Below are 55,616 nucleotides of genomic sequence, written 5' to 3'. Positions count from 1 at the left end.
TGGCGCGGATGCCCGCGAGGGCCTGGACGCGGTGCGCAACAAGCGGACTCCCGATTTTCCATCCGCCCGGCTGCCCTGAGCCACGGCGCGGCCATGCATTGCCATCGCCCGTGAGCAGGATGGCGGGTAGATACACAAAATTGAATGACTAGCCATTCAATTTCATGATAAATTCGCCTCGCCTGGAAAGCCGGCCCCGGATGGGGCCGGCCGCACCCGGCGCCAACAAATGATGGTCTGCGAAAGATCCACGAGGAGACGTTGAGATGGGGAGTTCGATTTTCCGGCGGGCCGTGCCTGCGCTGGCCGCGCTGGCTTTTTCCGCGTTGTGCGCCCATGCCGGCGCCGCGCCGTTTCCGAGCAAGGACAGGCCGGTGCGGCTGATCGTACCCTTCACGGCGGGCAGCTCCTTCGACGCGGGCGCACGCGCCTATGCGCAGGCGCTGTCCGAGGATCTGGGCGCGAACGTGGTGGTGGAAAACCGGCCGGGCGCCGATGGCGTCATCGGGGTTTCGGCGGCGAAAACCGCCGCGCCTGACGGATACACGATTCTGTTCACCTCCCTGTCGACCCAGGTCGTGAACCCGCATATCTTCAAGAAGCTGGCCTACGATCCGATCAACGACTTCATTCCCCTGGTCGGGACCATGAAAACGACCCTGGTCATGGCGGTAGGGCCGTCGTTCCCGCAAGGTACGGCCGCCGACTTTCTCGAGGCCGCCAGGAAGAACCCCGGCAAGCATACCTATGCCAGCTACACCGCCACCACCAAAATGGCCGGCCAGATGGTGGCCAAGGCGGCGAGCGTGGACTACCTGAATATCCCGTACAAGTCGCTCAATGACGCCATGTCGAACATGCTGGGCGGGCTGGTCGACATGATCGCGGCGGACATGCCGTCGATCCAGCCGTTCTTCTCGAAAGGCGTGCGGCCCCTCGCCGTGCTCGCGCCCACGAGGCTGAGCGCCTATCCCGACATTCCCACGCTGGCGGAATACGGCCTCGCCGATGTCGATATCGCGGGCTGGTTCGCCGCCTATGTTCCCAAGGGTACGCCGGCCGACGTGACGCAGATCCTCACGGATTCGCTGCGCAAGGCGGCCAAGAGCAAGTATGTGGGCGATTTTGTCACCACCTTCGGGATAGAAACCTTCCCCCTCGAAGGAGAGGCCCTGTCGACCTACCAGAAGGCCGAGCTGGAAAAATGGGGCAAGGCGGTGAGGGAAGCCGGACTGTACGGCACGCTCTGACCATGCAAGACGATCCCATGGCGGGCGGCATCGATGAGATCCGCGACAGGATGGCAATCCAGGACGTCATCCTGAAATACGCCCGCGCCATCGACCGCAAGGACTGGGGCGCGGTGCGGGCCGCCTTCCATGAAGGCGCCACCGACGATCATGGCGAATACCAGGGCGGCATAGACGGGATGATCGAATGGATCGCGCGACGCCATGCAGCGATCCATCAGTCGATGCATTTCATCGGCAATTCGCTCGTCGAATGGCTGCCCGGCCGCAGGGCCCTGGTGGAAACCTATTACCAGGCCCACTTCACGCTGGACGGCGAGGCGCGCGAGGCCAGGGCGCTGTGGCTGGATGGCCAGGCTGGCGGCGGCGCCAACCTGATCGTGCTGGGCAGGTACATCGATGTGTTCGCGGCCAGGCCGGACTGGCGCGTCGCCGAACGAACCAATGTCTATGAGTCGGTGCTTGCGCCGCAGCAGCCGCCATCGGGGCGCAATCCCGCCAATCATTGGTCCACCCGCGACCGGCACGACATGTACTTCAAGATACGCCGGGACCTGCTTCCGGACGCGCCATAGGCGCACGCAAGGCCTGCATGGCCGCCCGGCGCCAGGATATGCTGGGGCAGGGCCGGAGTCCGTCATTGGCAGAGGAATGCATGACCACGGAAGACAAGGTAGACCTTTTGGTAATCGGCTCGGGCGCGGCCGGATTGAGCGCCGCCATCACCGCGCGCAAGCTGGGGCTCGATGTGCTGGTGGTGGAGAAAACCCCGGTGCTCGGCGGCACGACCGCCGTATCGGGCGGCTGGGCCTGGATTCCCTGCAGCCCGGTCGCGCGCCGCGCCGGCGTGGAGGACTCCACGGAGCAGGCCGTGACGTATCTCAGGCACGAGCTGGGCGAGGCCTACTCCGCGCCTCACGTCGAGGCCTACCTGAAGCACGGCCCCGAGATGGTTGCCTTCCTGGAGGATGCCACCGAGGTCAGGTTTCTCGCGTCGCCGACGTTTCCCGACTACCACTCCGAAGCCCCGGGCGCCGCCATGGGGCGCTCCATCGTCGCGCAACCCTATGACGCGCGCCTGCTGGGCAAGCATATCAAGTTGCTGCGCCGGCCCTTGCGGCAAACCACGCTGTTTGGCCTGAACATCGGATCCGGCACCGAGCTGGGCCATTTCTTCAACGCTACCCGGTCCGTCAAATCCGCCTGTATCGTCTCCAAACGCCTTGCCGCCCATTGCCGGGACCTGCTGCTTTATCGGCGCGGAACCCGGCTTGCCAACGGCAATGCGTTGGCGGCCAGGCTGATAAACAGCGCCATGGACGCCGGCGTCAGGTTCAGCGTCTCCACCCGGGTGGAGAGGCTGGAGCGCGACGGCGACCGCATCGCGGGGGCGTGGGTCAGCGTCGACGGCAAGCCCGCGCGGCTGGTCCGGGCCGACCGCGGGGTGGTGCTGGCATGCGGGGGATTTTCCAACGACGCGGCGTTCAAGCAGGAGCTCTTCAGGCACGTGGCGGCGGGGCGCCCGCATGCTACGCCGGTCATCGCAAGCAACGCCGGCGATGGCCTGCGGCTGGGCATGTCGGCGGGCGGCGTGGTGCGCAACCAGCTGCCGGACAATGCCGCCTGGATGCCGGTCTCCCTGGTCCCCATGCCCGGGCGGGAGGCGGCGGCCTTCCCGCACGTGATCGACCGGGCCAAACCGGGAATGATCGCCGTGCTGCGCAATGGAAAGAGATTCGTCAACGAATCCCACTCGTACCATGACTTCGGCCGTGCGTACATCAAGTCGGGCAGCGACGGCGACATCTTCCTGATCTGCGACCGCCGCGCGCTCAGGCGCTATGGGCTGGGCTTCGTCAAGCCTTTCCCGTTTCCCGTCGGCAAGCACGTGAAGTCGGGCTACCTGATCAGGGGCGAGTCGATCGCGGACCTGGCCGCGAAGGCGGGAATCGACGCCGCGAACCTGGCCGAGACGCTGGCGAGATTCAACGCGGGAGCGCCGAGCGGCATCGACCAGGAGTACGGCAAGGGCAGCACCCGGTACAACCGCTTCCAGGGCGACGGCGGCCACGCCGGCAACCCGTGCGTGGCCGAGATACGCAGCGCGCCGTTCTATGCGGTGAAGCTGCTGATCGGCGACATCGGAACCTTCGCGGGACTGGCGACCGACGAACACGCCCGGGTGCTGGACGGCGACGGACGGATCGTCGCCGGGCTGTTCGCCGCCGGCAACGATATGCAAAGCATCATGGGCGGGAACTATCCCGGCGCGGGCATCAACATCGGCCCCGCGCTGACCTTCGGATATATCGCCGCCCGGGCCGCCGCCAGCCCTGACGCCGGCCGCCCAGGCTGATCCAGGCGGTCGCACGCTGCTGCGACCTTCCGGGCCTGCGTCGCCAGGCCTGGTCCGGCGCCTGAACGAGGGGGCGCCGCGGCGCCCCGCGCCCGCCGCACGATGCGGGCCTCCGACGTCCCTCACTCAGTGAAAACCCTAGTTTCGGGCCCGCGCTTTCGTCGTCAAACTAACTAACTGTTGTTAGGCAGCTAACTACCAGTTGGTAGATTGGCGGCCGACTGAACCTGATCGATACCCCCAAGTCGAGGTGGACATGACGACGCAAGTAAAGCCTATCCGTTCCTTTCTTTTCGTTCCCGGCAACAAGGAGTCCATGCTCGACAAGGCTGCGCTAGCCAAGGCCGACGCACTGATTCTCGATCTCGAAGACAGCGTGCCGCCGGCCGAGAAGCTGGCCGCGCGCGAGCTGGTCGCGCGGAAAATCCCCGCGCTGATCGCCCAGGGCCAGCGCATATGGGTGCGCATCAACCGCAGCGCGCACATCTATGACCTGGACGACCTGCTTGCCGTGGCGCTGCCCGGCGTCGAAGGCATCGTCATCTCCAAGCCCTGGGGGCCGGAAGACGTGTACATGGCCTCGAGCATGATCGCCGAGGCCGAAACGCGCGCCAATCTGCCGCTGGGCTCCATCGGCCTGATTCCCCTGCTGGAGACGGCGCGCTCGATGCAGCTGTGCTACGAGATCGCGCAGATGCCGCGCGTGGTCGGCATCGTCGGCGCCACGGCCAAGAACGCCGACATGGGGCGCGCCCTGAAGTTCGTCTGGACGCCGGAAGGCCGCGAAACCGAGTACCTGAAATCCCGCGTGGTCATGGCCGCGCGCGCGGCGGGCAAGCAGGCCATCGGCGGCATCTGGCAACAGATCAAGGACCTGGAGGGGCTGGCCAGGTCTTCCGCCTTCGACCGCCAGCTTGGCATGTCCGGCGAGCTGGCGCTGCATCCGATGCAGGTGGAAACGATCAATCGCACCTATACGCCGACGGCCGAGGACGTGGCGTACTACCAGGGGATGATCGACGCGCTCGACGCCGCCCAGGCACAGGGCCGTGCATCGGTCATGTATGACGGCGAACACATCGACATCGCCCACGTCAAGACCGCGCACGAGGTCATTGCGCTTGCCAAGGCCTTCAACGGCTGAACCCCGCCGCCACAACCCGACATACCCAGGAGATCCATATGGCAGGCCTGTATTTCGAAGACTTCAAACCCGGCATGGTGGTCGAACACGCCATCCGCCGCACCGTCACCGAGACCGACAACGTGCTGTTCTCGGCCATGACCTACAACTGCGCGCCGCTGCACATCGATGCCGAGTACAGCGCGAACAGCATCTACGGCCAGCGCCTGGTCAACAGCATGTTCCTGCTGGCGCTGGTGGCCGGCATCACGGTCTACGAGACCACGCTGGGTACCACGCTGGGGAACCTGGGCTTCGGGGAGATCGCGTTTCCCAAGCCCACCTTCCACGGCGACACCATCCGCGTCGAGACCGAGATTCTCGAAACCCGATTGTCCAGGAGCCGCAAGGATTCCGGCATCGTCACCTTCAGGCACGTGGCCAGGAACCAGCGTGACGAGATCGTGTGCACGGCGGTGCGCACGGGCCTGATGATGCTCAAGCCCGCCGCCTGATGCCGTCGCCACAAGGAGAAGCAGCATGAATTATCAGCTCAGCGAGGAGCAGCAGGCCATCGTCGACGCGGCGGAGAAGATCTGCGCGGATTTCCCCCATTCGTACTGGCGCGAAAAGGACAAGAAGCATGAATTTCCCCATGAGTTCTTCGAGGCCGTCGCCAGCGGCGGCTGGCTGGGGATCTGCATGCCGGAGGAGGTGGGCGGGGCGAACCTGGGCGTGACCGAGGCCGCGCTGTTCATGCGCGTGGTGGCCGAGTGCGGCGGGCAGGCCGCGGCTTCGAGCATCCACATGAACATTTTCGGCCTGCAGCCGGTGGTGCATTTCGCCACGCAGGCGCAGAAGCAGGCCTGGCTGCCGCCCTTCGGCCGCGGCGAACACAAGGCGTGCTTCGCCGTCACCGAGCCCGACCCCGGCCTGGACACGACCAAGCTGAAGACCGTGGCCAGGAAGCAGCCCGACGGCAGCTACCTGATCACAGGGAAGAAAGTCTTCATCTCGACCGCGCAGGTGGCCGATCACATGCTGATCCTGGCCCGCACGACGCCGATCGAGGAGGTGAAGAAGCACAGCGAAGGGCTGAGCCTGTTCTACACCAAACTGGATCGCAAGTACGTCGACATCCGGGAGATCGACAAGCTGGGCCGGGGGGCGGTGGATACGAACGAGTTGTTCATCGACAACCTGCCGGTGGCCAAGGACGCGCTGATCGGCGAAGAGGGCAAGGGGTTGTCCTATATCTTCCACGGCATGAACGCCGAGCGCGTCCTGGTGGCGGCGGAGCAGGTCGGCATGGGCCGCGCCGTGCTGAAGCTGGCCACGCAGTATGCCAAGGAGCGCGTGGTGTTCGGCCGTCCCATCGGCAAGAACCAGGGAATCCAGCATCCCCTGGCGCGCAGCTGGGCCGAGCTGGAGGCCGCCAATCACATGATGCTCGCCGCGGCGGACCTGTACGACCGCGGGGAGTCCTGCGGGTCGGAGGCCAATGCGGCCAAGCTGCTGGCGTCCGAGGCCTGCATGCAAGCGTGCCAGAACTCGATCCTGACGCACGGCGGCTACGGATATGCGAAGGAGTACCACGTGGAGCGTTTCATGCGCGAGGCCTGGATCGGCTACATCGCGCCTGTTTCGCCGCAGCTGGTCTTGTCGAACATCGCCGAGCGCAAGCTGGGGCTGCCCAAGTCGTACTGACCGGCGGAGGCGGATGTTCCCGATAATGGTTGCGGCGCCAACCCGGCCTTCGATGGCAGGGACGCGACCGCGCAGGGCTTGAGGAGACGGCCATGGCAGTAACAGGACCTTTGGAAGGTATACGCGTTCTTGATTTGACCGTGGCGCTGGCCGGCCCGTTGGGCTCGCTGCTGCTGGGCGGCCTGGGCGCCGAAGTGATCCGGGTCGAATCGCCGGGCGGCGGCGACATCGCGCGCAACAATCCGCCCTATGTCGGCAAGGACGGCATCCACTTCGGCGTCAGGCACGAGGACGAGGTGTCCCTGACCACGCTCAACCGTGCGCGCAACAAGAAAAGCGTCACCTTGAACCTGAAGACCGAGCAGGGCCGGGCGCTCTTCATGGAGCTGGCCAAGGAGTGCGATGTCCTGATCGAGAACGCCAGCGAGGGCACCACGGCCCGCCTGGGCGTGGACTACGAGAGCGTGCGCAAGGCCAACCCGAAGATCGTCTACGCTTCGGTCAAGGCCTTCGGCGAGCCCAGCCCGTATCCCAAGCTCAAGGGCATGGACATCATCGTGCAGGCGCTCTCGGGCATCATGGACGTGACCGGCGTGCCCGATGGCCCGCCCACGCGCTGGGCGCTGCCGATTGCCGACATGGTCGCGCCCCTGTACGCGGTAAACGGGATTCTTGCCGCGCTGATCCATCGCGGCAAGACGGGCGAGGGGCAGTGCGTGCAGGTATCGATGCTCGATTGCCTGGCCTCGCTGGTCGCCGAGGAGCACTTCGACGTGTTCATGGAGCACGGTTATCCCAAGCGCTCGGGCAATTTCCATGACCGGCTGGTGCCGTTCGGGGTCTATGGCACCTCCGACGGCCATGTGGCGATGGTGGCCTTCCAGCCGGACTGGTTCCGCAGTCTCATGCAGGCCATCGGCAAGCCCGAGCTGGCCGAGGATCCGCGCTATGCCACGCGCGGGCCGCGGATGAAGCACGCGGCCGAGCTCAACGCCATGATCGAAGACTGGACGCGCCGCCATACCAGCGCCGAAGTCATGCACGAGTTGCAGGAAAAGCGGGGCGTGCCGGCCGCGCCGGTGCGCTCCCCCCAGGAGGTGCTGCGGGATCCGGCATTGCGGCAACGCGGCGCGGTGGTCAAGCTGGAGCACCCGGGCCTGGCCAATATCGACGCCATGGGCATGGGCCTGCCGATCCAGTTTTCCGGCACGCCGTCGAAGTTCGGGCAACCCGCCCAGGAACTCGGGGCATCCAACCACGAGATCTACCAGGGCTTGCTCAAGCTGTCCGATGCCCGGCTCGACCAGCTGCGCAGCGAAGGGGTGATCTGAGATGGGCGATGCTGCGATGGCCGGCCGCCGTCCCGGCCCGCTTGCCGGCGTGAAGGTGGTCGAGATCGCGGGCATCGGCCCGGGGCCGCTGGCCGCCATGTTCCTCGCCGACCTGGGCGCCACGGTGATCCGCGTGGACCGCAAGCAGCCATCGGGACTGGGGGCGCCGCGCCCGGTGCGGTTCGACCTGGGGCTGCGCAACCGCAAGTCCATCCGCGTCGATCTCAAGGACCCGGCCGCCGTCGGGATGGTGCTGGAATTGCTCGGCCAGGCCGACGCCCTGATCGAGGGCTTTCGCCCGGGGGTGATGGAGCGCCTGGGGCTGGGGCCGGACGTGTGCCTGGCCCGCAACCCGCGGCTGGTCTATGGCCGGGTGACGGGCTGGGGGCAGGACGGGCCGCTGGCCAGGATGGCGGGGCACGATCTGAACTACATCTCCATCACGGGCGCCCTGCATGCCATGGGCCGGGCCGGGCAGGCGCCCACGCCGCCGCTCAATGTGCTGGGCGATTACGCGGGCGGATCGCTGTACCTGGCCTTCGGCCTGCTGGCCGGCATACTGGAGGCGCGCGGTTCGGGCCAGGGCCAGGTGGTCGATGCCGCCATGGTGGATGGCGTGGCGTCGCTCATGACGGTGATCATGGGCATGCATGGCGCGGGCATGCACGGCAAGCAGCGCGGCACCAACCTGGTCGATACGGGCGCGCCCTGCTATGAGGTGTACGAGTGCGCGGACGGCAAGTATGTGTCGGTGGCGCCGATCGAGGACAAGTTCTACCGGCTGTTGCTGGAGAAACTGCAGCTGCAGGACCATCCGCTGCTGCAGAAGCAAATGGACCGCGCCGCGTGGCCCGAAGCAAAGCAGGTGCTGGCGGCACGGTTCAGGGAACGCACGCGCGACGAATGGACCGAAATCCTGGGGGCATCGGACGCCTGCCTGGCGCCGGTGCTGGATTTCGACGAAGCGCGCGCGCATCCGCATATCCGCGCGCGCGGCACGCTGGTCGACATCGAGGGGGTCGTCCATCCCGCGCCGGGACCGCGCTTTTCGCGCACCCCGGCGGCGCGGCCCGAACCGCCCGCGCCGCCCGATACCGGCAATGCCGTCGCCGCGCTGCGCGGCTGGCTGCCCGACGAGCAAATCCTCGCATACCAGGAAAGGCAGACCTTTATCTAAGGAGACGATCATGACGTTTGCGCCCACATTCTTCGGCGCCGCGGCGCTGGCCGCGCTGGCTGTGCTGGCCAGCCCCGCCATGGGAGCGGATTTCCCCGACGGCAAGCCCGTGCGCATCATCGTGCCGACCGGCGTGGGGTCGGGCACGGACCTGACCGCACGCCAGATCGCCGCCAGCATGGGCAAGGCATGGAACGTACCGGTGGTGGTCGAGAACAAGGCCGGCGCCAGCGGCATGATAGGCACGGAGTCCGTGGCCAAGGCGACGCCAGACGGACATACCTTGCTGGCCACCTATGCGCAGCACTACACCAATCAACTGGTGATGAAGACGCCCTACGATGCCGTCGAGGACTTCGAGCCGGTCGCCCGCGTCGCCAACTCGGCGCTGGTGATCTCGGTGTCGACGAATTCGCCGTACAAGACCCTGGGCGACGTGATCGACGCCGCGAGGAAGAAGCCGGGCATCATTACCTACGGTTCATCCGGCAACGGCACGACCTCGCACCTGGCGGCGACGCTGTTCGAGGACATGACGAAGGTCAAGCTCAGCCATATTCCGTACAAGGCGCCGGGCCAGGTGGCGCTGGACGCCGCATCGGGGCAGATCGACCTCAGCTTCAACGGCATGTCCACGGTGCTGCCGCTGATCAAGGGCGGCCGCCTGCGTCCCCTGGCGGTGACCACCTTGCAGCGCTCGCAAAGCCTGCCCGATGTGCCGACGGTGGCCGAGGCGGGCTATCCCGGCTACGAGACGGCGTCGCCGATCTGGATATTCGTGCCGCGCGGCACGCCCCAGGCCGTCGTCGACAAACTGTCCGCCGGCATCACCGCGGCGGCCCGCACGACCGAGTTCAAGGACTTGTGCCAGCAGCAGGGCCTGGAGGTGGACATCCAGGACGCCGCGACCGCCAAGGCGGCCGGCCCGGGAGAGCTGGAGAAATGGCGCAAGCTGATGAGCACGGCCGGCGCGGCGAAGAACTGAGGAGGCGCGCGTGGCCAACCTTTCCGATATCGCCCAGCCCGCGCTGGACGAGGTATGCGCCGAATGGAACCGCGCGGGCGCGAACTGGGACGCCGACGGCCTGGCCGCCACGTATTGCGAGGACGGCCTGCTGTTTGGCGGGCGCCCCGGCCACTACGTGGGGCGCGCGGCCATACGGTCCTACTTCGCCACCTACGACGGCGTGATCCTGGCCGGCGGCATGACGCTGTCGGAGACGGCGCTGCGCGTGCTCGGCGAGGACTGCGTGCTGGCCCAGGGCATGGTGTGCTTCGCGTTCACGCTGGCCGACCAGGCGCGGACGCGTTCGACCCTGCGCGCCACCCTGGTGCTGCGGCGGGAGGCGGGCCGCTGGCGCATCCTGGAGCACCACTTCTCCTCCGAACCGGCGGCGCCGCCGCTGGGCCGGGACTGATCCGCCGGGAGTCGCATTCATGACTACAGGCCACGCCGACATCGAAGTACTGAAGCGCCTGAGCGCCGGACGCTTCACCTGCCGCGCCTATCTGCCGCGCCAGGTTCCGGAGGCGGTGATCCGCGGCATCGTCGATGTGGCGCGCCGCACCGCCTCGTGGTGCAACACCCAGCCCTGGCAACTGGTGGTTGCGTCGGGCCAGAGCACGGACCGTTTCCGCGCGGCCTTGATGGAGCAGGCGCGCCAGCACCCCGGACTGGATTCCGACTTTCCGTTTCCGGCCGAGTACCGGGGCGTCCACCTGGAGCGGCGGCGCAGGTCGGGCCTGCAGCTCTACGAGGCGCTGGGCATCGAGCGGCACGACAAGGCGCGCCGCGCAAGCCAGTCTTTCGAGAATTTCCGCCTGTTCGGTGCGCCCCATGTGGCGATCGTCACGGTCGCGCGGGAACTGGGCGCGTATGGCGCGGTGGACGTGGGCGGCTTTGTCAGCGCCTTCCTGCTGGCCGCCCACGCCCACGGTGTCGCGACCACGCCGCAGGCGGCGCTGGCGATGCAGTCGGGATTCATTCGGCGGTATTTCGGCCTGGACGAAGGGCGCGCCGTGGTGTGCGGGATTTCGTTCGGCTACGCGGACCACGCGCATCCCGCCAATGGGTACCGTACCGAACGCGCGGAGCTGGACGACATCCTGCGCATGGTTTGACCCATCCGATGGCGGTGACGCCGGAGAACCGAGCATGACATTGTTGATCGACAATCCCGCGCCCCATGTGCGGCGCCTGACGCTGAACCGCCCCGAGCGGATGAACGCCCTGGATGGGCCGACGCTGCAAGCGCTCAACGATGCGGTGCGCGAGTGCGGCGCGGCCGCTGACGTGAAGGTGCTGGTCATTCGCGGCCAGGGGCGGGCGTTCTGCGCGGGCAACGATCTCAAGTGGCTGGCCGGCGGGGTGCTGGCCGACCGCGCGGCCCATATGCGCCACCAGGACCTGATGCAGGATACCTATGAACGGCTGGAGTCGGCGCCGCAGATCGTCGTGGCCAGCATCAACGGCTATGCGATGGCGGGAGGCTTCGAGCTGGCGCTGGCCTGCGACCTGATGATCGCGGATGCCCAGGCCGAGCTGGGCGATGAGCATATCCGCCGCAATCTGTTGCCCAGCGGCGGCAGTTCGCAGCGGTTGCCGCGCAAGCTGGGCCTGCAGCGGGCGATGTACTACCTGGTGACGGGTCGGCGCATGACGGGAGCGCAGGCTTGCGAATTTGGCCTGGCGGCGCGGGCCGTGCCCGCCGAACAACTGGAGCGCGCCACGCTGGAGCTGGCCAGTGAAATCGCCCGTGCCGACGCCCTGGCGCTGGCGTCGATGAAGGAGATGGCGCGCAAGTCCATGGAACTTCCGCTGTCCGATGGATTGCGCCACGAACGCTGGATGCAGCATCGCTATCGAACCCAGTCGCCGTCGCTGGAGACCGGCGTGACGCACTTTGCCGCGGGCCGGAAGGACGGCTGAGAGCGGCCGCGATGCCGCCATGATGTCGCGCCCGGCGCGCGTTTCCAGGGTACGGAACAACCGCGCGGTCCGCATTGACCGGGTTCTGTCTCCACGCATCTAATGCGTACGGGCCAGGCGGCTTAGCCTTCACGAGCCCTTCCGAAGGAGACATCATGAAAACATCGTTTCACCTTGCGGTAACGCTCAAGAGCGGTTTCGCGATCGCCATGCTGGCGGCCGCCAGCTTGAGCCACGCGGAGACCATCAAGCTGGGGATGTCGATTCCCCTGTCCGGCGCCGGCGCCAACTGGGGCAAGGGCTCCGAGTGGCTGTGCGCGAAGGCGGCCGAAGAGATCAAGGCCGCGGGTGGCGTCAAGGTCCAGGGCAAGGTCTACGACTTCGAGTGCATCGGCTACGACAACAAATACAACGCCGCCGAAGGCGCCAAGGTGGCGCAGGCGCTGGTGTCGCGCGACGGCGTGAAGTACGTGGCGGGCAGCATCGGCGTGGCGCCGGTGCGCGCCCTGCAGTCGCTGACCGAGCGCAGGGGAGTGCTGCTGTTCACCGCGGCCTGGGGCAATTCCATCAAAGGGCCGAAGTTTCCGCTGACCTTTACGCAGATGAACTCGGTCAATGAAATCTCCGAGCCCATGATCGCGCACGTCAAGAAGCTGCACCCGGAAATCAAGACCGTGGCGCTGCTCAACCCCAACGACGCGACGGGCCAGGAAACCGAGAAGGTGGCCAAGGCCGCGTGGGAAAAGAATGGCGTGAAAGTACTGGTAAGCGATTGGTATGAGCGCGGCACCAGCGAGTTCCAGCCCATTGCCGCCAAGCTGAATTCCCTCAAGCCAGACCTGGTCGACCTGGCCTCCACGCCGCCGGCCGATGCCGGCCTGGTGTTCCGGGAATTGAAAGCCCTGGGCTGGAACGGCGTGAAGGTGGTGGAAGTGGGCACCGGGGCCGATGGCTTGCTGGCGACCGGCAAGGACGCGGTCGACGGCACGTACCTGGGCGCCGCGGTGGCCGTGGATGGTCTGAGCGCGCATCAGAAAGAGCTGAACGACGGCGTGAAGAAAGTCACCGGCGAGAACATCAATTCGGTGCAGATCGGCTTCTACGACGCGGTGTACGCGATCAAGGCGGCGATGGAAAAGGCCCAGAGCGTGGATCCGGAACAGGTCGCCAAGGCCATGCCCGACGTCAAGTTCCAGTCCTTCTTCGGCGAGGTTGATTTCGGTGGCAAGAGCGTCTATGGCAGCGACCAGCAGATGCAGCTTCCCGTCATCATCACCCAGATATCTGGGACCACGCTGAAGGAAGTCGGCCGCGTGCACAAATAAGCCAGGAGCCACGCTCATGCAGGACAACCTCCAGTTGCTGTTCACGGCGCTGCAGATCAGCTCGGTTTACATCCTTTTTTCGCTCGGGCTGACGATCATCTTCGGCGTGCTCAAGGTCGTGAACTTCGCTCACGGCCAGTTCTTCACCTTTTCGGCACTGGTGTTGTCGCTGGGGCTTTCCTGGCTGGCCCCGCATGTGGGTAATCCCTTCGTGGTCTACCTGCTCGCGGGCCTGGCCGGACTGGCGGCCTGCCTGCTGTTCGGCCTGGTGCTCTACCAGTTCGGCTTCAAGCGGCTGGAGCGCGACATGATCGGCTCCTTCATCCTGTCGGCGGGCCTGGTGCTGTTCTTCGAGGGCCTCATGCTCGAGATCTTCGGCGGAGCGGTGCGTCCCGTTCCCGCGCTGATCGACGGCAACGTCGACCTGCTGGGCCTGTCGGTCTCGAAACAGCGCCTGGTGCTGTTCGTGTTTGCCGTGGCGCTGACGACCCTCATCATCGCGCTGCTCAGAAGCACCAAGTTCGGCAAGGCGCTGCGCGCCGTGGCCATCGACCACGAGGCGGCGATGCTGCAGGGTATCGCCTACCGCAAGATCGCGCTCTATGGTTTCCTGATCGCGACCGGCGTGGCGGCCATCGCCGGCATGCTGATCGCGCCGGTGGCGGCGGTCACGCCCACGCTGGGCGATTCGTACCTGGTCAAGGGGTTCATCGCCGTGGTGGTGGGCGGGATGGGCAGCATTGTCGGAGCCATCTTCGGCAGTCTGCTTATCGCGCTTCTGGAATCATTCATCGGGTTTTACTTCGACCCTTCGGCGGCCAACCTGACCATCTTCGTCATCGTGATGCTGGTACTGCTGATCAAGCCCAAGGGGTTCTTCGGCAATGACTAAAAGCAAAGACCTCGTATTCATCCTGCTCATCGCCGCGGCGCTGGTCGGCTGCATCGCCCTGGGCAGCGGCTATATCGGCAACCTGGTAGTGTGGATGAGCGTCGCCGCCGTCATGGCGACCAGCCTGCGCTTCGTGCTGCTGATCGGCGAGCTGAATTTCGCCACGGCGGCGTTCTTCGGTATAGGCGCGTACTGCACCGGCTATATCGTCAATTTCCTGGATCTGCCGTTCTTCCTGACCCTGGCGCTGAGCGCGCTGCTCGCGCTGGCGGTGAGCGTGGTGTTCGGCTGCATCACGCTCAAGGTGAAGGGGCCGTACTTCCTGCTGATCGGCTTCGCGTTCACCGAGGCCTTGCGGATTCTGTACACCCGCACCGACGTGCTGGGCGGAAACTCGGGCCTGGTGGGCATTTTTCCGCCGATCTGGCTCGAAGCGCACTACCACTATTTCGCGACGGTGCTGTGCTTCGTGCTGATCCTGGCATTGCTGTTCGTGGAACGCTCGAACCTGGGCAAGGTATTCGTCGCCATCCGCGACAACGAGAACGTGGTGCGCAGCCTGGGCATTCCGGTATTCATGACCAAGGTGCTGTGCTTTGCCGTCGCGTCGGCGGTGGCCGGCCTGGCCGGCTCGGTGCACGCCTACGCGAGCAACGTCATTAGTCCGCTGGACTTCGGCTTCATGCTCTCCACCTTCGCGCTGGCCTACCTCAAGGTGGGCGGCGAGGACAGCCCGCTGGGGCCCGTCATCGGGGCCGTGCTGCTCGTGGGCATCGCCAGCTATGCGCAGACCCTTGGAGGCAACGAGCATATTCTCTACGGCCTGGCCATCATCGTGTCGGTGCTGTTCATGCCCAAGGGCCTGATGGGCCTGTTCAAGAGTCGCTGAGAGGACCGCATGCAGACAGGATCAATGCTGCTCACGGGGCAGAATCTTTCCAAGCAGTTCAAGGGCCTGCTGGCGGTGTCCGGCGTCGACATCCGGATCGCGCAGGGGGAGATCGTCGGCCTGATCGGCCCCAACGGGGCGGGAAAGAGCACGACGTTCAACCTGCTTTCTGGCTTTCTCAAGCCCACTTCGGGCAGCCTGGAGATCGCCGGCGCCGACATGTCGAAGGCCAAGCCGGAACGCATCAGCAAGCAGGGCCTGGTGCGCACCTTCCAGCACGGCAGCTACCTGCCGTCCATGTCCGTGCGCGACAACGTGCTCATCGGCTGCCTGGGCGGCCGGCGCACCGGCCGCGTGGCGGCAAGCGAGCAGGAGCAGGTCATCGCGCAGGCGATTGCGCTGTTCGGCCTGGCCGGCCACGAGAACGACATCGCCCGCAACCTGCCGCACGGCCTGCAGCGCCTGGTGAGCATGGCCATGGCATTCGCGGCGCGGCCGTCCCTGCTGTGCCTGGACGAGCCGCTGACCGGGTTGAACCAGACCGAGGTGGCCGAGACGCTCGGTGTCTACCGGCGGCTCAAGTCCGAGTACGCCATGTCGATTCTGCTGGTCGAGCACAATATGCGCGCGGTGATGAATATCTGCGATCGAATCTACGTCCTGCACCATGGGGAAATCATCTTCAGCGGCACGCCGGACGAGGTGAAGGCCAGCGAGACGGTGCTCAAGGCTTACCTGGGGGAAGCGCATGGCCTCTGAAAATACGTTGACGGTGCGCAAGCTGTCGGTCAGCTACGGGACCGTTCCCGCCATCATCGATGTGGACCTGGAGGTCACGGGCGGCACCATCGTCAGCCTGATCGGCGCCAACGGCGCCGGCAAGTCGACGCTGATCAAGGCCATCACTGGGCTGGTCAAGGTGGCCGGGGGCGAGATCCACTATGGCGGCAAGCCGCTGGCCAACCGCGAGCCCAATGTGATTCTCGGGCATGGCGTGGCGCTGGTGCCCGAGGGCCGGCGGCTGTTCGGCAGCATGACGGTGCGCGAGAACCTCGAGATGGGCGCCTACCGGATCGACGACGCGCGCAGGAAGGCCGAGCTGCTGGCGACCTGCCTGCATTACTTTCCCGACCTCGAGGCCAAGCTGCCCAGCCCGGCGAACTCGCTGTCCGGCGGGCAGCAGCAGATGGTGGCGGTCGCCCGCGCGCTGATGAGCGCGCCCAGCATGCTGTTGCTGGACGAGCCCACGATCGGCCTGGCGCCGGCCTTCGTCAATGTCATCAGCAAAGTGGTGCGCGACATCAACCAGCAGGGCGTGACCGTATTGCTGGTGGAGCAGAACGCCGAGGTCGCGTTGCGCGTGAGCGACTACAGCTACGTGCTGGAGTCGGGGACGGTCGTCAAGCACGGCCCCGCCGAGGTGTTCCTCAACGACCCGGATATCAAGAAGGCATATCTGGGCCTTTGAGGCCTGGCCGCGGCTCAGGTGATGGACCGGGCCGCGAGGTGGCCCTCGCGGATCGCGGGCTGGATGTCGCGCGCCGACAGGGCGTCGCCCACGATATGCAGCTGCGGCACGCGCCCGCGCAGCGCTTCCCAGACGTCGTTCTGCGACTGCCGGTAGCCGGCCAGCACGACCGTGTCGGCGGCGACGGTCTCGGTCCGCTCGCCATACAGGGAGCGTATCCGCGCGCTGCCGCGATCGATCGATACCAGCGCCGACTGCGTCACGATGCGGAAATTGCCCGCCTTGTAGAAGCGCTGCAGGGCCGCCTGCGTGCGCCCTGTGCCTTCGACGGCGGGAGCGAACATCTGGTGGCGCGTCACATAGGTGACCTCGGCGCCGGCCTCGATCAGCGCTTCGCAGCAGCCTATGGCTTCGTAATGCCCGACGTCGTCGAACACCAGCGCGGTCTTGCCGAAATCGCCGCGGCTTTCCATGCTCAGCTCGAACGAGGTCAGCACGCGCGCCTCCGGCGCGATGGCCAGCGACGCGGCCGGGTCGGCCGTCTGGCGGAATTCGCCGGCGTCGGCGGGTTGCGAGCCGGTCGCGACGATGACGACGTCGGGCTGTTCGGCCAGGACTTCGTCGGCTTCCACGTAGGTCGCAAGCCGCACGTCCACGCCAAGGCGATAGATCTCGCTTTCCAGCCAGATGGCGATGTCGCCGATCAGGTGCAGCTTGGGCAGGTGCCTGGCGTAGTTGAGCAGGCCGCCCAGGTCCGAGGTGGCCTCTATCAGGGTGACGCGATGGCCCATGAGCCGGGCCACCCGCGCGGCCTCCATGCCGGCCACGCCGCCGCCGACGACCACGACCTTGCGAGGCTGCGCGGCCGCGACGATGCGGTCCTCGGCCAGCCGGTGCTCGTCGCCGACCACGGCGTTCACCGCGCAGCGCATGCGGCCGGTGAACACGCCGCCGATACAGCCCTGGTTGCAGCTGATGCAGGGGCGCACTTCGGTGCCCCGGCCGTCACGGGCCTTGGCCACCAGCATTGGGTCCGCGATCATGCCGCGCACGATGCTGATCATCTCGGCATGGCCTTCCTTGAGGGCCTGCTCGGCATCGTCCAGCGTAGCGTAGCGGCCCACGATGATGCGCGGCACGGTGAGGCCCTCGCTGACGCGGTCGCTGGCGGGCAACTGGTAGCCGACCGGGCGGTCCATGCCGGCATAGCGCTCGACGTGGAAGTAGTAGTCGCCATGCGTGATGTTCACGAAGTCGATCAGGCCTTCGGCCTGGGCGCGCAAGGCGATGGCGTTGACGTCGTCGGTGGAGAGGATGCGGGCGTCGGTGCTGCCGCCGATGCGCACGCCCACGGCGAAATCGGGCGAGGTCGCCTTGCGGATGGCGCGCAGCGTTTCCAGCAGCGCCCGGATGCGGTTGTCGAAGCTGCCGCCGTAGGCGTCGTCGCGCCGGTTGAGCACCGGCGAGAAGAACTGCGAAAACAGGTAGCCGGCGCCGGCCAGCACTTCCACGCCATCCAGGCCGGCCGCCTGCATGCGGGCCGCCGCCTTGCCGTAGGCCTCGACCAGTTCGCCGATCTGTTCTGTCGTCATCGGGATCGGCGGCGCTACCGAGTAGCGCCCGGGCAGCGCGCCGACCGCCCAGGGCAGGCCGCCGTCGGCGGCCGGGTCGGTGTAGCCGCCGTGCCAGAGCTGCGTGAACAGTTTCATGCCGGTGGGCGCGATCGCGTCGGCCAGGCGGCGCATGGGGGCGATCGCGCCGTCGTCGGCGGCGGTCAGGGAGAACGTGGACGAAGGGTGGACCGACGTGCTTTCGAGAATGGAAAGCCCGGCGCCGCCCTTGGCCCGTTCCAGGTGGTAGGCGATCAGATCGTCATTGACGTAGCCCTGGGCCAGCCGGGTGGCGTGCGCGGTGCGCACGATCCGGTTGGGAATCTCGACGCCGCCGATGCGCAGCGGCGAGAAAATGCGTCGATACGTGCTCATGCCACGGATCGCTTGGACGAAATGCCGCCGTCTATGGTCACGATGGTTCCGCTGGTATAGGCCGAACGCGGCGACGCCAGGTAGACGAACAGGTCGGCGACCTCCGCGACGGTGGCGGTGCGGCCCAGCGGATAGCCGGCCAGCAGTTCGTCCGAGCGCTGTTCGTCGCCCAGCAGCCGGGCGGCGTGGCTGCGCAGGACCTTGGCGATGCGCTCGGTGGCCACCGGTCCGGGGTTGACGCCGATGACCCGGATGCCGTCTTCCAGGCTGCGGCCGCCCAGGGCGCAGGTAAACGCCATCAGCGCGGCATTGCCGGTCGAGCCGGCGATGTAGTTGAAGTCGGGGTTCTGGCCGCCGTTGCCGATGTTGTTGAGGATGACGCCGTGGCCGCGGGCCTTCATGCGCGGGTAGATTGCCCGCGCCAGATCGATGTAGCCGAACACTTTCAGTTCCCAGCCCTGGCGCCAGGCCTGCGCGTCCACGTCCCACAGGTCGCCGCCGGGAATGGCGCCGGCGTTGTTCACCAGCACGTCGACATCGCCCGCGAAGGCGGCAACCTTGTCGACCGCGCCCGGTTGCGTCATGTCCAGCGCCAGTACGTCCACCTGCACGCCGTGGCGGGCGCGCAAGTCTTCCGCGAGCGCCTGCAGCTTGTCGGCCGAACGGGCGGTCAGCGCGAGGTGGCAGCCTTCGGCCGCGAAGGCTTGCGCCAGGCCGGCGCCGATGCCCTGCGAGGCGCCGGTGATCAGTACGCGTTGCCCTGCGATTTTCATGTCCATGTCTTTCTCCCTGGTATCCGGGGATTAGATCGGCGGCGCGGACGATTATCAATGTACGCGCGCCTTGTGTTCCGTACTTCGGGAGACGGCCGCAAGCGCCATGCGGCGCCTTTCGCATCGGGCGTGGTGCTGATGTACGGAACAAGCCGTCGCCGCCGGTTGCCGCGGCCCAGGCCGGTGGCAATATTCGCAGCCAGACCGACGGCAAGCTGCCAGGCCGGTATTGGCCAGGGGCGGCATGCGAAGTCGGCGCCCTTTCCACCTATCGGAGACAGACTCGATGATCAACCGCCGTTTCTTCTGCCTGGCCATCGCCAGCGTGGCCTTGCCCATCTGGGCGCATGCCGCTTCCTATCCCGACCAGCCCGTGCGCGTCATTGTCAGCAATGCGCCGGGTACGGGCACCGATATCACGGCCCGCTTCCTGGCCCACCAGGCCGCCGCGAAGCTGGGCCAGCCGGCGGTGGTCGAGAACAAGGCCGGCGCGGGCGGCGTGCTGGCCACCGATTTCGTGGCCAGGACCGAACCGGACGGCTACACCGTCCTGTTTTCCACCGGCGCGCACTTCATGCTGCCCGCGATCTACAGCAAGCTGAACTTCGACGCGAAAGCGGATTTCATACCAGTGGGCGTGTTTGCTCAGTCGCCCATGGTGGTTTTCGTGCCGGCGGACTCGCCTTTCCGGACCGTCGAGGATCTGCTCGCGGCGGCCAGGAAGGCGCCGGACACCATCAGCTATTCCTCGCCGGGCGTGGGCACCTCGTCGCACCTGGCCGCGGTGATGATGTTCAACCAGGCCAAGGTGGAGTTGCGCCACATTCCGTACAAGTCGGCCTCGCAGGCGGCGATGGAGGTGGCGTCTGGCCAGGCCCAGGTCGGCATCAATGGCACGGGCGTGACGATCCCCTTGCTGCAGGCGGGGAAAATCCGCATCCTTGCGGTAACCAGCCTCAAGCGCTCGGCATCCCTGCCTGAGGTTCCGACGCTGGACGAATCCGGCCTGAAGGGCTACGACTTCGTCGCGCCCATTCTCGCGCTGGTGCGCGCGGGCACGCCCGAACCCATCGTGCAAACCCTGGGCGATGCGTTCACGGCGGCGGCGGCGCAGCCGGAATTCAAGGAATTGTGCTTGAAGCAGGGGCTGGACGTGGCCATCCAGGGGCCCGCCGAACTCAAGGTTTCGGCCCCGGGGGAGTTCGACAAGGCCAAACGCCTGTCCGAACTGGCAGGCGTGCAGGCCCGCTGAATAGGGAAACAATGGAAAAGCGTCTCTCGATCGATCGTTTGCAGGGCCTGCTGAGAGCGGGCGACACGTTGTGGTGGGGACAGGCCACCGCCGAACCGCTCACGCTGACGCGGGCAGTCGCCCAGCATCGCCATGTCCTGGCCCATGGCGGGCGGCTGAAAGTGTTCGTCGGCATAGGCGCGTCCGATACGCTGCATCCCGGCCTGGCCGACGTGATCGACTTCTTCGGCTACACGGCTAGCGGTTCGCACCGCCAGCTGGCCCTGGCGGGCGTGCTGGACATCGTGCCCAGTCATTACTCGCAGTTGCCAGCGCTGATTCGCGCCGGTGTCCTGCCCGCCGACGTGGTGTTGCTGCAGGTGTCGCCGCCGGACGAAGACGGCCGCTACAGCCTGGGCCTGGTGCATGAGTACCTGACCGCCGCGCTGGATCGCGCGCGAGTGGTGATCGCCGAGGTCAACCCCGAGATTCCCTGGACCCACGGCAGCGTGTATCTGCGTGCCGGCGACTTCGATCTGCTGGTGGAGGCGGAGCACCCGCCGCTGGATGCCGCCAGCGCCGCGCCTGGCCCGGTGGAACAGGCGATCGCGGGCCATATCGCGGCCCACGTGCAGGACGGCTCGACCTTGCAGGTGGGCATCGGCAAGCTGCCCGAGGCGGTCCTGTCGGCGCTGCAGGACCGGCGCGACCTGGGCTTGCACACCGGGGCGGCCGGCGACGGCATCGTGGCGCTGGCCGAGGCCGGCGTGCTGACCAACGCCCGCAAGGGCCGCGACGAAGGCGTGGGCATCGCGGGGGTGCTGACCGGCGGGGCGCGCTTGCGCAAGTGGGCGCATCGAAACCCGCGGCTCATGCTGCGGGGCACCGACTACACGCACGATCCGCAGGTGCTGGCCAGCTTGAACCAGCTGGTCGCCATCAACTCGGCCGTCGAGGTGGACCTGACCGGACAGGTCAACGCCGAGGTCGCGGGCGGGGTCTACGTCGGCGCCCTGGGCGGCGCGGTGGACTTCCTGCGCGGCGCCGCGCGCAGCAAGGGCGGCGTTCCCATCGTGGCCCTGCCGGCCACGGCCAAGGGCGCCACGCGCATCGTGGCGCAGCTGTCGGGGCCGGTGAGCACGCCGCGCTGCGATGCGGGCCTGATCGTCACCGAGCACGGCGTGGCCGACTTGCGTGGACTGCCCTTGTCGCGCCGGGTGCGGCGCATGCTGGATATCGCGGCGCCCGAGCACCGCGCCGAGCTGGAGCGCCAGGCGCACGAGGCCCTGGCCCGGTGCGGCGCCGCTTTCGCATGAGCGGCCGGCGCCCATGGCAAGCGAGGTGAGTCCAGCGATGAGCGAACGCATCCATGAGTTGCTGGACCGCTGGCTGGTCGAGGCGCCGCAGCGCGCCTTCATCCACCTGCCGGACCGGACCCTGAGCTACGCCGACCTGGGTGGCATGGCCGGGCGGCTGGAGCGCGAGCTGCGCGCCGATGGCGTGCGCGTGGGCGACCGCGTGCTGGTGGTGGCCGAGAACTGCGCCGAGCACGCGGCATTGCTGATGGCGTGCAGCCGCGTGGGGGCCTGGTCCTGTGGCGTCAACGCGCGCATGGCGCAGGGCGAGGTCGAGGCCTTCGCCGCCAAGGCCGGTGCGCGGGTCACCTACTTTACCGCCGGCGTGTCGCAAGCCGCCATGGCCCATGCCTTGCGCCACGACGTGCGGCCCTCGTGCCTCGACGGCCTGGTGCGGTCGGCGGTGCGCGCCGAGGCGGTGGCCGAGACCGGCCCGCTGGCCGAAGAGGTGGCGGCCATCATCTTCACATCGGGCACGACGGGCATGCCCAAGGGCGTGATGATGACCCACCGCGGGGTGCTGCACTTTGCCCGCGTCTCGGCCGAATCGCGTGCGCTGGATGAGCGGGACAAGGTCTACGCCTACGCGCCCATGACCCATATCTTCGGACTGGGTACGGTGTTGCTGGCGTCGCTGCATGCCGGCGCCGCGCTGGAAATGCGTCCGCAGTTCGACCCGGCGGAGCTGTTCGATGCGCTGGCGCACCGGTGCGTGAGCCAGGTGCAGGGCCCGCCGGCGCTGTTTGCGCGGCTGCTCCAGTATTGCGCCGAGCATGGCATCGAGCGGCCCGAGGCGCCTCGGCTGCGTTATCTGTACGCAGGCGCCGGACCGCTGGACATGGCGCTCAAGCAGGAGGTCGAGGCCGTCTTCGGGCAGACCCTGCATCATGGATACGGCCTGTCGGAGTACGCCGGGTCGCTGCATGCCACGCGCCTGGGCGAGTCGCGCGCCGACACCAGTTCCGGCTACGCCTTCGCCGGCGCGCAGCTGTGCATCGTCGACCCGGCCACGGGCCGCCCGCTGCCCGCGGGCGAGCGCGGCGAAATCTGGCTGCGCGGCGTGGGCCTGATGCCTGGGTATTTCCGCGACGCCCAGGCCACGGCGGAGGTGATGCGCGACGGCGGCTGGTACGCCAGCGGCGACCTGGGCGAGCTGCATGCCGATGGGGCGCTGTTCGTCGTGGGCCGCATCAAGGAAATGATCATCCGCTCGGGTTTCAACGTCTATCCCGCCGAAGTCGAACACGTGCTCAACGGCTTCGCGGGCATTCTGCGCTCGGCGGTCGTGGGCCGGAAGGAAGACGACGGCAACGAGGCCGTGATTGCCTTCGTGGTGCAGGATCGCGCCAATCCGCCCGACATGGCGGCCTTGCGGCAGCATCTGCGCACGCAGCTGGCGCCCTACAAGCGGCCCGCGCGCATCATTGCCATCGATGAGCTGCCGGTGAGCGCGAACGGGAAGCTGCAGCGTCGGCGCCTGCTCGAGAAACTGTAGCCCTGGCCGGGCTACAGCTGGCCGTCGAAGTCGGCCAGCAATTCCTGCAGCGCGGCGGCGGTCTGCTTGAGCGCGGGCGCGATGCGTTCGCGTTCGGCCTGCAGATCGAGTTCGACGTCGGCCTTGCCGCAACTCATGGAGATGGGAATGCGCTGGCGGCCCGCCCAGATGGGCATGGCGACGCCGAAGGTGCTGCGCTGGTAGCCGCCCATGACCGCGCACGTGCCCGTGGACGCCAGTTCGTCGAAGGAGGCGTGGATGGAGCGTTCCAGGGCGTCGCCTTCGTCGCCCGCGTGGCGCTTGTATTCGGCGATCAGCTGGCGTTGCTGGTCGCACGGCAGCGCCCACAGGTAGGCGCGTCCTATGGAGGTCGTGCTCATGGGCAATACCGAGCCCACGCCCAGGCGCAGCGTGGCCACCTTGCGGCTGACCCGGTAGCCGATGTAGAGCAGGTCGAGGCCGTCCTGGATGCCCAGCGCGACCGAGACGTCGAGCTGGTCGGCCAGGTTCTGCAGCAGCGGCTGCGCGGCCTGCAGCATTTCGTTGGTATCGAGGTAGGCATGGCCGATGCCGAGGGATCCCGCCGCGAGCTCGAATTCGCGGCGGCCGGGCACCTGGCGCAGGAAGCCGACCTGGAGCAGGGTCGATGTCAGCCGGGATACGGTGGCCTTGGGCAGGCCGGTGCGCCGCACCAGTTCGGCGTTGCTCAGGGGCGTGCGGTCGGAGCGGAAGGCGCGCAGCACTTTGAGGCCGCGCTCCACCGTCATCAGGGCGGCGCTTTCCGAGTCATGCTCGTCGACGGCGTCGGGCAGGGATGTCATGACGTATTCCACACTCGTTGGATTTCCTCGACCATGCGGACCAGCGCCGGCCCCAGCTCGCGCGTGCTGCGGGCCCGGCCGATGCGCGTGGCGGGCCCCATGCAGCTGACGGCCAGGGGCGCCAGGCCGGGCCGGCGGATGGGCGCGGCCACCATGGTCATGGGATGGCCGGACTCGCCCAGGGCCACGCAAAAGCCGTCCTTGCGAACCTGGAGAATGGCCTCGTTGGCGTGCCGGCGCATCGGGTTCCAGCCGCTTTTCGGTTCGGCGGGCGCGTGCGGCCGGGCGCGCAGTAGGTAATCGCGCTCGGCTTCGGGCAGGCAGGCCAGCAAGGCCCAGCCGGCGGCCGAGGACGCCATGCCCAGGCGGGTGCCCACGCCGGGTTGCAGCAAGGCGGGCAGGGCGTCGGTGAGGCAGCTGTCCATGACCACGAGGTCCAGCCGGTCGCGGCAGCTCAGTTGCACGTTGACCTGGTGGTGTTCGGCGAACACGCGCATGAGCTGGTTGGTGGGCCGGTGGATCTCGGCGTCGACCGCCGCGCCATAGCCCAGCGCCAGCACCGACGAGCTGAGACAGAACCGGCGCGTGTCCGGGGCGCAATGCAGGTAGCCGAGCGTGACCAGGGTGCTGGTCATGCGGGTCACGGTGGACGCCGGCAAGCCCGTGCGGGCGACGAACTCGCTGTTGCTCAGCCATTGGTCCCCGGGCGAGAACGACGCCAGGACGGACAGCGCCCTGGCAAACGGCGCGACGGTCGGGCGACGGCTCTGGGCAGCCGGTGAAGGGTCAGGAAATCGGGGAAGCATGCCGTTGGCGAAACACACTTATCAAACTAACATTCATTAGAATAAAGCTGGCGCCGAAAAACGATTAGGGTTTTCCCGCCACCCTGGCCGGGCCGTCCGTGGGGCGGGCGCCCGAAGATGATTATGGCGCGGCCAAGTGGCCGCGGGCCTCGAACAAGGCCTGGGGTCCGGCGTCGCGGAGATGGGGGGCGCGCGCGCGTTCGATGACTTGCTGGTTGCGCCGCCGCACCGGGCCGATCACGCAGCTTTCGTCGGCCTTGATGCCCGGTTCGGCGGCGGCGCGCATCGCCCGGACCGCGATCTTGCCACGGTTCGCGACGAGCATGCTCTTGATGGCGGTAGTCATGGCCTGGTGGTTCGGATCGCCGGTGTCGCGCGGGTTCGGGGCCTACAGCTCGCGCAGCATGTTGCGCGCGATCACGGTCTGCTGGATCTGCGTGGTGCCCTCGTAGATGCGGAACAGGCGCACGTCGCGATAGAAGCGTTCGATGGCGTACTCGCTCATGTAGCCCGCGCCGCCGAAGATCTGCACGGCGCGGTCGGCCACGCGGCCGCACATCTCGGAGGCAAACATCTTGGCGCACGAGGCCTCGGTCGAGTTGGGCAGCTTGTCGTCGCGGCGGCGGGCGGCGTCCAGCACCATGCTGCGGGCCGCGTAGATCTCGGCCTTGCTGTCGGCCAGCATGGCCTGCACCAGCTGGAAGGTGCCGATGGGCTGGCCGAACTGCTTGCGCTCGGCCGCATAGCGCAGCGCCATGTCCAGCATGCGTTCGGCCACGGCCACGCACACGGCCGCGATGTGGATCCGGCCCTTCTCCAGCACCTTCATGGCCGTCTTGAACCCCTGGCCTTCCTTCAGGCCGATCAGGTTGGCGGCGGGCACGCGCACGTTCTCGAAGATCACGTCGCACGTGTGCGCGCCCTTTTGCCCCATCTTTCTGTCGCGCTTGCCGAAGCTGATGCCCGGCGTGCCCGCGTCGACGATGAAGGCCGATACCCCGGCCGCGCCTTTCTCGGCCGGGTTGGTGCGGGCCATGAGCGTGAACATGCCGGCGTGCGGGGCGTTGGTGATGAAGCGCTTGGTGCCGTTGACGACGTAGGCGTCGCCGTCCTTGATGGCCGTGGTGCGCAGGGACGCGGCGTCGGAGCCGGCCTCGGGCTCGGTCAGCGCGAACGACGCCATGATTTCGCCCGTGGCCAGGCGCGGCAGGTATTTCTCCTGTTGCTCGGGCGTACCATCGAACAGAATGCCCTGCGAGCCGATGCCGACCGTGGTGCCCAGCAGCGAGCGGAACGCCGGCGAGGCGCGGCACAGCTCGAACACGACCAGCACTTCCTCTTCCATGGTGAGGTCGAGTCCGCCGAACCGCTCGGGGATGGTCAGGCCGAACAGGCCCATGGCCTTCATGTCGGCGACGATGTCTGCGGGGATTTCGTCGGTTTCGGCCACGAGTTCCTCGTTGGGAATCAGGCGTTCACGCACGAAGCGGGAGATGGTGTCGAGCAGGCCGTTGAGCGTTTCTTGGTCGCGGATCATGTCGGGTAGTGGAAAAAGGGAAGCGATGCGCCGATGCTGCGCCCGGCGCGGGCGCGGGGCAAGCGCTTTGCCATGATTGTTCCGAAAGATGGAATTGGATTGGCGGCCTTCGCGTGGGCGGATTCGGGGGACGCCGCTGCAAGCCCTTGCCAAGGTACGGAACAAAGTGCGGATAGTGGTTGACCGGAGCGGGCGCGGCTTTCATCGTATGCGGCAGTTCCCAGCCTACCTGCCCGCCATGTCCATCGATCCTCGCCATCTGCTTGCCCGCTCTTTCCCGGTCATCGAGCATGCTTATTCGCTGCGCGACACCGCCCTCTACGCCCTGGGCCTGGGGCTGGGCGCCGATCCCATGGACGGCGGCCAGCTGCGCTATGTCTACGAAGGGCAGGACGGCAATTCGCTGCGCGCCATGCCCACCATGGCCAACATCCTGGCCTATCCCGGGTTCTGGGCCCGCGAGAGCGATACCGGGATCACCTGGCAGAAGCTGTTGCACGCGGAGCAGGAAATCCATATCCACGCGCCGTTGCCGGCCAGCGGGCGCGTCACGGGCGCGACGCGCATCACCGGGCTGTGGGACAAAGGGCCAGGCAAGGGCGCCTTCCTGCAGCAGACGCGCGACATCACCGACGCGGCGAGCGGCCAGCTGCTTGCCTCCGTGGTGCAGCTGAGCCTGCTGCGCGGCGACGGCGGCTTCGGGGAGGGCGGCAGCGCGGGCGCGCCGCCGGCCGCCCATGCCATGCCGGAGGGCGCGCCCGATCACGTCTGCGAGCTGGCGACGCCGGCGCAGCTGGCGCTGATCTATCGGCTGAGCGCGGACCTCAACCCCCTGCATGCCGACCCGGCGGTGGCCGCCGCGGCGGGCTTTGCGCGGCCCATCCTGCATGGCATGGCCGTGATGGGGGTGGCCGCCCACGCCGTGCTGCGCACGGTGCTGGACTACGACGATACGCGCTTCCAGGGCATGCGCGTACGGTTCACGGCGCCGGCCTGGCCCGGCGATACGCTGCGCACCGAGATGTGGGTCGATGGCAACACGGTATCGCTGCGCACCACCGCGGTCGAGCGCGATGTGGTGGTGCTGAACAATTCGCGGGTCGAACTGCGCTGAACGAACGATTTCAACAGGAGAGGAAATGGATCTGGGTCTGACTGGCAAAGTAGCCATTGTTACCGGTTCGGCACGCGGCCTGGGCGCCGCCACGGCGCGGCGCTTGGCCGAGGAAGGCGCCAAGGTCGTCATCACCGACATCAACGCCGAACTGGCGCGGGAGACGGCCCGGCGCATGCAGGACGACGGCCTGGCCGCCCATTGCATCATCGGGGATGTGACCAAGGCCGCCGACGTGCAGCGCCTGGTCGAGGAGACGGTGGCGCATTTCGGCGGCGTGCACATCCTGGTGAACAACGCCGGCGCGCCGCGCGACAAGTATCTCGTGAAGATGAGCGAGGACGACTGGGACTTCGTGATGGCGGTCATGCTCAAGGGCGCCTTCCTGGCGGCCAAGGCGGTGATGCCGCATTTCATCGAGCAGGGCTGGGGCCGCGTCATCAACATCAGTTCGCGCGCCCACCTGGGCAATCCGACCCAGGCCAATTATTCGGCCGCCAAGGCCGGCCTGATCGGCCTGGCCAAGGCGCTGTCCAAGGAAGAAGGGCGCTACGGCATCACCTGCAATTGCGTTGCACCGGGCTTCATGGAAACCGAGATGGTCCAGGCCCTGTCGACCTACGAAACCATCAAGGAACAGGCCGTCGCGGCCCAGCCGATCAAGCGCGTGGGCAAGCCCGACGACATCGCCGACGCCGTGGCCTTCCTGGCCAGCGAGCGCGCCGGCTTCATCAGCGGGGAGGTGCTGCACGTGACGGGCGGCCGCTACGGCTGAACGCGCCCTTGCTGCGCGGGCCGGGATAGAAGGCAATAATGTGTGGCGCTTTCCGGACAAGCGCCAGCACCTGGTTTTCCATCAATATGCATAGGTGTTTGAAATGAGACGAGCAGCCATAGTTTCTCCGCTGCGCACGCCCGTGGGGGCATTCGGCGGGGCATTGAAGGCGGTTCCCGTGGAAGAACTGGGTGCCGCCGTGGCGCGCGCCATCGTGCAGCGCACGGGCCTGGACCCGGCCCGCATCGACGACGTGGTGTTCGCCCAGAGCTACGCCAGCGGCGAGACGCCTTGCACCGGGCGCTGGGTGGCCCTGCAGGCGGGCTTTCCGATCGAAGTGGCCGGCATGCAGCTGGACCGCCGCTGCGGCGGCGGCGTGCAGGCCGTGGCCACGGCGGCCATGATGGTGCAGACGGGCGCGGCCGATGTGGTCATGGCCGGCGGCGTCGAGAGCATGAGCAACGTCGAGCACTACACGACGGATATGCGCTGGGGCAAGCGCGCCGGCTCGGTCACGCTGCACGATCGTCTTGACCGGGGGCGCGAGCGCTCGCAGCCCGAGAGCCGCTTCGGCCGCATCAGCGGCATGATCGAGACGGCCGAGACGCTGGCGCGCGAGTACGGCATCAGCCGCGAGCAGGCCGATCTTTTCGCCGCGCGCAGCCACCAGCGGGCGGCCGCGGCGCAGGCGGCGGGTAATTTCGATGCGGAGATCGTTCCGATCCCGGTCGCGCAACGCAAGGGCGAGCCCCTGCTGGTCGGCCAGGACGAAGGCGTGCGCGGCGAGACCAGCGCCGAGAGCCTGGCCAGGCTGCGCACCATCATGAAAGAGGGCGTGGTCACCGCCGGCAATGCGTGCCAGCAGAACGACGCCGCGGCGGCATGCCTGATCGTCGCCGAGGACAAGCTGGAGGAGCTCGGCCTCGAACCCATGGGCTGGCTGGTCGGCTGGGCCGCGGCCGGCTGCGATCCGGCGCGCATGGGCATCGGCCCGGTTCCGGCCGTGAGCAAGGTGCTGGCGCGCACCGGCCTGGGCTTCGACCAGATGGACCTGATCGAGCTGAACGAAGCGTTCGCCTGCCAGGCCCTGGCCTGCGTCAAGGGCTGGGGAAGTTCGATGGACGCGCTGGAGGACCGGCTCAACGTCAACGGTTCGGGCATTTCGCTGGGCCACCCCGTCGGCGCGACCGGCGTGCGCATCATGACCACGCTGTTGCACGAAATGCAGCGGCGCCGGGCCCGCTACGGCCTGGAGACCATGTGCATAGGCGGCGGCCAGGGCATAGCCATGATTGTCGAGCGCGCCTGAGAAGACAAGACGATGCATACCAACGATCCCTCCCATGTCTGGCAGCCGGGCCAGCGCGAACTGCAGAACTCCGGTATCGCGCAGCTGATACGCACCCTGGGCGCCGCTTCGTACGACGACCTCATGCGTCTGTCGGTGGAGGAGCCCGAGCGCTACTGGAACACTGTGATGCGCGAGTGCGCGATCGCGTGGGACAAGCCGCCCACGGGCTATGTGGACCTGGCGCGCGGGCCGCAGTTTCCCAGCTGGTTTCCTGGCGGCAGGCTGAACTGGGTCAATACCATCTACGCCTGGGCCAGGAATCCGGCCACCGCGGGGCAGACCGCCGTGATCGGCGAGCGCGAGGACGGCAGCGTCAGTTCGCTGACCTACCAGGAACTCGAGGCCCGCGTGCGGGACTTCGCGGCCGGCCTGGCGCGGCACGGCGCCAAGCCGGGCGACCGCATCGGCCTGCTGATGGAGAACGGCGTCGACGCCACGGTGTCCCTGCTGGCCATCGTGCACCTTGGCGCCCTGGTCGTGCCGCTGTTCAGCGGTTTCGGCGTCGACGCGATCGTGGCCCGCCTGTCGGCCGCCGAGGCGCGCATGGTGATCGCGTCCACCGGCTTTCAGCGCCGCACCAAGCGCGTGGACGTGCAGGGCGCGCTGCGCGACGCGTGGCGCCAGCTGCCCTTGCTCGAGAACGTGGTCTGGAAGCGCGCCGAAGGCGAGAGCGCCCAGGACGAGCGGGACCTGGACTGGCAGCAGGTGGCCACGGCCGCGCAGGGCCAGGGCGAGGATCCCGTGTCGGTGACGCCCGATACGCCTTTCATGGTGATCTACACGTCGGGCACCACCGGCAAGCCCAAGGGCGTCGTGCACACGCACGGCAGCTTCCCGATCAAGATCGCGCACGATTCGCTGGTGCATTTCGACGTCCATCCGGGCGACGTGTATTGCTGGCCGGCCGACATGGGCTGGATCGCCGGCACGCTGGTGCTGGGCTGCGCCTTGCTGCGCGGCGCCACGCTGGTGTGCTATGACGGCGCGCCGGACTATCCCGACTGGTCGCGCATGTCCAGGGTGGTGGAGCGCCACAAGGTGACGCACTTCGGCTCGGCGCCCACGCTGATCCGCGGCATGGCCAGCAACGAGACGCTGGCGCTGGCGGGCGAGCGCGCCACGGTGCGCGTGCTGATCACGGCGGGCGAGGGCATCGCGCCCGAGCATTTCATCTGGTTCCAGCAGCGCTTCGGCGACGGCTCGGCGCCGCTGGTCAATTACACCGGGGGCACCGAGGTGTCCGGCGCGCTGCTGTCGAGCGTGCCGATCCGGCCGATCCCGCCCAGCGGCTTCAATACCATTTCTCCGGGCGTGGCCGTCGACGTCGTCGATCCCGCAGGCAACAGCGTGACCGGCGAGGTCGGCGAACTGGCGGTGCGCGCGCCCTTCGTGGGGATGACGCAATCGTTCTGGCACGACGACGCGCGCTATCTCGAAACCTACTGGCAGGCCATCCCGGGCATCTGGGTGCATGGCGACCTGGCCCTGCGCACCCCCGAAGGCAATTTCTTCATGATGGGGCGTTCGGACGACACGCTGAAGGTCGCCGGCAAGCGCCTGGGCCCGGCCGAGGTGGAGGAGGTCGTCCTGGAGCTGCATGACGTGGCCGAGGCGGCCGCCATCGGGGTGGCCGACGCGGCCAAGGGCCAGAAGCTGGTGGTGTTCATCGTGCCCAGGCCGGGCGTCAGCGTTCCGGAAGACGCGCTGCAGGCCGCCGTGATCGGCCACGTGGACAAGCGCCTGGGCCGCCCGTTCCGGCCCGGCCGGGTGCACGTGGTGAGCCAGCTGCCCAAGACGCGCAGTTCCAAGATCATGCGGCGCGTCATCCGCAGCGTGTATTGCGGACAGCCGCCGGGGGATCTTTCTTCGTTGGACAACCCGGCCGCGCTCGACGAAGTGCGCGCGGCCGCGGCCTGAGGCCGCGCTGGCGATGAGCTCCGGCCCCCCCGCCGCCCGCAAACCCGGCGTTGTGCAGCCCGCGTTGCTCAACATGTCCGCCTGGCTGCGCCCCGAGCCGGGCCTGACGGTGGTGACGCCGCTGGTCCGCGCGCTGGTGCTGATCTCGGCGTTCTCGCCGCAGGAGCGCTGGCTGGGCAATGGCCAGCTCGCGCAGCGCACGGGGTTGCCGCCTTCGACGGTGTCGCGCATCGCCCAGTCGCTCGTGCACCTGGGCTACCTGCTGCACGACGAGGCGGAGCGCAAGTACCGGCTCGCGCCGGCGGTGCTGGGCCTGGGCTATGCGGCCATTGCCCATTCGGCCATCCAGGGGCTGGCGGGCGAGCGCATGGCGGCCTTCGCGCGGCAGCACAAGGTGCATGTGTGCCTGGCCGCGCGCGACCGGCTGGACCTGGTCGTGCTCGAGTGCCGGCGCAGCCTGGAGTCTCCGGTGGCGCTGCCGCTGCACGTGGGCATGCGGGTGGGCATCGCGCAGTCCCCGATGGGCTGGTCGATGCTCGCCGCCTTGCCCGAGCTGGAGCGCTGCTATCTGCTGGACAACGTGGAGCGGCGCATGGCCCGCGACTGGAGCCGCCTGCGGCGGCGCGTCTGGGAGGGCATGGCGCAGGTCGGCGAAACCGGATACTGCACGTCCATCGGCGAATGGGACCCCGAACTGGGGGCCCTGGCCACGCCGGTGCTGCTCGAAGGAAGCTCCCCATTCGTATTGGCTTGCATCGGCACGAGCCAGACCATGACCCGGGCGCGCGTGGCGCGCGAACTCGGGCCGCGCCTGCTCGCGATGCGGGAAGCCCTGCAAACCGAATTCAACGTCATCGGGCACTGAGCCCAGTGCGGCGCGCATGCGCCGGAATCACGGAAAACGAGAAACAGTTCATGAAGGTACTCGAAGGCATCAAGGTGCTTGATTTTGGCCGTTTCATCGCCGGCCCCTACTGCGCGGCCCTGCTGGCCGACTACGGCGCCGACGTCATCAGGATAGACCGCGTGGAGGGCGGCGAGGACCGCTATATCGTGCCCGTCACCGAAGGCGGCGAGGGCGCCATGTTCCTGCAGCTCAACCGCAACAAGCGCTCGATGACGCTGGACCTGGACAGCCCGCAGGGGCGCGAGATCGTGCGCAAGCTGGTGGCCGGCGCCGATGTGGTCATCGCCAACATGCCGCCGCGCACGCTGAAAAGCCTGGGGCTGGATTACGGCACGCTCAGCGGCATCAACCCCGGGATCATCCTGGTGGCTTCCAACGCGTTCGGCGATGCCGAGGCGGTGCGCGACCGGGTGGGCTTCGACGGCGTGGGGCAGGCGCTGAGCGGCGCCGTGTACATGGCCGGCACGCCGGACCAGCCGCAGAAGGCCATGGTGCCGGTGGTGGACTTCGCCACCTCGTTCGCCTGCGCGCTGGGCACCATGCTGGCCCTGTACGAGCGCAAGCGCAGCGGCAAGGGCCAGGAGGTCAGCGCCTCGCTGCTGTGCACGGGCCTGAACATGGCCAGCGGCGCGCTGATCGAAGAGGCCCTGCTGGGGCTGGACCGCCAGGCCACGCTCAACCGGGCTTCCGGCTATGCGCCGTCCGATATCTTCAAGGCCCGCGACGGCTGGTTCATCACCCAGGTCATCGGCCAGGCCATGTTCAAGCGCTGGACGCGGCTGGTGGAGCGCCCCGAATTGTTCGAGGACGCCCGGTTCGCCGACGACAGGCTGCGCGGCGAGCATGGCGAGGTCCTGAGCGCCATCATGAGCGACTGGTGCGGGGACAAGACCCTGGACGAGGCGCTTGCCCTGCTGGAGCAGGCGCGAATTCCGGCCGGCCGGGTCAATTCGCCGCGCCAGGCGCTGGAGGACGAGACGGTCAGGGCGGCCAACCTCATCCAATGGATGGACTACCCCGGCGCGCCCGGGAAGGTGCCCATCTTCAGCACGCCGGTTTCGCTGTCGCGCACCCCGCCCGCCATCGAGCGGCGCGCGCCGCTCAACGGCGAGCATACCGACGCGATACTGGCCGACCTGGGCGTCGACCCGCACGCCATCGCCGACCTGCGGCGGCGGCGGGTCATATAGGCGCCGCGGACATCGCGATGCGCCTAACCCAGCCAGCGGGCGTCCGGCCAGCGCCGTTCATCGAGCGTGGCCTTGACGCAATCGATCAGCACGCCGACCACGCACCGCACCGGCGTGGTGGCCTGCCGGCTGCTGGCCGCGCCGAGCACGATGGTTCGCTTCAGCCCGCCGCCGGCCAGCGGCGCCGCGCTGAGCCGGCCGCCTTCCACGTCGGGCGCGACGCTCGCCGCCGGCAGTATGGTCCAGCCATGGCCTTGCGTCACCAGGTCTTTCTGGACGCTCAATGCGTTGGTTTCGGCGAAGATCCGCAGCGTCACGCCCGCCTCGGCGGCCGCATGCTCGATGACGGCGCGCAGCCCCTGGGGCGCGGCGGGCAGGATGAAGGGGTGGCGGCTGATGCGTTCGAGCGATTGCGCGCGCGTGCGCGCCAGCCGGGCCGATGGCGGGGCCACGACCCAGAGGTTTTCCTCCAGCAGGGCCTTGACGTGCAGGGCCGGGATGTCCTTTTTTCCGTACAGCAGGGCCGCGTCCAGGTCGCCGGCCTCCAGCCACTCCCGCAGGTGGCCCGCGTAGCCTATCGTCAGCCGCAGGCGGATCTGCGGATAGCGCCGCGCCGCTTCGGCGGCGATCCGCGTGGCCAGCAGGTCCGACGTGCTGGCCAGCAGGCCGATGCTGACGATGCCGGCCACCGGCCCCTCGGTGGGCTGGATCTCGGCCTTGGCGCGCGCCACCTCGCCAAGGATGCGGCGCGCGTATTCCAGCATGGTCTTGCCGTTGGGGGTCAGCCGCATGCCGTGGCGGCCGCGGTCGAACAGCTCGGTTCCCAGATCCTGCTCCAGCAGGCGCAGCTGGCGCGAGACGGCGGGTTGCACCAGGTTGAGCAGGCCGGAAGCGCGGGTGACGTTGCCGGTTTCCGCCACGGTGACGAACGCGCGCAGTTGCTTGATGTCCATGGCCTTCCAATGCAAAAAATTGATGCTTCGATCAGGAAATTCTATTTTTTTTAAGATCGATCAAATAATACTATTGTTATTGCATATCTCACTATTCTCTGGAGACACCTACCGTGAGCGCACTTTCTGCCCCCGACCAGTATCAGGAAATCCGCGATGCGGTGCGTAGCCTGTGCAAGCAGTTCCCGCCCGAGTACCACCGGCAGATCGACGAGAAGCGCGGCTATCCCGAGGAGTTCGTCAATGCCCTGACCAAGGCCGGCTGGCTGGCCGCGCTGATCCCGCAGGAATACGACGGTCCGGGGCTTTCGATGGCCGAGGCCTCGGTCATCATGGAGGAGATCAACCGCAGCGGCGGCAACTCGGGCGCCTGCCATGGCCAGATGTACGTGATGAACACCATCGTGTTCAGCGGCACCGAGGAGCAGAAGCGCAAGTACCTGCCGCGGATCGCCTCGGGCGAGCTGCGCGTGCAGTCCATGGGGGTGACCGAGCCGACCACCGGCAGCGACACCACCAAGCTGAAGACCACCGCCGTGAAGAAGGACGGCCGGTGGGTGGTCAACGGCCAGAAGGTCTGGATCAGCCGGGTGCAGCACAGCGACCTGCTGATCCTGCTGGCGCGCACCACGCCCGTGGAGCAGGTGCAAAAGCGCAGCGACGGCCTGTCGTGCTTCATCATCGAACTGGACAAGGCCATCGGCAACGGCCTGACCGTGCGACCCATCCTCAACATGGTCAATCACGAGACCAACGAGCTGTTCTTCGACAACCTGGAGCTGCCCGAGGATGCGCTGCTGGGCACCGAGGGCAAGGGCCTGAAGGTGATCTTCGAAGGCCTGAACGCCGAGCGCACGCTGATCGCCGCCGAGTGCATCGGCGACGGCTACTGGTTCCTCGAGAAGGCGCGCGACTACGCCAACGAGCGCAAGGTGTTCGGCCGGCCGATCGGCCAGAACCAGGGTATCCAGTTTCCCCTGGCCGAATGCTTCATCGAACTGGAGGCCGCCAACCTGATGCGCTGGCAGGCGTGCAGCAAGATCGACGCGCGCCAGAACGCCGGGGTGGAGGCGAACATGGCCAAGTACCTGGCGGCCAAGGCCAGCTGGGAGGCCGCCAACGCCTGCCTGCAGACGCATGGCGGCTTCGGCTTTGCCTGCGAATACGACGTGGAGCGGAAATTCCGCGAGACCCGTCTCTACCAGGTGGCGCCGATTTCCACCAACATGATTCTGGGGTATGTGGCCGAGCACGTGCTGCAGCTGCCCCGCTCCTACTGATTCCGAAGGATGGCCCCATGAAGATTCTCGTTCCCGTCAAGCGCGTGGTGGATTACAACGTGAAGGTCCGCGTGAAGTCGGACAACACGGGCGTGGATATCGCCAACGTCAAGATGAGCATGAACCCCTTCGACGAAATCGCCGTCGAGCAAGCCGTGCGGCTGAAGGAGAAGGGCGAGGCCAGCGAAGTGATCGCGGTGTCGTGCGGCGTGGCGCAGTGCCAGGAAACCCTGCGCACGGCCCTGGCCATCGGCGCCGACCGGGCCATCCTGGTCGAGACCGCGGCCGAGCTGCAGCCGCTGGCGGTGGCCAAGCTGCTCAAGGCCCTGGTGGACCGCGAGCAGCCCGGCCTGGTCATCCTGGGCAAGCAGGCCATCGACGACGACGCCAACCAGACGGGCCAGATGCTGGCGGCCTTGGCCGACCTGCCGCAGGCCACCTTCGCGTCCAAGGTCGAGCTGGCCGGCGACAAGGTCAGCGTGACGCGCGAGGTCGACGGCGGGCTGGAAACCCTGTCGCTGGACATGCCGGCCGTCATCACCACCGATCTGCGCCTGAACGAGCCGCGCTATGTCACCTTGCCCAACATCATGAAGGCCAAGAAGAAGCCGCTCGACACGATCAAGCCGGAGGACCTCGGCGTGGACGTCGCGCCGCGCCTGAAGACGCTCAAGGTGAGCGAGCCGCCGCAGCGCGCCGCCGGCGTGAAGGTGCCCGATGTCGCCGCGCTGGTGGAAAAGCTGAAGAACGAAGCAAAAGTGATCCAAGGATAGGTAACAGAAATGACCGCACTCGTTATTGCAGAACACGACAACGCTTCGATCAAGCCGGCCACGCTGAATACCGTCACGGCCGCCCTGGCCTGCGGCGCCGACGTGCACGTGCTGGTGGCCGGCGACAATGCCGCCGGCGCGGCGCAGGCCGCGGCGCGGATCGCCGGCGTTTCCAAGGTCGTCCACGCCGATGGCGCGAGCCTCAAGGACGGGCTGGCCGAGAGCCTGGCCGCCCAGGTGCTGGCCGCGCAGGCGGACGGCAACTACAGCCACATCCTGTTTCCCGCCACCGCCAGCGGCAAGAACGTGGCGCCGCGCGTGGCGGCCCGCCTGGACGTGGCCCAGGTCAGCGACATCACCAGGGTGGTCGGCGCCGATACGTTCGAGCGCCCCATTTACGCGGGCAACGCCATCGCCACGGTGCAAAGCGCCGATGCCGTCAAGGTCGTGACGGTGCGCACCACCGGTTTCGACGCCGCCGAGCCGACCGGCGGCTCGGCCGCCGTGGAGACGGCGGCGGCGGTTGCCGACGGCGGCAAGAGCCGCTTCGTGGGCCGCGAAGTCACCAAGAGCGACCGTCCCGAGCTGACGGCCGCCAAGATCATCGTATCGGGCGGCCGGGCGCTGGGTTCGGCCGAGAAATTCACCGACGTGATCACCCCGCTGGCCGACAAGCTGGGCGCGGCGATCGGCGCAAGCCGCGCGGCCGTGGACGCCGGCTACGCGGCCAACGACCTGCAGGTCGGCCAGACCGGCAAGATCGTGGCGCCGCAGCTGTACATCGCGGTGGGCATTTCCGGGGCGATCCAGCACCTGGCCGGGATGAAGGATTCCAAGGTCATCGTGGCGATCAACAAGGACGCCGAGGCCCCCATCTTCGCGGTGGCGGACTACGGCCTGGAGGCGGACCTGTTCCAGGCGGTCCCGGAGCTGATCGACGCCCTCTGAGGCGCGACGGTTGCCATCGCCGGTCGCGCGGATGCGCGGCCGGCTTTTTTTGAGCGAGTTGGCATGCATCAAGAGAATCCGCCGTCCTACGACGCCTGGGTCGGCCGCACCGAAACCAGCGCGGACCAGATCGGTTCGACGCCGATCCGCCTGCTGCGCGCCACGCTGGACGACGAGCAGGCGTCGGCGCTGCCGGCGCACCTGCCGCCGCTGTGGCACTGGCTGTACTTCCTGCCCGGCGAGCGCCAGTCCAACATCGGCTCCGACGGACACCCCCGGCGCGGCGGCTTCCTGCCGCCCATCACCCTGCCGCGCCGCATGTGGGCCGGCGGCCGCCTGCGGTTCCTGCGCCCGCTGGCCGTGGGGGCGGCGGTCACGCGCCTGTCCACGATCAGGCACGTCCAGGTCAAGTCGGGCCGCAGCGGCCAGCTGGTTTTCGTGACGGTGCTGCACGAGATCGGCGACGACGCGGGCGTGGCCATCCGCGAAGAGCAGGACATCGTGTATCGCGACGCGCCCGCCGCGGGCGCGCCGGCGCCGCAGCCTCCGCCGGCCCCGGCGGACGAGCAGTATTCGCGCGTCGTCACGCCCGACCCGGTGCTGCTCATGCGCTTTTCGGCCCTGACATTCAATGGCCATCGCATTCACTACGACCGCCCCTACGCCATGCAGGAAGAAGGGTATCCGGGCCTGGTGGTGCATGGCCCGCTGATCGCCACCCTGCTCATGGAAGAACTGCGCCGGGCCCATCCTGGCAAGACCGTCCGCGGGTTCGAGTTCAAGGCCGTCAGCCCCTTGTTCGACACGGCGGCGTTCTCGGTCAACGGCAAAGTGGCGGGCAACACCGCCCAGCTGTGGGCGCGCGGCCCGCAGGGGCAACTGGCCATGCAGGCCAGCGCGGAAATCGAATGAACCCTGCCCGTCCCGGCGCGCCATGCAGGGGCGCGGGGAGGGGGCAACCCCGGGTGGCGGCGCGAGGCGCCGTTGTGTCCCCGTCGATGTACGGAACAATGCGGCGCCTGCGTTGACGCGTGCTGGCGCGATTGGATTGAATGCCGGTGCCGCTGCGCGCCGGCCAGCTGTCGCCGGCGTGCGGTGTGGCATCGATTCACGGAAATCGAGTCGTGCTTCAGAACCCAGTCGGACACTCGCATCGCGACAAGTCCGCTCCATCGGAGACAACTGATGTTTACACGCCGCCACTTCCTCAAGACCTGGGCCGCGCTGCCGGTGGCATTGCAGTCGCGACACGCGCTGGCCCAGCAACTGTCGGACAAACCCATCCGGCTCATGGTGGCCGCCTCGAGCGGAACGACGGTCGACACCGTGGCGCGTTTCCTGGCGCCGCCGCTGGCCGGCCTGGTCGGCGCGCCGGTTGTGGTCGAGAACCGCCCCGGCGCGGGCGGCGCGCTGGGCAGCGCCGCCGTGGCCAAGGCGCCCGCCGATGGCCATACCTTGCTCATGACCGGCATCACGCACTTCTCGGCGCTGTATTCCGGCGAAGCCGCGGCCACCTACGATCCGGTGCGGGACTTCAAGGGCGTGGCGCGCGCATGCAGCGCCGCGCTGGCGCTGGTCGTGCCCGTCAACTCGCCGTACAAGACGCTTGACGACCTGCTCGCCGCCATGAAGGCCAATCCGGATGGCATCGACTACGGTTCGGGCGGCGTGGGCAGCACATCGCATCTGTGCACCGCCATCATGAACGACCTGACCGGCACGCGCGCCCGGCACATTCCCTACAAGGGCAATACGCAGGCCGTCACCGACACCGCGGCCGGCATCGTGGCGTTCACCTGCCAAGGGGCGGCCGGCGTGCTGCCGATGATACAGGCCGGCCGGCTGCGCGCGCTCGTCGTCACCAGCCCGCAACGCTGGGATGCGTTGCCCGACGTCCCGACCGGGGTGGAGAGCGGCATTCCGGGTTTCGAGGTGTCGTCATGGATGGCCGCGTTCGCGCCGGCACGGACGCCCGACCCCATCGTCGTGCAGCTGTCGGACGCGCTTGCCAGGATCGTGCGCTCGTCCGAATTCAAGGACTTCTGCGCCAACCAGTCGCTGTATGTCGACCTGATGGAGTATCGCGAATTCCAGGCCAGCATTCCCGCCGAGGACAAGCGCTGGCAGCGGGTGGCCGAGCTGGTCAAGCGGTCGTGACGCCGGCGCCGCGCGATCGCAAGACGGCGCAATGAGCGCATGCGATGCCTTGCCGCCGGCCGCGCGGCAAGCGTGCGGCCGGCGCTCCAAAAGCGCCTTGCCACTGGGTTTTTTTACCTTCCAGGTGTTAGAATTTATGCACCTTACCTACACTAGTCAGAGCAATGGCAAGAAGGCAGACGAGTTCCAATGGCGCCGGCGAAACGCGTGAGAATCTGCTGCGGCTGGCGGCGCGGATTTTCAGCGCCCAAGGCTATTCCGGAACGACGATGCGCAGCATTGCGCAGCAGGCCGGCATAGAAACCGCCAGCATCTACTATCACTTCCCGTCCAAGGAGGACCTGGTCGACGAGGTGATGGAGATCGGCGCCACTGCCATCATCCAGCACATGACGGAGCGGGTCGAGGCCCTGGGCGACGGCGCCACGGCCGAAGAGCGCTTTCGCGCGGCCGTGCTGGGACAAATGGCCGGCATGGTCAAGCATGGCGAGTACACGCTGGCCAGCAGCAGCCTGATAGAGCAGCTGCCCGAGAAGGTGCGCGAGCGCCAGAGCAAGCGGCGCGAGAGCTACCAGAAACTGTGGGCCGGCCTGCTCGAGGACCTGCGCGCCGAAGGCCGGTTGCGCGGCGACGTCGATCTCCATCTGGCGCGCATGTTCATACTGGGCAGCGTGCAATCGATCCGATACTGGTTCAACCCGCGCAAAGGGTCGCTGGAGAAGGTTGCCGAGCAGCTTTGCGACCTGTTCTTCGACGGCGTGGGCCAGCGCGGCTAGGGCAGCCCGCAAGGCGGGCCGGCCCCGCCCGGGCATCGGGTCATGCCTGGGCGCCGGCGTGGCGTCATGGCGCGGGTTCGCACAGCGCCATCAAGTCGGCGGCCTTCATCGCCGGATCCATCTTCCGTAGCGCGGCCAGCAGCGCCCGCGCGCGCGCCTGGCCCAGGGCGTCGGCGGTCAGCTCCATGAACTTGGCATCCTGCTCGTGCTCGGGCATGGGGTTGGTGTCCGTGCCGATCGGATCCGCCACGAATACATGCTCGGCGCTGCCGTCGCGGAAGGTGACAGTCACGTCGGCGACGAACTTGCCGGGATGGCGCGCCTCGAGGGCAGGATCCTCGGTGATGCGGATGCCGCGCGCCATGGCGATGACCGGCGCCATGTCCACCTTGCCGTCCAGGTAGTCGCGGTGGACGCGGTAGCCGTTGCCCAGACCCTGCACGGCCAGCGCCGCCTGGATAGGCAGGCTGAACTGCACATGCTCGATGTTGGCGGGTTCGTAGGCGCAGGCGTTGGCGGTGCCGACGACCACATTGAAGTGCGGCGTGATCTTCAGGTGTATGTCGGCGATCTCGCCGCGACGCTCGGCATAGGGCCGCAGGGCGTCGATGTAGGCGTGGGTGCAGTAGCAGGCGCAATAGGCCTTGAGCCAGACGGTCGCGACCTGGAAGGGTTGGCCGGGCGCGAAGCGCTGCTGCGGGGCGTCGCCCGCGGTGCGCTGCAGGAAAGTCCTGAAGAATCCCTTGTTGCCGCTCAGGAAGGCGCGCGGTCCCGTGATGCCGGCCCGCGCCATGTCGGCCGCCATCATGCCGTTGCGCGTGCCCAGGCCGGCATGGATGCGCTTGATGGAGCCGCCCGTGGACGAGTACTCGGTGGTGCCCGACGTATGGCTGAGCGCGATCGCCAGCGCATGGAGGGTGGTTTCGGCGTCGTAGCCGCGCAGCTTCGCGGCCACGGCGGCGGCGCCGAAGTTCGACAGGGTGCAGTGCGGGTGATAGCCGCGCCGCAGCAGCTCGGGCGCGGCGAGCAGGCCGATGCGCGTGTAGACCTCATAGCCGGCCACCATCGCCGTGATGACGTCACGCAGCGACGAGCCCAGTTCCTCGCCGATCGCCAGGGCGGCGGGGATGACGCAGCTGCCCGGGTGGCTGTAGCTGGGGCCGTGCGCGTCGTCGTACTCGAAGCCGTGGCCGTACGAGCCATTGACGAAAGCGGCGTCGGCGGCGCTCATTTTCAGGGTCGAGGCGCTTACGCGGCTGGCGCCCGGACGTTGCTGGGTCAGCGCGTAGTCCAGCAATTGCCTGGACCATGGCATGGCCGAGATGCCGACCTGCAACGCGAGCTGGTCGCGCATCAGGCGGTTCACGCCGGCCAGCGCCGCCGCGTCGATGTGCTCGTATTTCAGGTCCTGGACGAAGCGCACCACGGCCTGTTCGAGCGGCGGGCAGTCGCCGGGCGGGGAAGCGGGGCTTGCAGCAGCGTTCATGCGGTCTTCCGGAAAGGGGGGGCGCCGCTTGCGCGGCATGACGGGTCAGGGCAGGCGCGCCGAGGGAAAGTCGGGGGCGCGCTTGTCGCGCAGCGCGGCCAGGCCTTCCTTGACGTCCGGACCCAGGAAGCACAGCATTTCCAGCGCCAGCGAATTGTCGAAGGCCGGGCCGGCGGTGCGCAGCCAGTTGTTGAGCGACTTCTTGGTCGCGCGGATGGCCGTCTGGCTGCCGCGCGCCAGCTTGGCGGCAATCGCGAGCGCCCTGGGCAGGACCTCGGCGCGCGGCGCGCAGAACGTCACCAGCCCGATGCGTTCGGCTTCCTTGCCGTCGACGAAGTCCGCGGTCATCAGGTAGTACTTCGCCTTGGACATGCCGCAAAGAATCGGCCAGATGATGGCGGCATGGTCGCCCGCCGAGACGCCCAGCCGGGCGTGCCCGTCGGTCAGCTTCGCATCCTCGGCCATGACGCTCACGTCGGCCAGCAGGGCCACGGCCAGGCCGGCGCCCACGGCGGTGCCGTTGATCGCGGAAATGATCGGCTTGTCGCAGGCCAGCATGTTGTAGACGATGTCGGACGCCTCTTTCATGACCCGCATGGTGGTTTCGTGGCTGTTGGACATGGCCTCCACGACGGACAGGTCGCCGCCCGCCGAGAACGCCCGTTCGCCGGCGCCGGTGACCACGACCGCCTTGACGCCCGGGTCGTCGTTGACGACGCCCCAGATCCGGGTCAGTTCCCAGTGCATGCGGTCGTTGGTGGCGTTCATGGCGTCGGGCCGGTTGAGCGTGACCAGCATGACGCCGTCGTCCTGGGGTTCGCACAGCAGGAATTCAAAGTCTTCGTAGCGCATGTTCAATACGGCTCCATAGCGTTGATGCGTATCCGTCGCGCCGCGCCGTCGGGCGTGGCCGGCTGAAGCGAGTTTGAGTGCGTGCGCACGGATGGCGCAAGGGACAGCAGGGCTGCGTTCCGTACATTGGGCGCAGCGCTGGCGGCAGCGGCGGGCAAGCCGCCGGCGCGCGGGCTGCGTGCGGGTGCAGATGGTATGCTCGTTTCGCTCGAGGCCAGGCGTGCCTCGGCGATGCACCGAACCCGGAATAATGGCCCAAGGATGAATGCTGAAACCCCTCAAAACCTGATGCTCGCCTCCTTGCAGGCGCCGCCCGTGCGTACGGTCGTGGCGGATCCGCAGAGCGTGTATGCCGCCATCGAAAGCCGCTTCTGCTGCCGCGAGTTCCTGGCCGAGCCGGTCGAGCGCGAGACGCTGGAACGTATCCTGCGCGCCGCGAGCTGGGCGCCGTCCGGCTCCAACAACCAGCCATGGAAAGTGTACGTGGTGCAGGGCGCCAGCCGCGCCGCGCTGTCGCAGAAGGTGCGCGCCGCGCACGATGCCCTGAGCGAGGATCCGGCGCTGGCCGACGATTATCGCGAGCCGTACCAGTACTACCCCGTCGAGTGGGTGTCGCCGTACATCGAACGGCGGCGCGCCTGCGGCTTCGGCCTGTACGGGGTGCTGAACATCGCCCGCGGCGATCGGGTCCGGATGAACGAGCAACTGCTGCGCAATTTCGATTTCTTTGGCGCGCCCGTGGGGATTTTCTTCACCAACGACGAGATACTGGCCGAAGGCGCGCTGGTGGATACCGCCATGTTCGTGCAGAACGTGATGCTGGCGGCGCGGGCCGAAGGCCTGCATACCTGCGTGCAGGCGGCCTGGAATCGCTTCTCGTCGGTGGTCCTGCCGCACGTCGGCGCGCAAGGCGAGCGCCTGGTGTGCGCACTGGCGCTGGGCCACGCGGATGTGGATGCGCCCGTGAATACCTTCCGTCCGGATCGGGCGGACCCGGCTTCCTTCACTGCCTGGCTGGATTAACGCTTACGGCCTGGCCGATCGCACATGCCGCCCCGGTTCCGGGGCGGTTTTTTTTGCGCGCCAAGGCGTGGCCGCCGGCCGGCGCCGGATGCGCCGGCTCAGGCGGACAGCGGCGTGCTGGTCTGGCCCAGCACGATGCGCGCGATGTCGGAGCCTATGGCTTCGATGGACCGGCCGCCCTTGGGGTCGTACCACTCGTGGGACCAGTTCAGGCCGCCGATCATGAACAGCCGCAGCACGGTCAGGTCCACATCGCCGGCGAGGTATCCCTCGTTCTTCGCCTGCCGCAGCAGTTCGCGCCATACATCGCCGTATGCGGACCGTTTCTCATGGTGCCGCTTGCGCAATGCCGGCGGGGCCAGGTGGAAGTTGATCACGCCGGCCGCCGTGAAGTCGTTGTGCATGAGCAGCGCGGACAGGTGCCCGATGATGGCGATCCTGAGGCGGTCGGCCGCCGTCGCGTCCTTGGGGGCGCTGGCCAGGCGCCGTTGCACTTCCTGTTGCGGGGCGCCCAGGCCGACCGTCATCACTTCTTCGAGCAGGGCTTCCTTGCTGGCGAAGTGATAGAGGATGGTGGCCGGGCGCAGGTCCGCCAGTTGCCCGATCTCGGCAAGCGTGGCGGCCACGTAGCCCTTGTGCCTGAAGACGTGCGCGGCGGCGCGCAGCAGGCGATCCCGCGTCTCCGGTGACGCCTTGCCTTCCCCGCGCTGACCACGGGAGCGTCCTTTCTCCGACGCCTGGCTCTCGGTGTGCTCTGTCGATGAAGTTGTGTCTGGCATGGGCAAATTCTAGCTTGACAGCAAAATCTCTTTTCTGAATAATCGTTTGAAATAGATCGGCGGATCATTTCCGCTTCATGATCTGGCTTATCGATTCTAAACGCCTTATAGCTTGAATTTAAAAGAAAAAAATACGAAGTTCCGGTGCTTTGGCGGGATTTCTGTGGTTTTTATGCTGAATGATTGTTAGATTGGAGGGTGAAATGGCGTATCCGAAGTTTGTCGAGTTCCATGAAGAGGGGCCCCGCGAGGGTTTCCAGAGCGAAAAGGCGCTGTATCCGCTGGCCAGCAGGGTTGCCCTGGTGGATGCGTTGACCGCGACGGGCCTGAAGAAAATCCAGGTGGCCTCGTTCGTCAACCCCAGGATGGTGCCGGCCATGGCCGATGCGGCCGAGCTGTTCGGCGCCATTCAGAAAAAATCCGGCGTGCGGCACACCGCCCTGTGGCTCAACGCCAAGGGCATCGAGAAGGCGGCGGCGACCGCCGGCGTGGACCTGGACGGCAAGATGATGCTGTACGCATCGGAAGCGTTCTCATGGTCCAACAATGGCTGCTCCGCCAAAGACCAGCAAAAGCGGCAGCTGGAGTGGCTGGCGATATACGACCGCCTGGAACTGCCGCTGGAGGCCGTCTATGTCGCGACCGCCTTCGGCTGCCAGATGCAGGGCGAAGTCCCGCTGCAGGCGGTGCTGGACATCGTGGATTTCGTCAGGGACCTGTGCGAGGAACAGTCGCGCCCCTTGCCCAGCATATTCCTGGGCGACACCGTGGGCTGGGGCAACCCCGAGGAGATCAAGCGCCGCGTCAATGCCGTGCGCGAACGGGCGCCGGGGATGCGCGTGGGGCTGCACCTGCACGACACGCGCGGCATGGGCGCGGCCAATTTCTATGCCGCCTTGCAGGAAGGGGTGGATCTGTTCGACAGCTCCATCGGCGGCCTGGGCGGCTGCCCGTTCTGCAATCACACCAATATGCAGGCCGCGGGCAATATCTGCACCGAGGACATGGTGCAGCTGTGCCACGAGCTGGGCATCGAGACGGGCATCGACCTGGATCGGCTCATCGAGGCGTCGCGCCTGGCCGAGGAAATCATCGGACGCACCTTGTCGGGCAAGGTCATGCACAGCGATTCGCTGGACGCCCAGCGCGCCGCGCTGCGCCTGGCCCAGGCCGGAGAGCCGGCATGAGCGATGCGCTGCTTTTCTCGGTGGACGACGGGATCGCCACGCTGACCATCAACCGGCCGGCGCAGCGCAACGCCATCAACATCGAGGTCAACAGCCGGCTGTACGAGGCCTGGGAAACCATCGACCGCCGTCCGGACATCCGCGTGGCCATCCTCACTTCGGCGGACTGCGGCACCTTCTGCGCCGGCATGGACCTGAAGGAGGCCGCGCGTGTCCGGGAGGAAACGGGCGAGGACGTCGTGCGGTCGTTCAAGGATCCGTTCCAGGCGCGCATGCGCCGGGTGAAAGTGCCGATCGTCGCCGCCATGACCGGGCACCTGATGGCGGGCGGCATGATGCTTTCGCTGAACTGCGATCTGCGGGTGGGGCTGGCCGGCACCAAGGCGGGCATCACCGAAAGCAAGGTGGGCCGCGGCTCGCCGTGGGGCGTGCCGCTGGTATGGATGCTGCCGCAGCCGGTGCTGATGGAATTGATGCTGACCGGCAACCTCATGCCCATCGAGCGCCTGCGCGAGCTGGGCTTCGTCAACGACCTGGGCGAAACGCCGGAGGAGGTGCGGACCAAGGCGTTGGCGCTGGCCCGCGCCATCCGCGACAACGCACCGCTTTCCGTGGCGTGCGCCAAGCAATCCATCCTGGCCGCCATGAGCGCGGGCTGCGATGCGGGCCTGGAGATGGCCTGGCGCATTCATCGCCCGGCCTACGAAAGCGAGGACGCCGAGGAAGGGCCGCGCGCGTTTGCCGAAGGCAGGAAGCCGGTATGGCTGGGCAGGTAGTGCCCGAGCGCGGACGGGCGGGCCATGCCGGCGCCCGGCTGGGCCGCTGTCGCTTGATTGTTTACACACCTGGTTGATTTCATGTCTATTTCATCTCATCGGCTGCTCGAAGGCATTCGCGTCCTCGACATGACCGTGGCGCTGGCCGGCCCGTACGCTTCGATGCTGCTGGGCGGCCTGGGCGCGGAGGTCATCCGGGTCGAGGCGCCGGGCGGCAGCGACCTGGGCCGCAGCAATCCGCCGTTCATGGGGCCGGGCGGCGTCAATTTCGGCCAGCAGGGCGGCGACGATGTGTCGCTGACCTTGCTCAACCGCGCCCGCAACAAGAAGAGCATTACGCTCAACATCAAGGATCCGGAGGGGCGGGCGCTGTTCGCCAGGTTGGTGGGCGAAAGCGATGTATTCATCGAGAACCTGAGCGAAGGCGCCAGCGAGCGCCTGGGCGTGGACTATCCCCGTGTCCGGGCAATCAACGATCGCATCATCTATGCGTCGATCAAGGCCTTCGGCGAGCCCAGCAAGTACCAGAACCTCAAAGGCATGGACATCCTGGTGCAGGCGCTGTCGGGCCTGATGGCGGTGACCGGCGAGGAGGCCGGGCCGCCGATGCGCTGCGGGGTGCCGGTGGCGGACTTGCTGGCGCCGCTGTACATGGTCAACGGCATACTGGCGGCCCTGATCTATCGGGGCAGGACGGGCAAGGGGCAGAAGATCCAGGTGTCCATGCTCGATTGCCTGTCGTCCTGGGTGGCCGAGGAGCATTTCGATGTGCTGGCCCAGGCGGGTTTCCGCATGCGCACCGGCAACAACCACGAGCGCCTGGTGCCGTTCGGGACCTACGAGTGCGTGGACGGCCATATCGCCATCGCGGCGGTGCACCCGGACTGGTTCGCCAGCCTGCTCGACGCCATGGGCCGGGCCGACCTGAAGCGCGACCCGCGCTTTGCCGACCGCGGCACGCGGATGCGCCATGCCGCCGAGCTCGCTGCGCTGGTGTCCGCGTGGACGCGGGACAAGACGGTCGCCTTTGTCGAACAGGCCTTGGTGCAGGAGCGCGGCGTACCGGCGGCGCGGGTGCGCACGCCGCTGGAGATGCTGGACGACCCGGACCTGCACCGCAGCGGCGCCATCACCGACTTGCGGACTCCCGATGGCGGCACGGTGCGCGGCATGGGGCTGCCCATCGGTTTCTCGGAATGCCACGCGCAATTCGATGTGCCGGCCCAGGCGCTGGGCCAGGCCAACGCATCGGTGTACGCGGACATATTGGGCCTTTCCGACGCCGAGATCCGGCGGCTGGAAGAAAAAGGCGTGATCTGACTCAACCAAGGAGACAAATACGCCGGCCTGCTCCGTGCGCCGCATGAACCTGGCGCCCGTAGCCTGCCCCGTATCCCTATCATGAACATGACGAAAAAAATGCACCGTAAAGTTGTCGCGCTGATCGCGGCGTCGCTGGCCTGCCTGGCGGGCGCCGCAAGCCAGGCGCAGGCCCAACCCTATCCCAGCGAACCATTCACGCTGATCGTTCCGTTCGGCGCCGGCGGCGGCACCGACCTGCTGGCGCGCCACATCGGCAAGGCCATTACCGGGAAGACGGGGCTCGCGGCGATCGTGGAAAACAAGGCCGGCGCCAACGGCATCATCGGCGCGCAGCATGCGAAGAAGGCGACCGCCAACGGCTACAACATCCTGCTGACCACCAGCACCACGCATGGCGCCAACCCCAGCCTGTACAAGTCGCTGCCCTATGACCCGGTGGCCGACTTCGATCCGATCGGCCTGGTCGGCGTCGGCGGCGTCGTGATGGTGGTGAGGGCCGATTCCAATATCAACAATGTCCAGGACTTCATCGCGGCCGCGAAGGCCAGCCCGCGCCCGATGACGTTCGGCTCGGGCAATTCGTCGTCGCAGGCGGGCGGCGAACTCCTGAAGTCGTACGTCGGCGTGGACCTGATGAACGTGCCCTATAAATCCGTTCCGGCGGCCCTGACGGATCTGGTCGGCGGCCAGGTGGACGTGGTGTTCGCCGACTCCATCGCGGCGCAGCCGATGATCACGGGCGGACAGGTGAAACCCATCGGGGTGTCGACCCGGACCCGGATCCCGGGGCTGGAGAACGTGCCGACCATTGCCGAGCAGGGCGTGCAGGGCTACGAATTCCTGGGATGGATCGCCGCCTATACGCCCAAGGGCGTGCCCGAGGACCGGCGCAAGTACCTGAACGCCATGTTCAACGACATCGTGAAGGAGCAGGCGGTGGCCGACTTCCTGGCCCGCAATGGCTGGATCGTCCAGCCGGGCAGCATGGAAGAAATGGACAACTTCCAGAAGAGCGAGATCGCGAAATGGCGCAAGATCGTGGAAACGACGGGCATGACGGTCCAGTGAGGCGGGCGATGCCGCCCTATGCCAGGTATCACACCCCGGAGATGCGGGCGTTCGAGGGAGAGAGGTGCTTCGAGGCGCTGCCGGCCGAGCTGGACCGGCTGGGGTGCGCGAGCGCGGTGGTCGTCTGCGGCCGCTCGATGGCCAGCGACGAACGGCTGCTCGCGCTGATACGCCAGCCGCTGGGAAGCCGGCTGGACGGGATATGCGCCGACGTCAGGCCGCACAGCCCGCTGTCGGCCGTGCAGGCCGTGGCGCAGTATCTGCGCGCCAGCGGTACGCAGTGCGTCATTGCCGTGGGGGGCGGCTCGGCCATCGTGACGGCGCGCGCCGCCAGCATTCTCTGCGCGGAGGACGCAGATGCCGCCGCGTTGTGCACGCAATGGCTGGACGACGGGAGTATGCGCAGCCCCCGGCTGATGGCGGGCAAGATGCCGCAGATCGTCGTGCCGACCACGCCCACCACCGCCATCCCCAAGGCGGGCAGTGCCATGCTGGATGAAGCGAGCGGGGCGCGGATGGCGTTGTTCGATCCGAAGACCCGGGCCCGCAGCGTGTTCCTGCATCCCGCGTTCACGGCGAGCGCGCCGCTGGCGCTGCTGCACAGCGCGGCCTTCAATTCGCTGACGCTGGCGATCGAGGGGCTACTGTCCAGGACGGCCCATCCCTTGTCGGATGCGGCCCTGGTGCATGCCGCCGGGGGCATCCATCGCAGCCTGGCGCGGGGCGGCGCCCTGGCATCGCCGGCCGAGCGCCGCGACCTGATCTGGTATGCGATCCAGGCCGGGCAGGGCAGCGACCATACCGGCGCGGGCATGTGCATTCCCATCGGGCACGCGATTTCATCGATGTTCCACATCGACAACGGTATCGCCAACGCCATCGTGCTGCCCCATGTGCTGCGCTTCAATGCGCCGTCGGCCAGGCGGGGGATCGAACTGCTGGCCTCGGCCCTGCGGGTGGATGGCGGCGGTACGGACGCGGGCGTGGCCGCCGTCGCGCGGGCGCTGACGCAGTTGGCGGCGGTCACGGGGTACCCGTCGCGATTGCGCGATGCCGGGGTCGCCCGCGAGCGCCTGCCGGATATCGCCGCCGTGGCCATGCGGGACTGGTACCTGCGGAACAACCCTGTCCGGATCGACCATCCGGACCAGATCGAGGCCGTATTGCGCGATGCCTGGTAAGCCGGGCTGGAAATTTGGAGACATGATGGATTTCGACAATCTCGATGTCAGCGTCGAGGACGGCATTTGCCAGGTGACGCTCAACCGTCCGGAAAAATTCAATGCCATGAGCCTGGCGCTGCGCAAGCAGATGACGGCGTGCCTGCAGCGGATTGCCGGCGACACGGCGATCCGGGTCGTGGTGCTGACCGGCGCGGGGCGGGCTTTCTGCGCCGGCGGCGATATCAGCGAGTTCGAGTGCAGCAGCGAAGAGCTCAATGACCTGATCACGCGCGTCAGCCACCAGTGGTTCAGGGCCTTCGCCAACCTGCCCCAGCCGGTCATCGCCGCGGTCAACGGGCCGGCCGCGGGGGCCGGCTGCAGCCTGGCCCTGGGAAGCGACCTGATATACGCCAGCGAGTCGGCGTATTTCATGCAGAGCTTCTCGGCCATAGGGCTGGCGCCCGACCAGGGATCGGCCTATCACCTGCCCAGAAGGGTGGGCCTGGCGCGCGCCAAGGAAATGTGCTTCTTCGCGGAGCGCGTGAGCGCGCCGCAGGCCCTGGAGTGGGGGATGATCAATGGCGTGTTTGCGGCCGATGCCCTGATGGACGCAGTGCGCGCGAAGGCCCGGGCCTTGACCCTGAAATCGCCTCAGGCGCTGCAGATGATCAAGCGCATGCTCAACCGCAGCTTCGAGTCGACGCTGGAGTCCACGCTGGACATGGAGGCGGCCGCGCAGAGCTTTCTGTTCTCGACCGAGGGAACCCGCCAGGCGATCGGCGCTTTCCTGAAGAAGTGAGGCGGGCGGTGCATGGCCGCCCGCCTTGCCGGCGGGGCGCTCAAGCCGCGCGTTCGAGGGCCTGGGCGTACGCCTCGCCGCGAAAGCGCGCCAGGCGGCCATGCCAGGGGGCGGCGCGCTCGAGTTCGGCGGCCAGCCGCATGACGAGGTCGTCCTGGCCGAAGTGGCCGATGAGCTGGACGGCCACGGGCAGGCCGTCGGCCGTCCAGTGCAGCGGAACGCTGGCGGCCGGCTGGCCGGAGGCGTTGATGATGGCGAGGAAGGTGGTGTATTCCGAGACGCGCCGCCGGAAGTCCAGGAAGCCGCCGACGGGAGTAAGCGTGCCCAGTTTGACCGGCAGGGTGGTGAGCGCGGGCGAGAGGATGAGGTCGCAGGACGCCATGGCGCGTTCGATGGCGCGGCCTACGCCGTGGAAGCAATCGACGGCGCCGGCGTAGGTGATGGCGTCGATCCGCTTGCCCAGAGTGTAGCCGTCGGCGATGGCGGGCTCGAGGTCGCCGTCCGCGAGAGGCCGCCCTGTTTGCCGCAGGCGCGCGTCGACGAGGCGGGCGATGGTGGTCGCCAGCATGGTGGCGTGCGCGTCGACGAACTGGTCGTAGTTGAAGTTGGGCAGCGGCAGGTCGACGACCTCGTGGCCGAGTTCGCGGCACAGGTCGGCGGCCTGCTGCACGGCCTGCAGGCAGGGCTGGGCGATGGGCACGCCGTTCCAGGCTTCGCGCCATACGCCCACGCGCAGGCGCGGCCGGCCGATGGCCGGCACGACGCTGGCGCTCAGCGGCTTGGCGCATACCGGCGAGGCATAGGGGCTGCCCGGTTCGTAGCCGCTGACCGCGTCGAGCAGCGCGGCGCTGTCGCGCACGGTCTGGCTGAGCACGCCGTCGGTGGCCATGCCGCCCAGGCTCTCGCCCTTGAGGGGGCCGACCGGCAGTAGGCCGCGCGAGGGCTTGAAGCCGAACACGCCGCAACAGGCGGCGGGGATGCGCACCGAGCCGCCGCCGTCGCTGCCGTGCGCCATGGGTACGATGCCCAGCGCGACGGCGACGGCCGAGCCGCCGCTGGAGCCGCCGGCGGATCGCTCGGGCGCCCAGGGATTGCGCGTGGGGCCGCTGTAGCGCACGGCCTCGCTGGTCGGCGCCATGCACAGCTCGGAGACGCGGGTGCGGGCGAAGGGAATGAGCCCGGCCTGCTCCAGGCGGCTGGCCAGGGTCGAATCCTGGGCGTAGCGGGTATCGGAGAACAGGCGCGATCCCACGCTGGAGGGCAGCCGCGTGGAGGGCAGGCCCGAATCCTTGAGCAGGAAGGGGACGCCGGCGAAGCGGGTGCCGGGGCGCCCCTGGCGCGCGCTTTCCAGCGCGGCCTCGGGGTGGGCATGGCACAGCACGCCGTAGGGTTCGTCGTAGCGGCCGGCCAGCTCGAGGGCGCAGCGCATGGCGTGCTCGGCGGTCATGTCGCCGCGCGCGATGTGCTCGGACAGCTCGACCGCATCGAGCTTCAGGTAGTCAATGATGTGGCTTGCTTGCATAAATCAGCGATTCGGTTTCTGGCGCGCGGCCCAATCCCGCAGGGCTTGCAGCAGGGTTTGCAGGGTCGCGCGCAATGCGGCGGATGCGTCGGCCGACCACGGCGAGGGCCAGTTGTCCTCGCTGGGGGCGTCGGCGGGTTCATGCATGTAGGCGCGGCATGCCAGTTCCATCTGGATGGCGTGCACGCCGGCGTCGGGCTGTCCGTACTGGCGCGTGATGGCGCCGCCCTTGAAGCGGCCGTTGACGACGTAGTCGCGACCGCTGGCGCTGCAGGCCTCGGCGACGATGGCCTGCAGTTCCGGGCTGCAGCTGGCGCCGTCGTTGGTGCCGACGTTCAGGGCGGGCAGCTGTCCGTCGAACAGGCGCGGGATGCGCGAGCGGATGGCGTGGCAGTCGTACAGCACGACGGCGGCGTGCCGGTCGCGCAGCCGCGCGATCTGGCTTGCGAGCGCCGCGTGGAAGGGCTGGTGGTACTGCGCCTTGCGCCGGGCGATGGCGGCATCATCGGGCTCGCGGCCGGCGCGGTACAGCGGCGCGCCGTCGAAGTTGGTGGTGGGGCACAGCCCCGTGGTGGCCTGCCCGGGGTAGAGCGAGCGCCCGTCGGCGGGCCTGTTGACGTCGATGACCGAGCGCGACACTTTGGTGCATACCAGCGTGGCGTCCAGGTCGCGCGCGAAATCGTAGAGCCGGTCGACCCACCAGTCGCAGTCGCGCACGGCGTCCCAGCCGGAGACGAAGTCGTCCCTGAGCTCGTCCGGGATCCAGCTGCCGGCGTGGGGGATGCTGCACACCAGCGGCGAGCCGCCTTCGTGGATGGTCAGCCATGGCTGCGCCATGTCCGTCTGCCGCCGGGTCATCGGGCGGCGCCAAAGCCGGCCGTGAAGCGTTCGAAGACGGCGACGACCTTGTCGACCTCGGCCTCGGCGCAGAAAAAATGATCGGCGGCCGCGCCGCATTGGGGGGCGGCCTTCATGCCCAGCGTGTTGACCGGTTCGAGGGCGGCCTTGATGAAGCCGGTGACGTCGAACGGCAGCGGGCCGTCGGTGGAGATCACCTTGAGCGGGCCGAATTTCTGCCGCTCGGCCTGGGCGCTGCCGTGCCCGGCCCAGGTCTGCTCGTCGACGACCAGGGAAAAGCCGGTCTGGTCGCGGATGACGGCCACGTACCTGCCCTGGCTGTGGGCCAGCGCGCGCGCGGCGACCTCGCCGTGCTCGGCCGGCACGTCGATGAGCCAGTAGCGCTCGGGCCAGACTTTCATGGGCATCCTTTTCCAGACTTCGATCGGATCGTGTGCCATGGCGTGTTCTCCTTCAATGCAAATCGTGGGGTGGCGGCGTCAGGCCAGGTAGACGGATTTCTTGTGCAGAAAGAAATCGACGCCGTCTTCGGACAGTTCGTTGGGGCCAAGGCCGGAGGCTTTCCAGCCGCCGGTGGAGACGTGCGGGTACAGCCCGGGCGGCACGTCGTTGATCTTCACCACGCCGGCCTGCGCCTGGTCGGCAAAGCGGCCGATCGCGCGCGCGTCGTTGCTGAACAGGGCGGCGCCCAGGCCGTATCGCGTGGCGTTGACTTCGGCGATGGCCTGGTCCAGGTCGTCGCAGACGCGGAACGCCAGGACCGGGCCGAAGTATTCGTCGGTCCACAGCGGGTCATCGACGGAATGCACCTGGATGAGCGCCGGCGACAGGTAGTTGCCGTGCGCATAGGGGGCGTCTTCGATGGGGGCGCCGCCTTCGATGAGGCGGGCGCCGCGTTCGCGCGCCTGGGCGATGGCGTCGACCAGCAGGTCGCGCTGGCGCGCCGAGATGAGCGGGGCCAGGCAGGACTCCTCCTGGTGCGGCAGGCCGGGCCGCAGGCCGCGGACGATGCCCAGCAGGCGTTCCAGGAAGGCGTCGGCGACGTGGCGGTGGACCAGCACGCGGCTGACGGCGGTGCATTTCTGGCCGGCGAAGCCGAAGGCGCCGAAGGCGATGCGTTCGGCGGCGAGATCGAGGTCGGCGTCGGGCATGACCACCGCGGCGTTCTTGCCGCCCATCTCGCACTGCACGGCCGCGCCCCGGCCGGCCGCGGCGGCGGCCACCTGCAGGCCGACGCGCGTCGATCCGGTGAAGCTGACGGCGGCGACGGCCTCGCTGGCCACCAGGGCGCGCGAGATCGCCTCGCCGTCCTCGATGAGGGCATTGAAGACGCCGCCGGGAAAGCCCGCCTGGTGCATGATTTCGATCAACGCCAGCGACACGGCAGGGGTGCAGACCGACGGCCGCCAGATCACAGGGTTGCCGCCTATCAGCGCCGCGCCGATCTTCTGGCAGGGGTTGGACAGGGGGTAGTTCCAGGGCGTGATGATGGCGGCCACGCCGCGCGGGAATTTTTCCTGGACGATGCGCAGCGCGCCGTTGCGCTTGACGGCGCCCTGGCCGCCCCAGGCCGGCCAGCCGGCGTAGGCGTTCAGGAAGCCCGCCGCGGCGAGCACTTCGCCGCGCGCCTCCTGCAGGGGCTTGCCGGCTTCGAGGGCGAGCAGGCGGGCCAGGTCGTCCAGGCGCTCGAGCAGCAGCGCGGCGGCCCTGCGCAGCGGCTCGGCGCGGTGCAGCGCCGGCGTGGCGGCCCAGGCAGCGGCGGCGGCCGTGGCGTGGGCAATGGCGGCGTCGGCCTCGGCCGGCGTGGCGCAGCCGAATTCCCGGCCGCTCTGGCGCGTGTCGTGGGGCAGCGCGGTGCGGAACGTGCGCGCGGCCGGCGCCTCGGTCCAGCGGCCGCCGATGTAGGCGCAGGCGCCGATGTCAGGGGATGCGGTCATGGTCTTCCTAGGCGCAGCCGAGCTGGGCCGCCGCGCCGGGCGAGCGGTTGGGGCGTGGGTGTCCGAGCAGGGTGTCGGCCACGGGCGCGTCGAGCACGCAACGGAAGTGGTGCAGCACTTCGGCCAGCTTCTCTTCGGCCGGCTTCTGGATGCGGAACGGTCCGGGCGCGGCGAGGACGTCGCTTTCGGCCAGGAAGTAGCCCTGGATGACGTGGCGCGCGCCCATCGACTGCAGCACGGGCCGCAGGGCGT

55 protein-coding genes (2 of these 55 only partly in view) are annotated in these 55,616 nt (G+C 67.9%); 40 read left to right on the top strand and 15 right to left on the bottom strand.

Annotated elements, in window-relative coordinates:
• From CAL11_RS21415 to CAL11_RS21330, 18 genes are all read left to right on the top strand, one after another.
• Positions 1–79 carry the end of an enoyl-CoA hydratase/isomerase family protein gene (locus CAL11_RS21415; protein WP_086094190.1) on the top strand. The gene continues 728 nt to the left of window position 1, outside the view, so 79 of the gene's 807 nt are visible here — the last part of the coding sequence; its start codon lies off the left edge, out of view; it ends in the stop codon at positions 77–79.
• 187 nt (positions 80–266) lie between these two features.
• The gene (locus tag CAL11_RS21410) at positions 267–1,250 is read left to right on the top strand and encodes a Bug family tripartite tricarboxylate transporter substrate binding protein (protein WP_086094189.1); all 984 of its coding nucleotides are present in this window, start codon (positions 267–269) and stop codon (positions 1,248–1,250) included.
• 2 nt (positions 1,251–1,252) lie between these two features.
• Positions 1,253–1,825: a nuclear transport factor 2 family protein gene (locus CAL11_RS21405; protein WP_086094188.1), complete on the top strand. Its 573-nt coding sequence runs from the start codon at positions 1,253–1,255 to the stop codon at positions 1,823–1,825.
• 17 nt (positions 1,826–1,842) lie between these two features.
• Positions 1,843–3,606: an FAD-dependent oxidoreductase gene (locus CAL11_RS21400; protein WP_086094187.1), complete on the top strand. Its 1,764-nt coding sequence runs from the start codon at positions 1,843–1,845 to the stop codon at positions 3,604–3,606.
• Between the two features lie 256 nt (positions 3,607–3,862).
• Positions 3,863–4,750, top strand: coding sequence for an HpcH/HpaI aldolase/citrate lyase family protein (locus CAL11_RS21395; RefSeq protein WP_086094186.1), 888 nt, complete (start codon positions 3,863–3,865; stop codon positions 4,748–4,750).
• A gap of 38 nt (positions 4,751–4,788) precedes the next feature.
• The gene (locus tag CAL11_RS21390) at positions 4,789–5,244 is read left to right on the top strand and encodes a MaoC family dehydratase (protein ID WP_033462873.1); all 456 of its coding nucleotides are present in this window, start codon (positions 4,789–4,791) and stop codon (positions 5,242–5,244) included.
• A 25-nt stretch (positions 5,245–5,269) separates the two neighbouring features.
• Positions 5,270–6,436 carry an acyl-CoA dehydrogenase family protein gene (locus CAL11_RS21385; RefSeq protein WP_086094185.1) on the top strand — a complete coding sequence of 389 codons (1,167 nt, stop codon included), beginning with the start codon at positions 5,270–5,272 and terminating at the stop codon, positions 6,434–6,436.
• Between the two features lie 92 nt (positions 6,437–6,528).
• On the top strand, positions 6,529–7,767 hold the full coding sequence (locus CAL11_RS21380; protein ID WP_086094184.1) for a CaiB/BaiF CoA transferase family protein: 1,239 nt from the start codon (positions 6,529–6,531) through the stop codon (positions 7,765–7,767).
• Position 7,768: 1 nt separating this feature from the next.
• Positions 7,769–8,944: a CaiB/BaiF CoA transferase family protein gene (locus CAL11_RS21375; protein ID WP_086094183.1), complete on the top strand. Its 1,176-nt coding sequence runs from the start codon at positions 7,769–7,771 to the stop codon at positions 8,942–8,944.
• 10 nt (positions 8,945–8,954) lie between these two features.
• Positions 8,955–9,929: a Bug family tripartite tricarboxylate transporter substrate binding protein gene (locus CAL11_RS21370; RefSeq protein ID WP_086094182.1), complete on the top strand. Its 975-nt coding sequence runs from the start codon at positions 8,955–8,957 to the stop codon at positions 9,927–9,929.
• Positions 9,930–9,939: 10 nt separating this feature from the next.
• Positions 9,940–10,362 (top strand): YybH family protein, encoded by a 423-nt coding sequence (locus CAL11_RS21365; RefSeq protein ID WP_086094181.1) that lies wholly within the window; start codon positions 9,940–9,942, stop codon positions 10,360–10,362.
• Between the two features lie 19 nt (positions 10,363–10,381).
• Positions 10,382–11,065: a nitroreductase gene (locus tag CAL11_RS21360; protein WP_086094180.1), complete on the top strand. Its 684-nt coding sequence runs from the start codon at positions 10,382–10,384 to the stop codon at positions 11,063–11,065.
• Between the two features lie 34 nt (positions 11,066–11,099).
• Positions 11,100–11,873 carry an enoyl-CoA hydratase/isomerase family protein gene (locus tag CAL11_RS21355; RefSeq protein WP_086094179.1) on the top strand — a complete coding sequence of 258 codons (774 nt, stop codon included), beginning with the start codon at positions 11,100–11,102 and terminating at the stop codon, positions 11,871–11,873.
• A 155-nt stretch (positions 11,874–12,028) separates the two neighbouring features.
• A complete protein-coding gene (locus CAL11_RS21350) occupies positions 12,029–13,198 on the top strand; it encodes an ABC transporter substrate-binding protein (RefSeq protein ID WP_033462859.1) in 1,170 nt (389 codons plus the stop codon).
• 16 nt (positions 13,199–13,214) lie between these two features.
• Entirely contained in the window at positions 13,215–14,090 is an 876-nt protein-coding gene (locus CAL11_RS21345; protein WP_086094178.1) for a branched-chain amino acid ABC transporter permease, read from the top strand.
• A complete protein-coding gene (locus CAL11_RS21340) occupies positions 14,083–14,979 on the top strand; it encodes a branched-chain amino acid ABC transporter permease (protein ID WP_033462855.1) in 897 nt (298 codons plus the stop codon). The genes CAL11_RS21345 and CAL11_RS21340 overlap by 8 nt, the downstream gene beginning before the upstream one ends.
• 9 nt (positions 14,980–14,988) lie before the next feature.
• Positions 14,989–15,738: an ABC transporter ATP-binding protein gene (locus CAL11_RS21335; protein WP_086094177.1), complete on the top strand. Its 750-nt coding sequence runs from the start codon at positions 14,989–14,991 to the stop codon at positions 15,736–15,738.
• Complete coding sequence (locus CAL11_RS21330; protein WP_086094176.1) at positions 15,728–16,447, top strand: ABC transporter ATP-binding protein; 720 nt, start codon at positions 15,728–15,730, stop codon at positions 16,445–16,447. Before CAL11_RS21335 ends, CAL11_RS21330 begins: the two co-directional genes overlap by 11 nt.
• Positions 16,448–16,461: 14 nt before the next feature.
• Here CAL11_RS21330 and CAL11_RS21325 read toward each other — a convergent pair whose 3' ends face one another.
• Complete coding sequence (locus CAL11_RS21325; RefSeq protein ID WP_086094175.1) at positions 16,462–18,432, bottom strand: FAD-dependent oxidoreductase; 1,971 nt, start codon at positions 18,430–18,432, stop codon at positions 16,462–16,464.
• Positions 18,429–19,211: an SDR family oxidoreductase gene (locus tag CAL11_RS21320; RefSeq protein ID WP_086094174.1), complete on the bottom strand. Its 783-nt coding sequence runs from the start codon at positions 19,209–19,211 to the stop codon at positions 18,429–18,431. The genes CAL11_RS21325 and CAL11_RS21320 overlap by 4 nt, the downstream gene beginning before the upstream one ends.
• Before the next feature lie 280 nt (positions 19,212–19,491).
• Between CAL11_RS21320 and CAL11_RS21315 the strand changes: the two genes are divergently transcribed.
• From CAL11_RS21315 to CAL11_RS21305, 3 genes are read left to right on the top strand one after another with little or no spacing between them, the layout of a single operon-like run.
• A complete protein-coding gene (locus CAL11_RS21315; RefSeq protein ID WP_086094173.1) occupies positions 19,492–20,457 on the top strand; it encodes a Bug family tripartite tricarboxylate transporter substrate binding protein in 966 nt (321 codons plus the stop codon).
• A gap of 11 nt (positions 20,458–20,468) precedes the next feature.
• A complete protein-coding gene (locus CAL11_RS21310) occupies positions 20,469–21,752 on the top strand; it encodes an acetyl-CoA hydrolase/transferase family protein (RefSeq protein ID WP_086094172.1) in 1,284 nt (427 codons plus the stop codon).
• Positions 21,753–21,765: 13 nt separating this feature from the next.
• Positions 21,766–23,286 (top strand): class I adenylate-forming enzyme family protein, encoded by a 1,521-nt coding sequence (locus CAL11_RS21305; protein ID WP_086094171.1) that lies wholly within the window; start codon positions 21,766–21,768, stop codon positions 23,284–23,286.
• Positions 23,287–23,297: 11 nt separating this feature from the next.
• Here the strand turns inward: CAL11_RS21305 and CAL11_RS21300 are convergent, their stop codons facing one another.
• The 4 genes from CAL11_RS21300 to CAL11_RS21285 all read right to left on the bottom strand — a co-directional run bounded on the left by CAL11_RS21300 (position 23,298) and on the right by CAL11_RS21285 (position 26,450).
• Positions 23,298–24,107: an IclR family transcriptional regulator gene (locus CAL11_RS21300; protein ID WP_086094170.1), complete on the bottom strand. Its 810-nt coding sequence runs from the start codon at positions 24,105–24,107 to the stop codon at positions 23,298–23,300.
• Positions 24,104–24,913 (bottom strand): IclR family transcriptional regulator, encoded by an 810-nt coding sequence (locus CAL11_RS21295; protein WP_086094653.1) that lies wholly within the window; start codon positions 24,911–24,913, stop codon positions 24,104–24,106. The genes CAL11_RS21300 and CAL11_RS21295 overlap by 4 nt, the downstream gene beginning before the upstream one ends.
• 121 nt (positions 24,914–25,034) lie before the next feature.
• Positions 25,035–25,259 (bottom strand): hypothetical protein, encoded by a 225-nt coding sequence (locus tag CAL11_RS21290; protein WP_086094169.1) that lies wholly within the window; start codon positions 25,257–25,259, stop codon positions 25,035–25,037.
• A 42-nt stretch (positions 25,260–25,301) separates the two neighbouring features.
• Positions 25,302–26,450: an acyl-CoA dehydrogenase family protein gene (locus tag CAL11_RS21285; RefSeq protein WP_033462836.1), complete on the bottom strand. Its 1,149-nt coding sequence runs from the start codon at positions 26,448–26,450 to the stop codon at positions 25,302–25,304.
• A 238-nt stretch (positions 26,451–26,688) separates the two neighbouring features.
• Between CAL11_RS21285 and CAL11_RS21280 the strand changes: the two genes are divergently transcribed.
• The 6 genes from CAL11_RS21280 to CAL11_RS21255 all read left to right on the top strand — a co-directional run bounded on the left by CAL11_RS21280 (position 26,689) and on the right by CAL11_RS21255 (position 33,704).
• Entirely contained in the window at positions 26,689–27,564 is an 876-nt protein-coding gene (locus CAL11_RS21280) for a MaoC/PaaZ C-terminal domain-containing protein (protein WP_033463093.1), read from the top strand.
• A 25-nt stretch (positions 27,565–27,589) separates the two neighbouring features.
• A complete protein-coding gene (locus tag CAL11_RS21275; RefSeq protein WP_033462835.1) occupies positions 27,590–28,339 on the top strand; it encodes an SDR family NAD(P)-dependent oxidoreductase in 750 nt (249 codons plus the stop codon).
• Between the two features lie 103 nt (positions 28,340–28,442).
• Positions 28,443–29,648, top strand: a complete 1,206-nt coding sequence (locus CAL11_RS21270) for an acetyl-CoA C-acetyltransferase (protein WP_086094167.1) — start codon at positions 28,443–28,445, stop codon at positions 29,646–29,648.
• A gap of 12 nt (positions 29,649–29,660) precedes the next feature.
• Positions 29,661–31,607 carry an AMP-binding protein gene (locus tag CAL11_RS21265; protein WP_033462833.1) on the top strand — a complete coding sequence of 649 codons (1,947 nt, stop codon included), beginning with the start codon at positions 29,661–29,663 and terminating at the stop codon, positions 31,605–31,607.
• 13 nt (positions 31,608–31,620) lie between these two features.
• Positions 31,621–32,472: an IclR family transcriptional regulator gene (locus CAL11_RS21260; protein ID WP_050458097.1), complete on the top strand. Its 852-nt coding sequence runs from the start codon at positions 31,621–31,623 to the stop codon at positions 32,470–32,472.
• Between the two features lie 50 nt (positions 32,473–32,522).
• On the top strand, positions 32,523–33,704 hold the full coding sequence (locus tag CAL11_RS21255; RefSeq protein ID WP_086094166.1) for a CaiB/BaiF CoA transferase family protein: 1,182 nt from the start codon (positions 32,523–32,525) through the stop codon (positions 33,702–33,704).
• 23 nt (positions 33,705–33,727) lie between these two features.
• On the opposite strand, the gene CAL11_RS21250 is transcribed toward CAL11_RS21255, so the two are convergent.
• The gene (locus CAL11_RS21250; RefSeq protein WP_086094165.1) at positions 33,728–34,657 is read right to left on the bottom strand and encodes a LysR family transcriptional regulator; all 930 of its coding nucleotides are present in this window, start codon (positions 34,655–34,657) and stop codon (positions 33,728–33,730) included.
• Positions 34,658–34,770: 113 nt separating this feature from the next.
• Here CAL11_RS21250 and CAL11_RS21245 point away from each other — a divergent pair, with 113 nt between their 5' ends.
• From CAL11_RS21245 to CAL11_RS21220, 6 genes are all read left to right on the top strand, one after another.
• Positions 34,771–35,937: an acyl-CoA dehydrogenase family protein gene (locus tag CAL11_RS21245; protein WP_086094164.1), complete on the top strand. Its 1,167-nt coding sequence runs from the start codon at positions 34,771–34,773 to the stop codon at positions 35,935–35,937.
• A gap of 17 nt (positions 35,938–35,954) precedes the next feature.
• The gene (locus CAL11_RS21240) at positions 35,955–36,710 is read left to right on the top strand and encodes an electron transfer flavoprotein subunit beta/FixA family protein (RefSeq protein ID WP_086094163.1); all 756 of its coding nucleotides are present in this window, start codon (positions 35,955–35,957) and stop codon (positions 36,708–36,710) included.
• A gap of 9 nt (positions 36,711–36,719) precedes the next feature.
• Entirely contained in the window at positions 36,720–37,658 is a 939-nt protein-coding gene (locus tag CAL11_RS21235) for an electron transfer flavoprotein subunit alpha/FixB family protein (RefSeq protein ID WP_086094162.1), read from the top strand.
• A 63-nt stretch (positions 37,659–37,721) separates the two neighbouring features.
• Entirely contained in the window at positions 37,722–38,570 is an 849-nt protein-coding gene (locus tag CAL11_RS21230) for an FAS1-like dehydratase domain-containing protein (protein ID WP_086094161.1), read from the top strand.
• A gap of 273 nt (positions 38,571–38,843) precedes the next feature.
• The gene (locus CAL11_RS21225) at positions 38,844–39,815 is read left to right on the top strand and encodes a Bug family tripartite tricarboxylate transporter substrate binding protein (RefSeq protein ID WP_086094160.1); all 972 of its coding nucleotides are present in this window, start codon (positions 38,844–38,846) and stop codon (positions 39,813–39,815) included.
• A 164-nt stretch (positions 39,816–39,979) separates the two neighbouring features.
• Positions 39,980–40,591, top strand: coding sequence for a TetR/AcrR family transcriptional regulator (locus tag CAL11_RS21220; protein WP_033462825.1), 612 nt, complete (start codon positions 39,980–39,982; stop codon positions 40,589–40,591).
• Positions 40,592–40,655: 64 nt separating this feature from the next.
• Here the strand turns inward: CAL11_RS21220 and CAL11_RS21215 are convergent, their stop codons facing one another.
• Complete coding sequence (locus CAL11_RS21215) at positions 40,656–42,077, bottom strand: MmgE/PrpD family protein (protein ID WP_086094652.1); 1,422 nt, start codon at positions 42,075–42,077, stop codon at positions 40,656–40,658.
• Between the two features lie 45 nt (positions 42,078–42,122).
• Positions 42,123–42,929, bottom strand: coding sequence for an enoyl-CoA hydratase/isomerase family protein (locus CAL11_RS21210; protein ID WP_086094651.1), 807 nt, complete (start codon positions 42,927–42,929; stop codon positions 42,123–42,125).
• Between the two features lie 261 nt (positions 42,930–43,190).
• Here CAL11_RS21210 and CAL11_RS21205 point away from each other — a divergent pair, with 261 nt between their 5' ends.
• On the top strand, positions 43,191–43,952 hold the full coding sequence (locus tag CAL11_RS21205; protein WP_086094159.1) for a nitroreductase: 762 nt from the start codon (positions 43,191–43,193) through the stop codon (positions 43,950–43,952).
• Positions 43,953–44,050: 98 nt separating this feature from the next.
• Here the strand turns inward: CAL11_RS21205 and CAL11_RS21200 are convergent, their stop codons facing one another.
• Complete coding sequence (locus CAL11_RS21200; protein WP_086094158.1) at positions 44,051–44,737, bottom strand: TetR/AcrR family transcriptional regulator; 687 nt, start codon at positions 44,735–44,737, stop codon at positions 44,051–44,053.
• Between the two features lie 173 nt (positions 44,738–44,910).
• Between CAL11_RS21200 and CAL11_RS21195 the strand changes: the two genes are divergently transcribed.
• The 6 genes from CAL11_RS21195 to CAL11_RS21170 all read left to right on the top strand — a co-directional run bounded on the left by CAL11_RS21195 (position 44,911) and on the right by CAL11_RS21170 (position 51,047).
• Positions 44,911–45,918, top strand: a complete 1,008-nt coding sequence (locus CAL11_RS21195; protein ID WP_086094157.1) for a hydroxymethylglutaryl-CoA lyase — start codon at positions 44,911–44,913, stop codon at positions 45,916–45,918.
• The gene (locus tag CAL11_RS21190; protein WP_086094156.1) at positions 45,915–46,694 is read left to right on the top strand and encodes an enoyl-CoA hydratase-related protein; all 780 of its coding nucleotides are present in this window, start codon (positions 45,915–45,917) and stop codon (positions 46,692–46,694) included. The genes CAL11_RS21195 and CAL11_RS21190 overlap by 4 nt, the downstream gene beginning before the upstream one ends.
• A 57-nt stretch (positions 46,695–46,751) precedes the next feature.
• Positions 46,752–48,014, top strand: coding sequence for a CaiB/BaiF CoA transferase family protein (locus CAL11_RS21185; RefSeq protein WP_208617563.1), 1,263 nt, complete (start codon positions 46,752–46,754; stop codon positions 48,012–48,014).
• 99 nt (positions 48,015–48,113) lie between these two features.
• Complete coding sequence (locus tag CAL11_RS21180) at positions 48,114–49,085, top strand: Bug family tripartite tricarboxylate transporter substrate binding protein (protein WP_086094650.1); 972 nt, start codon at positions 48,114–48,116, stop codon at positions 49,083–49,085.
• An 8-nt stretch (positions 49,086–49,093) separates the two neighbouring features.
• Positions 49,094–50,266 (top strand): iron-containing alcohol dehydrogenase family protein, encoded by a 1,173-nt coding sequence (locus CAL11_RS21175; protein ID WP_086094154.1) that lies wholly within the window; start codon positions 49,094–49,096, stop codon positions 50,264–50,266.
• A 22-nt stretch (positions 50,267–50,288) separates the two neighbouring features.
• Positions 50,289–51,047 carry an enoyl-CoA hydratase/isomerase family protein gene (locus CAL11_RS21170; protein WP_086094153.1) on the top strand — a complete coding sequence of 253 codons (759 nt, stop codon included), beginning with the start codon at positions 50,289–50,291 and terminating at the stop codon, positions 51,045–51,047.
• Positions 51,048–51,087: 40 nt separating this feature from the next.
• Here CAL11_RS21170 and CAL11_RS21165 read toward each other — a convergent pair whose 3' ends face one another.
• The 5 genes in view from CAL11_RS21165 to ssuE are tightly spaced (at most 39 nt apart) and all read right to left on the bottom strand, a layout consistent with a single transcriptional unit that may run on beyond the window.
• Positions 51,088–52,569, bottom strand: coding sequence for an amidase (locus tag CAL11_RS21165; protein ID WP_086094152.1), 1,482 nt, complete (start codon positions 52,567–52,569; stop codon positions 51,088–51,090).
• A gap of 3 nt (positions 52,570–52,572) precedes the next feature.
• Positions 52,573–53,406 carry an N-formylglutamate deformylase gene (hutG, locus tag CAL11_RS21160; protein WP_167382550.1) on the bottom strand — a complete coding sequence of 278 codons (834 nt, stop codon included), beginning with the start codon at positions 53,404–53,406 and terminating at the stop codon, positions 52,573–52,575.
• A 17-nt stretch (positions 53,407–53,423) separates the two neighbouring features.
• Positions 53,424–53,867, bottom strand: coding sequence for a hypothetical protein (locus CAL11_RS21155; protein WP_033462819.1), 444 nt, complete (start codon positions 53,865–53,867; stop codon positions 53,424–53,426).
• Between the two features lie 39 nt (positions 53,868–53,906).
• Positions 53,907–55,364 (bottom strand): aldehyde dehydrogenase family protein, encoded by a 1,458-nt coding sequence (locus CAL11_RS21150; protein WP_086094150.1) that lies wholly within the window; start codon positions 55,362–55,364, stop codon positions 53,907–53,909.
• 7 nt (positions 55,365–55,371) lie between these two features.
• Positions 55,372–55,616, bottom strand: the final stretch of a protein-coding gene (gene ssuE, locus CAL11_RS21145; RefSeq protein ID WP_033462817.1) for an NADPH-dependent FMN reductase. The gene runs 364 nt beyond the window's last position; only the last 245 of its 609 coding nucleotides appear in the window; its start codon lies beyond the right edge, outside the window; it ends in the stop codon at positions 55,372–55,374.

It is taken from the genome of Bordetella genomosp. 6 (assembly GCF_002119705.1).
Lineage (GTDB): Bacteria > Pseudomonadota > Gammaproteobacteria > Burkholderiales > Burkholderiaceae_B > Bordetella > Bordetella bronchiseptica_F.
The sequence above is the reverse complement of the archived record's forward strand: the minus strand, read 5'-3'. Positions and strand labels throughout refer to the sequence as shown.

Coding starts and splice junctions, on each gene's coding strand:
- CAL11_RS21410 (WP_086094189.1), top strand. CDS start 267: ATGGGGAGTTCGATTTTCCGGCGGGCCGTGCCTGCGCTGGCCGCGCTG.
- CAL11_RS21405 (WP_086094188.1), top strand. CDS start 1,253: ATGCAAGACGATCCCATGGCGGGCGGCATCGATGAGATCCGCGACAGG.
- CAL11_RS21400 (WP_086094187.1), top strand. CDS start 1,843: ATGGCCGCCCGGCGCCAGGATATGCTGGGGCAGGGCCGGAGTCCGTCA.
- CAL11_RS21395 (WP_086094186.1), top strand. CDS start 3,863: ATGACGACGCAAGTAAAGCCTATCCGTTCCTTTCTTTTCGTTCCCGGC.
- CAL11_RS21390 (WP_033462873.1), top strand. CDS start 4,789: ATGGCAGGCCTGTATTTCGAAGACTTCAAACCCGGCATGGTGGTCGAA.
- CAL11_RS21385 (WP_086094185.1), top strand. CDS start 5,270: ATGAATTATCAGCTCAGCGAGGAGCAGCAGGCCATCGTCGACGCGGCG.
- CAL11_RS21380 (WP_086094184.1), top strand. CDS start 6,529: ATGGCAGTAACAGGACCTTTGGAAGGTATACGCGTTCTTGATTTGACC.
- CAL11_RS21375 (WP_086094183.1), top strand. CDS start 7,769: ATGGGCGATGCTGCGATGGCCGGCCGCCGTCCCGGCCCGCTTGCCGGC.
- CAL11_RS21370 (WP_086094182.1), top strand. CDS start 8,955: ATGACGTTTGCGCCCACATTCTTCGGCGCCGCGGCGCTGGCCGCGCTG.
- CAL11_RS21360 (WP_086094180.1), top strand. CDS start 10,382: ATGACTACAGGCCACGCCGACATCGAAGTACTGAAGCGCCTGAGCGCC.
- CAL11_RS21355 (WP_086094179.1), top strand. CDS start 11,100: ATGACATTGTTGATCGACAATCCCGCGCCCCATGTGCGGCGCCTGACG.
- CAL11_RS21350 (WP_033462859.1), top strand. CDS start 12,029: ATGAAAACATCGTTTCACCTTGCGGTAACGCTCAAGAGCGGTTTCGCG.
- CAL11_RS21345 (WP_086094178.1), top strand. CDS start 13,215: ATGCAGGACAACCTCCAGTTGCTGTTCACGGCGCTGCAGATCAGCTCG.
- CAL11_RS21340 (WP_033462855.1), top strand. CDS start 14,083: ATGACTAAAAGCAAAGACCTCGTATTCATCCTGCTCATCGCCGCGGCG.
- CAL11_RS21335 (WP_086094177.1), top strand. CDS start 14,989: ATGCAGACAGGATCAATGCTGCTCACGGGGCAGAATCTTTCCAAGCAG.
- CAL11_RS21330 (WP_086094176.1), top strand. CDS start 15,728: ATGGCCTCTGAAAATACGTTGACGGTGCGCAAGCTGTCGGTCAGCTAC.
- CAL11_RS21325 (WP_086094175.1), bottom strand. CDS start 18,432: ATGAGCACGTATCGACGCATTTTCTCGCCGCTGCGCATCGGCGGCGTC.
- CAL11_RS21320 (WP_086094174.1), bottom strand. CDS start 19,211: ATGGACATGAAAATCGCAGGGCAACGCGTACTGATCACCGGCGCCTCG.
- CAL11_RS21315 (WP_086094173.1), top strand. CDS start 19,492: ATGATCAACCGCCGTTTCTTCTGCCTGGCCATCGCCAGCGTGGCCTTG.
- CAL11_RS21310 (WP_086094172.1), top strand. CDS start 20,469: ATGGAAAAGCGTCTCTCGATCGATCGTTTGCAGGGCCTGCTGAGAGCG.
- CAL11_RS21305 (WP_086094171.1), top strand. CDS start 21,766: ATGGCAAGCGAGGTGAGTCCAGCGATGAGCGAACGCATCCATGAGTTG.
- CAL11_RS21300 (WP_086094170.1), bottom strand. CDS start 24,107: ATGACATCCCTGCCCGACGCCGTCGACGAGCATGACTCGGAAAGCGCC.
- CAL11_RS21295 (WP_086094653.1), bottom strand. CDS start 24,913: ATGCTTCCCCGATTTCCTGACCCTTCACCGGCTGCCCAGAGCCGTCGC.
- CAL11_RS21290 (WP_086094169.1), bottom strand. CDS start 25,259: ATGACTACCGCCATCAAGAGCATGCTCGTCGCGAACCGTGGCAAGATC.
- CAL11_RS21285 (WP_033462836.1), bottom strand. CDS start 26,450: ATGATCCGCGACCAAGAAACGCTCAACGGCCTGCTCGACACCATCTCC.
- CAL11_RS21280 (WP_033463093.1), top strand. CDS start 26,689: ATGTCCATCGATCCTCGCCATCTGCTTGCCCGCTCTTTCCCGGTCATC.
- CAL11_RS21275 (WP_033462835.1), top strand. CDS start 27,590: ATGGATCTGGGTCTGACTGGCAAAGTAGCCATTGTTACCGGTTCGGCA.
- CAL11_RS21270 (WP_086094167.1), top strand. CDS start 28,443: ATGAGACGAGCAGCCATAGTTTCTCCGCTGCGCACGCCCGTGGGGGCA.
- CAL11_RS21265 (WP_033462833.1), top strand. CDS start 29,661: ATGCATACCAACGATCCCTCCCATGTCTGGCAGCCGGGCCAGCGCGAA.
- CAL11_RS21260 (WP_050458097.1), top strand. CDS start 31,621: ATGAGCTCCGGCCCCCCCGCCGCCCGCAAACCCGGCGTTGTGCAGCCC.
- CAL11_RS21255 (WP_086094166.1), top strand. CDS start 32,523: ATGAAGGTACTCGAAGGCATCAAGGTGCTTGATTTTGGCCGTTTCATC.
- CAL11_RS21250 (WP_086094165.1), bottom strand. CDS start 34,657: ATGGACATCAAGCAACTGCGCGCGTTCGTCACCGTGGCGGAAACCGGC.
- CAL11_RS21240 (WP_086094163.1), top strand. CDS start 35,955: ATGAAGATTCTCGTTCCCGTCAAGCGCGTGGTGGATTACAACGTGAAG.
- CAL11_RS21235 (WP_086094162.1), top strand. CDS start 36,720: ATGACCGCACTCGTTATTGCAGAACACGACAACGCTTCGATCAAGCCG.
- CAL11_RS21230 (WP_086094161.1), top strand. CDS start 37,722: ATGCATCAAGAGAATCCGCCGTCCTACGACGCCTGGGTCGGCCGCACC.
- CAL11_RS21225 (WP_086094160.1), top strand. CDS start 38,844: ATGTTTACACGCCGCCACTTCCTCAAGACCTGGGCCGCGCTGCCGGTG.
- CAL11_RS21220 (WP_033462825.1), top strand. CDS start 39,980: ATGGCAAGAAGGCAGACGAGTTCCAATGGCGCCGGCGAAACGCGTGAG.
- CAL11_RS21215 (WP_086094652.1), bottom strand. CDS start 42,077: ATGAACGCTGCTGCAAGCCCCGCTTCCCCGCCCGGCGACTGCCCGCCG.
- CAL11_RS21210 (WP_086094651.1), bottom strand. CDS start 42,929: ATGCGCTACGAAGACTTTGAATTCCTGCTGTGCGAACCCCAGGACGAC.
- CAL11_RS21205 (WP_086094159.1), top strand. CDS start 43,191: ATGAATGCTGAAACCCCTCAAAACCTGATGCTCGCCTCCTTGCAGGCG.
- CAL11_RS21195 (WP_086094157.1), top strand. CDS start 44,911: ATGATTGTTAGATTGGAGGGTGAAATGGCGTATCCGAAGTTTGTCGAG.
- CAL11_RS21190 (WP_086094156.1), top strand. CDS start 45,915: ATGAGCGATGCGCTGCTTTTCTCGGTGGACGACGGGATCGCCACGCTG.
- CAL11_RS21180 (WP_086094650.1), top strand. CDS start 48,114: ATGCACCGTAAAGTTGTCGCGCTGATCGCGGCGTCGCTGGCCTGCCTG.
- CAL11_RS21175 (WP_086094154.1), top strand. CDS start 49,094: ATGCCGCCCTATGCCAGGTATCACACCCCGGAGATGCGGGCGTTCGAG.
- CAL11_RS21170 (WP_086094153.1), top strand. CDS start 50,289: ATGATGGATTTCGACAATCTCGATGTCAGCGTCGAGGACGGCATTTGC.
- CAL11_RS21165 (WP_086094152.1), bottom strand. CDS start 52,569: ATGCAAGCAAGCCACATCATTGACTACCTGAAGCTCGATGCGGTCGAG.
- hutG (WP_167382550.1), bottom strand. CDS start 53,406: ATGGCGCAGCCATGGCTGACCATCCACGAAGGCGGCTCGCCGCTGGTG.
- CAL11_RS21155 (WP_033462819.1), bottom strand. CDS start 53,867: ATGGCACACGATCCGATCGAAGTCTGGAAAAGGATGCCCATGAAAGTC.
- CAL11_RS21150 (WP_086094150.1), bottom strand. CDS start 55,364: ATGACCGCATCCCCTGACATCGGCGCCTGCGCCTACATCGGCGGCCGC.